A 56,687-nucleotide genomic window follows, 5' to 3' on the forward strand; every position below is an offset into this window, starting at 1 on the left:
AGTTCACCGGATTGAAGGTGAGAAGCGGATTGAAGATGATCAGGAAGGGTATGATGAAGCCGGATATGGCGAGCTTGGCGGCGGAAAGCGAGGTTTTGAAGTAAGGCGCTCCTGCCAGGCCCGCGCCTGCGAGCGCGGCAAGCGCCACCGGCGGCGTCAGAGAGGAAATGACAGCGAAATAGAACGAAAAGAAATGGGCGGCGATCGGATCCACGCCCATCTTGATGACCGACGGAATGACAACGATCGCAACCAGCGTGTAGGCGGCGCTTGTCGGCACGCCGCAGCCCAGGATGATCGAGACGATCATCGTCAGGACCAGTCCGATCAGCAGATTTCCCGCGCTGAGCAACTCGACGAGACTTGCAATCTTGTTGCCGAGCCCGGTGGTGATCAGTGTTTGCGCGATCAGCCCCACGAGCGCCAGGGAAATACCAATCTGGGCGCCGACCAACGCGCCGCCGGCGATGCTCCTCGCCAGGTGACCGATTTTCGGGCGGGTCTGCGGGTCGACATAGGACAGCGCCACGGCGAGGATGATCGCCCAGAACGCGGCGTTGGCCGGACTGTACTGCATGATCAGCATGGTGATCAGCACCGCCAGCGGCAGCGCGAAAAGCGGCAGGCGACGCAACAGGACCGGAAAGTTGATCCGTTCGAGCGGTGGGCGGATATCGAAGCGCACGGCCAGAAACTGCACGCCCAGCATCACGCCCCAGAAGTACAGGATGGCGGGCAGAATGCCTGCCAGCATCACCGTGTCGTAGGACACGCCGAGGAACGACGCCATCAGAAACGCCGCTGCGCCCATCACCGGCGGCATGAGCTGACCGCCCGTGGAAGCGGTCGCTTCGATCGCGGCGGCATGTTCCGGCTTGTATCCGACCTGCTTCATGTAGGGAATGGTGAAGGCGCCGGTGACCGCAACGTTCGCGACAGCCGCGCCGGAAATCATCCCGATGAACCCGCTGGAGACCACTGCAGTCTGACCCGGTCCGCCGCGAAAGGCCTTGCCGGCGATCTTGCCCGCTTCAAGAAAGAAGTCGTTGACCCGGATGATGCCGAGCAGCGCGCCGAATACGACGAACAGGAAGACCTGATTGGCGGAAATGCCGAGAAAGGTTCCGAAAATGCCCGACAGTCCGATGCTGAGATAGGAAACCACATAGTCGAAATTGAAAGGCCGGTGGTGAAGGTGGCCCGTAAGATAATGCCCCCACAGAAAATAGCCGACGAAGATCGCCGCAACGATCGGCAGGGTCCAGCCCCAAGCGGCGCGTGTGGCGATCACGACAAGCCCGATGAGGACCACGCCCACCACGACGTCGACCGGTTCCGGATAGCCGAAGACCTCTTCCAGATGGATAATGTTGAAAAGCACGTACCCGGTCGCCGCGACGCCAAGCACGGCGAACACCAGGTTGGACACGATCCCGAAGACGCCCGAAGCCTGACGGGCCTGATTCAGGAACAGCAAGGCAAAGATGAAGCCGAGATGCACAGCCTGATGCTCGTAGGAGCCGAGAAACAGGTATTGGGTCGAGACCATCTGGTAGCCGAACATCAAAAGTCCGATCAAAACGATGGCGCCGTCCAGCAATCTGGTCTGCATGGCGTCGATGCTCCGGTAACGCGGGCGAGCCGCAAAGAGACGTCTTTTCCTGCCAAAAAGGAGGAGACATCACAATGATTTGCGGATGTCTCCCCAAAACCGCCGTTTCCGATCAATCGATCAGGCCGGCCTCGCGATAGGCCTTCAAGGCACCGGGATGAATATCCTCGATATCCCAGCCATAGATCATGCCTTCGGGAGACATCAGCTTTCCGGTCGCCTGGTAGTCGCCGAATTGCTCGATGTTCTCGAGGATCAACTTGGTGACCTTGTAGGCGACATCATCCGGAAACTCAGGCGCGACCATCCATGCGACGCTGTCAGCGAACCCATCCATGGGCTCGGAGATGCTCGGGTCGATGCCGGCCGGGATCGTGACGTTGGCCATGCTGATTCCGGCTTCGCGGGCTTTCGTCACGTTATCCGCGCCCCATTCGAGATGGTTCGGCTTGCGGCCCGACGCAAGAAATTCGATCGTCTGCGGGCTCAGCATCATGCGGTTGCTGACCGGATCGATATATCCGCCGACAATCGCGGCGTCGGCCGTTCCGTCGAGCAGCGCCGCAACCGATTCCTTGGTTCCGACATACTGGATGTCGACGTCGCCATCCTTGAAACCGTGACCATTCTGGAGAATCGCGACAGGCTGGATCGCCCAGTTGATCTGGGCGCGACGCCCGACAGCCACCTTCTTGCCCTTGAGGTCGTCAAGCGTCTTGATGTCATCATCAAGACTCGCAAGCCAGCTTGAATTCAGATTGTAGTTTGCGATGAGTTTGAGGCCGTCATACTGCTTGTCGAACGGTTCAGCGCCGGCTTTCGCCAGACCCTGAACGCCACCGCCGGAGCCGACGATCGTGTTCGCCTTCAGGTCGGGTTCCTTGTCCAGTTTCTTGATGTTGAAAACGAAGCCCGGGCTTTCCGTATGGGTGATCCGCACGCCCGTGTCGTTTTTCTTGGAAATCTCCTCAAGCGCCGATCCCATGACGTAGGAACCGGTGCCGAAGGGCGCGCTGATCAAACTTATATCAACGGCATCGTCCTGCGCCATGGCGACGCCGGACCCCAACGATAGGGCTGTCAGTGCGATAACGCCGACGGCCAGGCCGCGCTTGGTCGATTTTGCTGCAATCTTCATGATCGTTATCCTCCCAGAATTCGAACTGTTTCAACTGCCCGGATGGCAGAATGCCTGCGGCGTCCGGACTGGCGCCGAACACTCAGACCGGCCTGAATTTCGGAATGCCGGCTTCCTCGCCTATTGGTTCGAAATAGGCCTTTACCCTCATTCCGACATGGATGTCTTGTTCGGCGACGTCGGTCAGTTGCGCATACATCCGCGCGCCGCCGTCGATATCGATGAGGCACATGACAACCGGCAACTCCTCCTGCCAGCCCAGGTAGTTCATCGCGACCGAATGAGAAATCGTGTAGGAATAGACTGCGCCTTCCTGCTTCATCTCGGTCCAGACCAGGTTGCGGTCGCCGCATTCGATGCACCACGGTTTGGGATGAAAATTCACCGTTCCGCAGCTCGAACACTTCTGCATGACCAGCCGCCCTTCCCGCGCAGCGCTCCAGAAAGGACGCGTCAGTTCAGGAATTTCGGGCAGTGGCTTACTAGGCAATGCGTTCATGGTTCAGGCCTCCGATCCGAGAATAATCGAGATACAGCTGCGGCCGGGACGCCCGTACGGGATACCGCCGAAGCCGCACACCGCTCCGATGGAAGCATCCTTGACCTGCCTGTCTCCGGCCTCGCCACGCAATTGCGCCACACCCTCGACGAGGGGCATGAACCCGCCATTCGCGCCACCAGGCTGACCGCCTGACAGCTGCCCGCCATCAGTGGACAGCGGAAAATCTCCGTCGAAACGCAGATCGTGCTCCTCGATGAACTTTCCGCCTTCACCCTTCTTGCAGAATCCCCAATCCTCGATCGTCATCATCGAGATGAACGGGTAGTCGTCATAGGGCTGCAAAAAGTCGATGTCGTCGTGCTCGATCCCAGCCATTTCCATGGCGCGCGGCGCGGATTGGGAAAATCCGGTGACGGTCACATCCGGAAATACGCGCGATCCGCAATAGAAGTTGTTCGTCTCCCCGCATCCAAGCATGTAGACGGGCCTGTCGGTGATGGTTTTCGCCGACTCGGCGGATGTCACGATATAGGCCAGTCCGCCGTTCACGATCGGAACGCAATCAAAAAGCCGGATCGGGTCCGACAGCATCCGGGAATCGAGATAGTCGTCCAGCGTAAAGGGCTTGCGGTAGATGGCGGCCGGGTGGAGAGAAGCATGATACCGGTTCGTCACCGCGACCTTGCCCAGCTGTTCGGGCGACACTTCGTGTTCATGCATGTATCTGCGCAGCACCAGAGCGAATTGTGCTGTGGCGCCCATGACGCCGAATGGTCCCTGGAAGTCCCAGTAGACGCCACGCGTTCTTTCAGGAGAGAGCGGCAGGCCGGGGGCGATGGACGGCATGCTCAGAGGCGTGTCCGCGCCAACGATCAGCGCCCGGTCGATTATTCCGGCCTCGATCAGCGCCGCTGCGCGGATAAGCATCGATGTCGCGGAACAGCCGCCCTGGTCGCCGCGTATCAGCGCGTTGGGACTGATGCCAAGATTTTCAGCGGTGGCCGCCGACCAGTTCACCGTGTGCGCCACTTCGGCATGAGAAACGCCAAGCCCCTGGCCGTCGAAATCCGATTTCGACATGCCCGCGCTGTCGAGCGCAAGCTCGGCCGCCCAGGCGATGTACTCATCCACTGTGAGCACTGTCTCGCCGGGCTTCAGCCGGCTGTAGGGCGTCCTGCCATAGCCGACAATGGCGACATTTCCTCGCATCGAGTCTCCTCCCTCGAAAGGCGCCGCACTGGACGCCCCGTCTCTTGTCGATACGAAAATGAGCGGGGTTTCTATATTTGTCTACTTTCTATAGGGAATAGACTTTATTGACGACCTGAATATTATTTTCGTCTGGTTAGGAGGGAGGAGCCAATGAATCTCAGGTCGATCGATCTGAACCTGCTGCTGGTATTCGATGCGGTTTATTCAGAGCGAAGCATCTCCAGGGCGGCGTTGCGCCTTAGTCTTTCCCAGCCCGCCGTCTCGAACGCGCTGGCGCGATTGCGTCACGCCATAGACGATCCGCTTTTCAAGCGCGAAGGGAGCGGTATGGCGCCCACCGCGCGCGCCAAAGCCCTGCGAGATCCTATCCGCAAGTCCCTGGAATTGCTGGAGCGCGGCCTGCGCAGCGACGAGGAGTTCGATTATTCGAAATCTAACCGCGAATTCGTCATTGCCGTTGAGGACTACGGCGAAACCATCCTCATTCCGCGTTTTATAGACTGGCTGACGGAAGCAGCGCCCGGCATCCACATCCAGATCCGGCCAGAGCCAAGCGCAGCGCTGACCCGCGAACTTCGGGAGGGAACAGTTGATCTCGCCCTCGACTATTTTGCCTTGCAAGGCGAGGGTTTCGTCAGCAAATGCGTCTTGACGGAAGATCTGGTCACACTCGCGCGCATCGATCATCCTGTACTTGGCGAACAGCTCTCTCTGGACACCTATCTCGACCTGCAGCACGTCGTCATAACGCCGCGCCGAAAATCCCGGCCGATGATCGATCTCGCTCTCGACAAACGCGGGCTGAAGAGAAAAATAGCCCTGACGGTTCCGCATTTCCTGTCGATGCCCGCAGTCGTGCAGCGCTCCAACCTGCTGGCGACGCTGCCACGCAGAATGGCGTTCACCTATTCAGACCACTTTCGCCTTAAATCCTATACCGTGCCTGTCCGAACGCCCGAATTCCCGATCTTTCTGATATGGCACGAGGCTCTGGATGAGGATCCAAGCCACCGGTGGCTCCGCAATCACATCATTGCGCTTTGCGCCAATCTCTGAATGGCTGCCACTCTATATTCAGGTTCTGAATATTCATCCTCATCAAAATAAATTGGACTGAATACGGCTGTTCTCTCTAGGAAGTGGGTCCCTAATCAGGAATTCAATACGTATGGCCGACTATCAGACGATCACGTTTCGCCAGGAAGGCGCGAAAGCCTATCTGACCTTTAATCGGCCACAGGTGCTGAATGCGCTGAACAATCAGTTGATCGCGGAATCGCTGGACGCGGTACGCAATCTGCCTGGCGAAACCAGGGTTCTGATCGTGCGCGGCGCGGGCAAAGCCTTTGCGGCCGGCGCCGATCTCGAAGAGATGCAGCGGCGAACGCCATGGAACGAAATCGATTTCGGCGCGCGGCGAGAATTGGCGCGGAGGCTCGAGACCGCGCCTTTTCCGACAGTCGCCGCGATCAACGGCTACGCGCTCGGGGGCGGTCTGGAACTGGCTCTCGCTTGCCATTTGCGGATTGCCAGCGCGACGGCGAAAGTAGGGCTGCCAGAAACAAGGATAGGCATTCTGCCCGCCAACGGCGGAACCGCCCGTCTGACGCGCCTTGTCGGCCGCGGCCGGGCCATGCGCATGATCCTGCTCGCCGAACATGTCGATGCGACCGAGGCGGAACGCCTGGGAATTGTCGACTGGGTGGTTGAACCGGAAGATTTCGATGTGGAAGTCGAGATAATCGCCGACAAGCTCTCGAAGCTTGCGAGCGTATCGGCGCGTGCGATCATTGACACGGTCTCGCGCAGCGCCGACATGACGATCGACCACGCGATCGATTACGAACATCGATGGTTCCAGATCTGTCTCGGCTCCGCCGACAAGCAGGAGGGCGTGAAGGCTTTCCTGGAAAAGCGGAAGCCGCAATTCGGCGCGGAGGCCGGCAAACACAGTTTCTGATTGAGGCGGGAGAAGAAAAAATGACCAATCCGGAACCGGCGGCCGACGTCCTTGATCGGGCGCGGATGAAGGGCGCGCAGTTTTCGTGGGACGATCCGTTCCTCGTCGAGCACCTGCTGACGCCGGAAGAAATCATGATCCGGGATTCCGCACGCGACTATGCGCAGGAGCGGCTGACGCCGCGCATTCTCGACGCGAACCGCCACGAAACATTCGATGTCGAGGTCATGCAGGAACTTGCCGAGCTTGGATTTCTGGGCGCGACCATCGAGGGATTCGGTTGCGCAGGGATCAGCTATGTCGCTTACGGTCTCATCGCACGTGAATTCGAGCGGGTCGACACCTGTTTCCGCTCCGCACTCGGCGTTCAGAGCACGCTCAGCATGCTGCCGATCTATCTCTACGGATCTCAGCGCCAGCGCGAGACCTACCTGCCGCCGATGGCGCGGGCCGAGAAACTGGGATGTTTCGGCCTCACCGAACCGGATCACGGTTCAGACCCGGGGGGAATGAAAACACGCGCACGCAAGGTCGACAGGGGCTACCGCCTGACTGGCGCCAAAACATGGATCACGCATGCGCCCATCGCCGACGTGATGATCGTGTGGGCGAAGGACGACGAAGGGATCGTGCGCGGTTTTATCCTCGAGAGGGGCATGGAAGGGCTGGCGACCAGCAAAATCGAAGGCAAGTTTTCCGTGCGCGCATCTCCGACGGGCCAGATCCACATGGACGACGTCTTCGTACCGGAGGAAAACCGGTTGCCGGGAGCGCGCGGCGTGGGAGCGCCCTTCGGATGCCTTAACAACGCCCGTTTCGGCATCTGCTGGGGAGCGATCGGCGCAGCAGAATTCTGCTGGCACGCCTCGCGCCAGTATGCGATGGACCGCAAGCAGTTCGGCAAGCCGCTTGCGGCCAACCAGCTCATCCAGAAGAAGCTTGCAGACATGCAGACCGAGATCACGCTTGCCCTCGTCTCCTGCATTCACCTGAGCCGCCTGCGCGATGAAGGCAAGGCCAGCCCGGAGATGGTTTCGCTGCTCAAGCGCAACAACGCCGGAAAGGCGCTCGAGATCGCGCGTCTCGCCCGCGACATCCACGGCGGGAACGGCATTTCCGACGAGTATCATGTGATCCGGCATATGATGAACATGGAAACAGTCAACACGCTGGAAGGCACGCACGACATCCATGCGCTCGTTCTCGGACGCGCCCAGACCGAAATTTCGGCATTTTGAGATCAAAGCAGATGACCTATGCAAACCCAGACCGAAACGAGACCATAAACCGGCTGATCAATCCGAAATCCATTGCTGTCATCGGCGCCTCAGAGAATTTCGGCAAGGTGAGCGGACGTCCGCTGAAACATCTCATCGAGAAAGGATATGCCGGCCGCGTCATGCCGGTGAATCCCAAATACGAGAAAATCGCGGGCCTGACTTGCTATCCGAGCGTGGACGCCCTGCCGGAGATCGCGGATCTTGCAATCATCGCCCTGCCCGCCGCACAGGTATGCGACTGCGTGCGCGATCTCGGCGGGAAAGGCATCCGCGCCGCCGTCATTTTCAGTTCCGGTTTCGGAGAAATGGGAGAGGCGGGAAAGGCGCTCGAGAAGAAACTGGCGGAAACGGCCGAGGCCGCGCGCGTCATTTTGCTTGGTCCCAATTGCCTTGGATTCGTCAATGCATTCGAGAATGTCTACGCGACGTTCAGTCAATATGCCGACGGGGAGACAGGAGCTGGCCCGATCGCCTTCGTCACGCAGTCCGGCGCGTTCGGCACCGCGATCGCTGCGCTGATTCGTCAGCGCGGCCTCGGACTCGGATATTTTCTCAACACAGGGAACCAGGCCGATCTCGACTTCGCCGAATTGATGATGGCGCTCGTGGAAGACCCGCGCATCAAGGTGGCCGCCGGCTACTTGGAAGGACTGAGCGACGGCGCGTCGCTCATCCGGCTGGCGCGAAAATGCCGCGATCTCGGCAAGCCGCTCATTCTGACAAAGGTGGGTCGCATGGAATCCGGCGCGCGCGCCGCCGCTTCGCATACCGGCGCGCTGGCAGTGTCCGACGCGGTCTTCGACGCCGTCGTCCGGCAGTACGGTGTGATGCGTGCCCGCAACGAAGAACAGATGCTCGACATGATGGAGGTGTTCTGCCAGCCCCGGCGCGCTTCGGGCAACGGTCTCGGTATTGCGACGCAGTCGGGAGGGGCCGGCGTCATGATGGCGGATCGCGCCGAAGAAGTCGGGCTCGCAGTCCCCGAACTTGGCGTGAAGACGCAAGCCAGGCTCGGCGAGGTGATGCCCGCTTTCGGCGCAGCCGGAAATCCGGTGGACGTGACCGGCCAGTTCGTCGCGCGACCGGAATTACTGACTGAATCCGTTGTCGCGCTTCTCGATGACCCCGAAATCGATGTCGCCATCGTCTGGCTACAGTTGATGACAGCACATGTCGACGCGTTGCTTGAAATCTTCAGGGAAATACAGGAACGCACGCAGAAGCCTTTCCTGGTGTGCTGGGTCGCGGCGCCCGAGGCGGCCATCAAGGGACTGCGCGCGATGGAGATCTCCGTTTATCCCGCCGGCGAACGCGCCGTCGAAGCCGCCGCCGCCCTCTCGCGTTATGGAATGCTGAAACCGCCGGGCGACGATCGCGTCGTCAGCGTAATCAACATCGCTCCTGAAGGTTCGACCGGTTCCGGCATGCAGCCCAGCGTCGAGGCTTCGAACTGGCTGCGCGAGGCCGGAGTGCCCATGGCGAGGGTTGAGCTTGCCGAAAACGAGGACAGCGCCGTTTCCCTTTGGCGAGCCAATGGCGGTCCGGTGGCGCTGAAAATCGAATCGCCCGACATTCCGCACAAGACCGAGGTCGACGGCGTCATTCTCAACGTCAATGACGAGGACGCTGTCCGGTCGGGATTTCGGATGCTTGTCGAACGCACGCGCCATCATATGCCCGAGGCAAGGCTGGCTGGCGTGCTCGTTCAGGAAATGTCCGGCGGCCACGTCGAACTGGTAGTCGGCGTGCAGCGCGATCCGGTCTTCGGCATGATCGTCATGGTCGGTTTCGGCGGCATTCTGGTCGAAGTGCTCAAGGACGTCACCTTTCGCAGGGCTCCCTTCAATCCAAATGAGGCAAAAGCCATGCTGGACGAGCTGCGAATGAGCGCAATCCTTGACGGTGTGCGCGGCAAACCGGCGGTCGACCGCGAAGCGATCGCGGCTTTGCTCTCGCGGCTGTCGCATTGGGCAAGCTCGATGGAGCCTCGCCTCTCCGAACTGGATCTCAATCCGGTTCTGGTCGGCGAAGACGGACCGAGCGTCGTCGACTGTGTCATGATTTTCGAGGATCGCCTCACGTCAATGCCGGACGCCGGGGTAGATGAGCCTGCCTGACGGGCTGCTGTGGGCCGCGCCGATCCTTGTCCTCGCCTATGCGATTTACGGATTGACCGGATTTGGCTCCACCATCACAGGTCTGCCACTGCTGCTGTTCTTCCAGCCGATAACGGTCGCTTCACCGGTCATGCAGCTTTTCGACATAGTTGCCGGACTGCTCGTCGGTGTACGCAGCCGAAAGTCGGCGGCGCTTGGCGAGCTTGCACGGTTGTTGCCGTTTTCCGCAATCGGGATTGCTGCGGGATTGGTCGTTTTCAGTTATGCGCCGGAATATCTCCTGAGGCTTACGCTCGGCTTCTTCCTCATCAGCTATTCCGCATGGTGCTTCCTCAATCGCGGATCGGCGCCGATCGTATCTAGCCGCTGGGCAATCTTGGCCGGACTGAGCGGAGGCGTGTTCACGGCCCTGTTTGGCACCGGCGGCCCCATCTACTCCATTTATCTGTCTCGACGCCTTCGTGACCTCGCCGCCTTTCGCGCCTCGATCAGCATCTTCGTGATGACGGTCGGCCTTTGCCGTTTATCGTGGTTCGTTTTCGAAGGCTATTACTTCCGGGGCGCAATGCTGACGCTTCTTGCATATCTTTTCCCATGCATGCTTTTCGGACTGTTTATCGGGAACGCATTACGAGGCAGAGTGTCAGCGCAGACAGTCCTGCACGTCGTCTGGACGATGCTCCTGGTCGCCGGCCTTGGACTTGTTTTTCGGCAGTGAGGTTCTCCCCATCACCTGTTGACCAGGCCGGGATAGGGGATCGGGATAAAATCGTTCTCCGTTTCCATCCATGCGGAAAGCTCAGCCAACAGTTTGTTTCGTGTGCTTCGATGGCTATCCAGTTCGAAAAGATTGTGCAGCTCGCCTGGGTCCTCCGCCAGGTCAAACAGTTCGAACATCGGCCGTCCTCCACCGTAAAAGACACCGTATTCTTTCCTTAGACGCTTGACGCCGATTTCTTCGATCAGCGCCTTTTCCTCTTTCCATGGAATATCGGTCTGGCCATACGGATAACGCGGAATGGCGTTGTAAACGAGCTTGTAGCGACCAGAGATGATCGCTCTCCCAAGATCAAATGCAATGGCGTTGTTGCCTGCGAGGCCAGTTCCGTGGGATCCACGCACGGCAAAAACAGCGCGGTCCGGAGTGATTTCATTCGTGCTGTTCAACAGACTGACGCCGTCCAGATCTTCAGGCGCCGGCGCGCCCGCGAGATCGAGGATGGTCGGCATGAGATCGACTCCGGAAACCAGCGCATCGTGCACTTCGCCGCCGCCCTCGCCGCCCGGCAGGCGGACAATCAGGGGAACGTGTATTCCCTTTTCATAAAGCGTGCCCTTGCCCCGGTACACGGCGGCACCGTTGTCGCCCATGAATATGATGGCGGTGTTATCCAAAAGCTCAGAGCCGCCAAGCACTTCCATGATTTGGCCAACAGTGACGTCCAGACGATTAACCTCACCGTAGTAGCTCGACAGTGAACGGCGGACGATTGCGGAATCCGGAACACCGGACGGCAATGAGATCGCTTCAGGATCCGGTTCAAATTGCGTGGCCGTCGATGGTCTGTGGGGATCGGAAAAACCGATCTGCAGGAAGAAAGGCCGGTCCACGGGACGCGCGGAGAGGAATTCCGAAACAAGGTCGGCCGAAGCCTCCGGTCGAATCGATAGATAATCCAGCCGGCGCGAAAACGTATCGCCAAGTGGACCGAGGCGGCCGTCATCTTCTACCCTCGTGCCGTTGAGGTGATGCCCGCGTCCGACCATGCCGACGAAATAACCGCTTCTCTTGAGGATGTCGAAGACGGTCGTCGTTTCTTCGGCAAGCGCAGCGGAAAAGCGCACGACGCCCGTCGAGAGCGGCCAGAGGCCGGTCGCAATCGACGCTCGTGACTGGACGCATTGCGGCGCGGTTACATAGGCCCTCCTAAACAGATGCCCCTGGCGCGCAAGTTCGTCCAGAGACGGAGTATCGAGATCCGGGTTTTCGTAGATCGAAAGATCCGGATAACTTTGATCGTCAGACAACATCAGGACAATATTGACGCGGGACGTCTGCGCAAAGGCGAACCCGGCCGACAACAGCACGGCGCAAAACCCGAAAATGACGCCAGGCAAAAAACAACGCATGAAATTCCACTCCTGAAAAAGCAGCAGTATCTCTCAAAGCTTGCGAAAATATAATCAATATGCAACAGAAAGTTGCACCAAGCGAGGCGTCGTCTTCGGTGAATTGAAAACCCGATGCGCACTGATCTAGGAGGACGACAGCAGACCTGATTTTTCCGCGTCGCCAATGGCCGGATCACATATTTGGCAATCAATAATTTTTCATTCAAATCAATTACCAGCACAGCCGATGAACTGCAGAACTATCTGGACCTATTGGGAAAACAAGACCGGCAAGCATACGCCCGGATACATAAATCTTTGCCACGAAACCGTTCGCAAAACGAATCCGGATTGTCTTTTCGTGGTGCTTTCGCCCGAAAACCTCCACCATTATCTTCCGCCGCTGCCCATTGCGATCAACAATCTCATTCCGAAGAACGCCGTCGAACCTTCGCTCGCGCTGAAAGCCGACATTATACGCGTGCAGATACTCAAAGCGCATGGCGGAATATGGATCGACTCCGATTGCATTGCCCTCGGACGGCTCGATCATCTCTTCGGGATCCTCGAACGAAAGGGATTTTTCGCAATCGAAAAGAGCGGCCCCAATGGCGTTTTCTATGCAAACAACCTCATTGGCTCGGCGGCCGGCGGAAACATCATCAGCGCTTATGCCGACAAGCAAGTCGGGCTGGTGACGGACAAACAGAGATCCGGCGCGACGTATGACTGGATTGAGCTCGGTTCAACAATGCTCACCCGCATTGTTCAGGACCACCTTGCGACGGACTTCGAACCGCTGGAGGAAGCGCTCTACCACCCGCTCGGTTTCCAGGATCACGAGAATTTTCTGCTCATCGACTACAACGGATCGACACGCCCCGAACTCGATGCATGCCACACCGTGATGCTCTACAACAACCTGTTCCCGGACAGCCTGAAAGGCATGACCGAGCAACAGTTGCTGGCGTCGCCGACGATGCTCGGTTCGATTCTACGCAGCGTCATTACGGATACGCCAGAGCACAACTGCCCATCCACGCGGATCAGTTCGAGAAAACCGGTCGGATATCGCGACATCGCATTGATTTTCTCTACCCTGCGGAGACCGGAGTCCTCCAAGCAGTTCGTTCAGTCCGTTCGAAGATATCTGCCGCCCGAGATCACGATCCACATCGCGGTCCAGGGCGATGACCTCACCGATTATCAGGCGCTGCAAAATTCGCCCGGCGTGAACCTTTATCCCGTGCCGGAGGATTACGGGCTTTCAGCGTCGCGAAACCTCCTGCTCGACAACACAGACGAACCCGTCATTTCTCTCTGCGACGACGATTTTCTCGTGACGCCGCGCACGAGGCTGGATGTGGCGCTGGCGATCTGGAACGAACATCCGGAAATCAAAATCCTCGGCGGTATGTTCGAGAATTTCAACTATTCCGAAGATGGTGAACTGACAAACCGTCGTTACACGAGCTTCGACCACAAAATCGTTGATCACAAGCTCCTGCCGGACACGAAGATTTTCATCCCTCAACAGTATCTGGCGAAAGAATACCGCTATGTCGATGAGACCCACTATTTCTACTACACCGACACGGTGAACAATTTCGCCCTGATGGATCGCGCCTTTCTCGACGAGACAGGCCTGCGTTGGGACGACGACCTGAAAATTTCAGGAGAACACGAGGATTTCTATCTTACCCTGCAATGCGGGAACGCCGCGTCGCAGAACGCGGTCGCATTTACCAATGCGCTCTACGTCGAACACCACCGCCATACGAACCCGGCTTACAAATCGAAGCGAGAAAGAAAGCAGTTTCATATCAGAAGCATGGAGAAATCCTCCAGCAAAACCTGGGTGTTTTTGGGCAAACGAGTCGAAAGCGTCGAATCCGGAAATTTCAGGGAACACCAACATCCACGAAACAAGTAATTTGAGACATGATTTATACGGAAGCTGTAAGAAATTTGCTGAACAGGAATTTCTGGGAGGGGTTGGTTACAAATGACATTCTGTGGTCCGAAAGATACCCATATCTCTACGGAGCATGCTCGAAAAACGCCTGTTCTTCGATAAAATTCAGCCTGGCGCTGATCGAAAACGATCTGGTGCATTTCGACGGAAGCCCCCATAACCGCAGGGCGACCAATCTGAAGGGCCTGTTACAGGCCAACGAACAAAAACTGTCCGCATTGCTGCAATCGCCGGACGTGTTTCGCTTCAATTTCTGCCGGGATCCCTACGCCCGTCTTGTGTCCGCTTATGAAAACCGGATCCTGACTCTGGGTCTTGAGAGCTACGATCTTGTTGATAGCGCGACGAAAGAATTCAAAAAGAACCGGACCGCAATTCTGGCGCACAAGTCAGGCAGGCATCCATCGTCTGTGGATCCCGACGAGGATATCGAATTTGGAGATTTCGTCCGTTTCATTTGCGATCAGAACTATTTCGAAATGGACCGCCACTGGTATCCGCAAGCACGGTCCATGCATGTCGATGTCATCGACTACCAATTCACGGGCAGGCTCGAGAGTTTCGATCAGGACTGGCGGATCGTTCATGAAACGATAACAGGCGGGATGAGCGCCGAGCCTGCAACGCGACTGAATTCCACCCGCAAGCGAGCGGATGGACATGAGCAGATCCCGCAGGACCTGCGACGCCTGATCGCAAAAAAATACGAAGAGGATTTCGACGCGTTTCGATATCCCACGGGATTGCGCGCTACGACCACGATGCCAAAAAACAACATCGAACAAGCGACGCCTACGAAAACCTCGAATATGAGCGCCGCGCTACCGAGAGTTCTGTTTGTAATAGATGCGAGAGACGATGCCTTTCGTCTCCGCCCGACCCTGGCCAGCATCGAAAGACTGACGTCAGCGCCTCACTCGGTTGCAGCAATTGTTTCAAGAAATTATTCCTGCTTTGCGCGCTACCTGACAAACCTGGTTGACGAAGTCGCAGAGGTTGATGGCCTGGAGCCGCTGAACTGCCTGGGATCGCTCTTCAAGGAAGCGAACACAGATCAAGACATCATTGTATTTCTAAGAGCGGGCGAAGAAGTGCCGGACCGCTTCGCCTTTCACGAAGCCTGCAATTTGCTCGCACAGCGCCCCGAAACGAAAGTTGTCGCCGGACTGAACGCCATCATCCGCTATGACGAGTGGGAGAAACCCCAAAGCCGCAAGTGGAACAACACGGCAAGCTATTTTGTCTCGAGGCCGGATGAACCCGGCGAAATCCTGATACCCACCGATTTTCTGGAACCGCCGAAATACGGCGCTGAGAACTGGCATCAGATCTGCGAGGCGTTCTGGGGGCCGTTTGTCTGTTCCCTGCGGACATTCCGCGGGATGCGTGACGCAGGCAAAGAGTATTGTTCGATGGCGGGCCTGTGTCTCGCGATGGCGCGTCAATGGAGCCTTCGTACAAACGGCGCTGTAGCGTTCTATCCGAAATTCATTGCAATCGAGAAAGTGCATGGCGCCCGCAATGCGATCAACCGGGGCTTCCCGGCTGAAGATATCAGGCAGTATTTCGCAGACAACGACAAAGGCTCGCTCGACATATTGGGACTGGAAAGCTGGATTAAGGACGCTTCAGGCAAGCTTTCCACACGCGAATTTCAGTTCATGGACGTTGATAACCGGATCATGCATGACAAGTCGCGTGAACAAACGCTGTCCTTTGCCTTTGATTCCGAATTCGGTCCAAGAACGCCGCACTGGAGCGACTTGCGACCGAAACCGAGCAGCGCATCCATCACCCCATCTGCAAACGGCTCTGTTCTTGAAGGCCAGGCGTCACCGAATGCGAACAAGTCCCGCAGGAAGTCGGAGATACAGCCTCAAACAATTGATGATGTGCGCGACAAATACGGCATTCTGATCAATGCGAACGGGTTCGAAATCATTTCAACCCGTCGGCTGGTGAGAAATGCCGCGTTCGAGTTCATTCGAAGACCGTTCCTGAAGAAGCCGCCGCCGAACAATTCGGGACCAGACATCAACTAAGCAGACTGTCTTCGAAAGGAAAGCGCGACAGCAACTCGACGCCGGTGTCTGTGATCAGAACCTGCTGCTCAAGCTTGACGCCTTCGAAACCGCCTTCCTCGCCGATATAGCTTTCCACGCAAAGCGTCATGCCCGGTTCGATCGCCCCGTCATAACCGGCGTCGGGAAAATCACCGCTGTGATAGAGATAGGGATACTCGCCGGTCATCCCGCAGCCATGGGCGGAGAGATAGTAGCGGTTGGCATGGTAGCGCTCGGGGATATCCCAGGCCTGATCGGCGTAGTCGCGAAACGACAGACCGGGCTTCAGGATGCCCATATTGTAGTTCACCTGTTCATAGGCGACCTGGTAGAGCGTCTTTTGCATTTGCGTCGGTTCGCAGGGACCGGAATGAAAGGTGCGAGAAAAATCGGAATAATATCCGTGGCAACCCACGACGTCGGTATCGAGCGCGATGAGTTCGTTTTCGCCGATGATCCGGTGAGCGGCCTCCTGAAACCACGGATTTGTCCGTTGGCCGGAGTTCAGGAGACGGGTTTCGCAGTAGTCTCCGTTTTGCTCGATGACCGACTTGTGCAGGACGGACCAGAGTTCATTTTCAGTCAGGCCGGGACGTATGGCGTCGCGCATCTTTTCAACGGCGACTTCGGTGGCGCGAAGCGATGCGTTGACGCATTTCATCTCCTCGGATGATTTGATCGCCCGAGCCATTTCAACGGGCTGCTGCGCGTCCACGATAATCAAACCATGGCTTTCGAGAGCGATGGCAGATCCGGCGTTCAGCCGCTCGAGCCCAACTGTTGCGGCAGGCCCCGCCAGTTCGGTTATGAGGCTCGCCATTTCAGCGGCCCAGCGGCGCTGGCGCGCCGCTATCTCCGGGCCGGCGGCGACGAAACTGGCTGTGATCGCCGGCCGCACCTCATCAATTGTCTCGAACCCGTCGGCCAGATGCATGCAACCCGTAAATTCGAACAATATCGATCGATCCGCCGTCAGCAGCAGATAGCGAGATGGCGCATTGCGCATCGAAAAGACCTGCATGTTGCGGGTCCCGGTCGCATAGCGGATGTTTATTGGATCGGACAGGATGACGGCGTCGACTCCATAGGCGGCCATCTGTTCGCGAACGCGGCGCTGGCGATAGGCGCGGACTGTCTTCAGATCAATGCCTTCGCTTTCCGGCGCCCGGTCCAGAAGCGCGATGCCAGATAAATCGCTACGTTCAGCGTGCCAGTCGAAATTCGCCACCTTCAACCCCAATACGATCAGCCATGCAAATTGCCCAAACGCAAACTAGCAGATGACCATCAAGGCAGAAGATTGATGAAACGACCGCAATTGTCGCAAATCGGGCTTCGAGCCTGACCGCTTTGGTCGAACGCAAGGCACAATTTAAAACTGCATCAAAAAGTCAGAATTACTCTTATAGATTGATAATTCTACCAGAGCGAATAGCGAAGAGAGAACCTGATCTCCTGGCTGGTGAAGCCGTCATCCGAGCTTTGCGTCCCTTTCGCACCGGCGCTGACAGCAGTCGAATCGTAACCGTACATGTCGCCGGAAGCGATGTCCGTGAAGCGATAACCCAAATCAGCCTTCAGATTGCGGGTGATGTCATACGCAATACCAGCCATGAGGGAATAGGTGAATCTCCAGGATCCCAATCCCTCATGAAACTGTGTCCCGAACGTCGCCCCTGCACAGTCCCCAATGCCGTTGATGCAGGTGTCTTTGGAAACATAGTTGTCGTAGTTTACATACGTCATGCCGACGCCTGCGCCAATATACGGCGTAAAGCCGGCGTAGGTTCCGAGATCGACGTAGCCGTTGACCATGCCGCCGCGCGCCGTGAAGTCTGCTTCGCCGGAGCGTGAGCATCCGGTGCCGTCCGGTCCGCCAGGCAGTGCGAGACATGGATAGGCGGAAACGCCGGTTCCCGAAAAATCGCCGCCAAAGGCGTTGAACATGGCCTCTGCGCGAAACCAGTCGGTAAACTGGTACCCGGCTCCAAGACCATAGGTGAAATCCGAATTGAACTCGGACGAATTGTATGGCTGATCGTAATAATCGAGCGTAAATGGGTCGAAGACCCGGTAGGATGAAGCCGATCCGTTGAATGATACATTGTAGCCGACATCGCCCCGCAGATACCAGCCGCTGCCAATCTCGACCGGAACGGTGTTCGGGAGTTCCGGAGCGTAGAGAATATTGTCCAGGTCTGCTGCGCCTGCAGGCGCGGAGGCGCAAAGGATGAGCGTCACGACAAGCGCCGGTTTTCTGACTTGAAACACCATGAACGATACCCCCTTGTATCGGCGTACGGAATAACTGCTTTGCCGACATCCTATCCGCGCACTGGTTAAGTTGCGGTTAAGCATGTTTGTTAAGGAGCTTTCTTTACCGATCATTATCCATAACTGCGCGCGCCAGCAAAAACGCCGCCTGCTCGGCAGACGGCGGTTGCTGAATCAGGGGATCGTTGCTGCTGAATTACTTGTAAACGATCGGCTCGTAGGGAACGTAAGGTTCCGGAGTGCAGTCGCGGCCCGGATAGAACCTCAACCCGGCGATAGCCGAATGTATGTTGATGCCACGGTCGTAGCCAGGACCGCCGCCGGCGGCGTATCCAAACATTTCACCGCCATCGATATGCTGGTAGCGATAGGAGACGTCGCCCACGATATCACACCGGAACTGATAGGAAACGCCAGCCGACAGCTGATAGGTGAACCGCCAGTTGCTCTGTCCCTGGTGCGGAATGAGAGGATCGCAATTGAATGGATTCCCGGTTTCGCAACTCTGATTGTTGAGATTGCCGTAGGAGACGTAGCTTCCGCCGAGGCCGGCGCCGATGAACGGGATTATGCCCGATGATCCATCGCTCCAGAAATCGAAATCCACATAGGCGCTGGCCATGATGGAATAGGCGCTCCAGCTGGAGGAGTCGGTTGACACACAATCGATCGCAACCCCGCAGGATCCGCTCGTCGAGCCACTGAAATCAGCGCTGGCGTTGTAGGAGAGGCTGAGTTCCGTCCGCAGGAACCGGTTGATCTGATAGCCCGCAGCGCCTTCGATCAGCCAGGTTTCGGACAGATCGTGTTCGTCGAAAGTGCCCCATGTGCCGGGCAATGTGTAGTCTATGCCGTCGATGATCGGCCAGGAATAACCGGCGCCCACCCGGAGATAGAAACCGTCCAGGATAACATTCGTCGATCCGCGAATTTCAGCGTCATAGAGGGGAACCGGCTCGACAGGCGGTTCTTCGATCTTGTCGGCGGCCCAGGTTGGTCCGGCAATGAGGGAGACGCTTATTGCAAGACCCAAATATTTAATCATAACATACTCCAAACGTACTATTGCGGCATTGCGCCCGCTCGCAACAGGTTCGACACGCCTGATTATCAAAGCAAAAGGTTAAAACGTCGTTAGCTATAACGGTTCACCTTATTGAATAAAAATAGCTATAAAAAACAATAGCCTGACGATTTCTTATTCGGCCAGTAAACCCGACTTCGGGATCAAGAGATATTCTTTCTGTTTTAGTACTATTTGGTCGAAGCAATTTTTGGTTGCCGACCATGCGAGCCATGACGCGGCTTTGCCGACCCACAACCATCAGGCAAGGCAGTCAGCGCAAAGTCCGCAAAACAGGAAAAGCAAGCCGGAAGAACGGCAACTACGCGACGGCTTTCACGCCAGCGATCGTGTCGACAAGTTCGTCGACGACCTTCTCGACGAGAACGCGATCGTCGCCTTCCGCCATAACCCTGATCAGGGGCTCGGTTCCGGACGGGCGAATGACCAGCCGGCCCGACTTGCCGAGAGTTTCGGTAGCTGCATCGATGGCGGACTTAACATGGGCGTCTTCCAGCGGCTTGCCGGCGGTGACGCGCACATTTTTCAATATTTGCGGAACCGGATCAAAACGATGGCATATCTCGCTGACGGGTCTGTCCATGCGCTGGACGCAGGCGAGTATCTGCAGGGCCGCGACCAATCCGTCTCCGGTCGTTGCGTAGTCCGAGAGAACGATGTGACCCGACTGCTCGCCGCCGACATTGAACCCGCCTCCCCGCATCCGTTCCACGACATAGCGATCGCCGACCTTGGTTCGCTCCAGCGACATGTCGCGTTCTTCCAGAAAACGCTCGAGACCCAGATTCGACATGACGGTGGCCACGATGCCGCCGCCTGTCAGGCGCTTGTCACGGGACCAGGATTCGGCGATGACAGCCATGAGTTGATCGCCGTCAACGACCGACCCTTTCTCGTCCACGATCAGGACGCGATCAGCGTCGCCGTCAAGAGCGATGCCGATATCGGCCCTGACTTCATGCACCTTGCGCGCCAGCGCGACCGGATGGGTCGAACCACATTCGTGATTGATGTTAAGGCCGTTCGGCTCATTGCCGATCGTAATGACTTCAGCCCCCAATTCCCACAGAACGGCGGGCGCGACCTTGTAAGCGGCGCCGTTGGCGCAATCCACCACCACCCTTAATCCGCTCAGGGACACTTTCTTGGGCATCGTCCGCTTGGCGAACTCGATATAGCGGTCGTGAACGCCGTCAATGCGTTTGGCGCGTCCGATGTTTTTCGAACTGGTCAACTGGCTTGAAATATCGGCGTCGATGAGCCGCTCGATCCGCATCTCAAGTTCGTCGGAAAGTTTGTAGCCGTCCGGCCCGAACAATTTGATCCCGTTGTCCTCGTACGGATTGTGGGACGCCGAGATCATCACGCCGATATCGGCGCGCAGTGACCGCGTCAGCATGGATACGGCGGGTGTCGGAATGGGACCAAGGAGAAAGACGTCCATGCCCGATGCGGTGAAGCCCGCGACCATGGCGTTTTCCAGCATATATCCGGAAAGTCGGGTATCTTTGCCGATGACAACGCGGTGACGATGGTCGCCTCGACGGAATACCGCGCCAGCGGCGAGCCCGACGCGCATCGCCGTGTCCGGCGTCATTTTGCCTGAATTGGATTTTCCGCGGATACCGTCTGTTCCAAAATACTGGCGCGCCATTTGATCCCCCGACTGTAGAAGCGACCGCCGCGTTATTGCACATAACGCGGAAATACGGCCTTCATAATCTGTTACAGTCCGTATCAGACGAATGGCCGCAAACCGGCCATCACCTTATAGTCCAAGAATTGACGGTCCGTTACCCGCCTATGGGGTCTGCGGCTCCATGCCGGCGTCGGGCTCGTCGTCCGACTTCTTGCTGCCCTCTTCCTGGCTTTTCGCGCCGGTCTTGGGAACGGTGGAGCCGCGCGAGGGAGGCGTATCATCGCCGAGATCGCGCGACGGCTTCTCACCGCGAATCAGCGCCTTGATTTCGTCACCGGAAAGCGTCTCGTACTCAAGCAGACCTTCAGCAAGCGTTTTGAAATCCTCGTTCTTGTCAGTGAGGATCTGTCGCGCCGTGCTGTAGGCCTCGTCGATCAGACGATGGATTTCCCTGTCGATTTTCTGCGCAGTGGCCTCGGAAACATTCTTCTGCTGAGCGACCGAGTGGCCGAGGAACACTTCCTGCTGATTCTCGCCATAGGCCACCTGGCCGAGTTCATCGGAGAATCCCCATTGCGTGACCATCGCACGGGCAAGCTTGGTGGCCTGCTCGATATCGGAGGAAGCGCCGGAGGTGATGTTGTCTTTTCCGAAGGTGATTTCTTCGGCGACGCGACCGCCCATCATGATCGCCAGACGGGAGATCATGTACTTGTAGCTCATCGAGTAGCGATCGCCTTCGGGCAGTTGCATAACCATGCCAAGAGCACGGCCGCGCGGAATGATCGTCGCCTTGTGCACCGGATCTGCGGTTTCCACATTGATCGCGACGATGGCGTGACCGGCCTCGTGATAGGCGGTCAGCTTCTTTTCTTCCTGGGTCATTGCGCTGGAGCGCCGCTCGGCGCCCATCATGACCTTGTCCTTGGCGTCCTCGAATTCGAGCATGGTCACGAGCCGCTTGTTGCGCCGCGCCGCCATCAGGGCCGCCTCGTTGACCAGGTTCATCAGATCGGCGCCGGAGAAGCCGGGCGTGCCGCGGGCGATCACCTTCAGGTCGACATTCGGCGCCAGCGGCACGTTGCGCACATGGACCTTGAGGATACGCTCGCGTCCGATGATGTCCGGATTCGGCACAACGACCTGACGGTCGAAACGGCCGGGCCGCAACAGCGCCGGGTCAAGCACGTCGGGACGGTTTGTCGCAGCGATCAGAATGATGCCCTCATTGGCCTCGAAACCATCCATCTCGACCAGCAACTGGTTGAGGGTTTGCTCGCGCTCGTCATTGCCGCCGCCGAGACCTGCGCCGCGATGCCTGCCGACGGCGTCGATTTCGTCGATGAAGATAATGCAGGGCGCATTCTTCTTGGCCTGTTCGAACATGTCGCGGACACGGCTCGCGCCAACGCCGACGAACATTTCCACGAAGTCGGAGCCAGAAATGGTGAAGAAGGGAACAGCGGCCTCTCCGGCCACCGAGCGGGCAAGCAGGGTTTTACCTGTTCCGGGCGGTCCGACGAGCAGAACGCCACGCGGGATCCGGCCGCCAAGCCGCTGAAACTTCTGCGGGTCGCGCAGGAATTCGACGATCTCTTCGAGATCTTCCTTGGCTTCGTCGACGCCGGCCACGTCGTCGAAAGTCACCCGTCCGTGCGATTCGGTCAGAAGCTTGGCTTTCGACTTGCCGAAGCCCATCGCGCCTCTGGAGCCGCCCTGCATCTGACGCATGAAGAAAATCCAGACGCCAAGAATAAGCAGGATGGGCAGCCAGGACAGGAGAAGTCCGATGAAACTGTTGGATCCGTCGTTTTCAGGCGCTGCGCTGATGCTGACGCCCCTGTCCTCCAGACGCTGAACCAGACCGGTGTCGCCAGGAGAATAGGTTCTGAAAGAGCGATTGCCTTCTGCATATTTGCCGGAAATCGTCTCGCCAACGATCTTGACGCTCCGGATGCGGCCATTGTCGACATCCTGGAGGAAATCCGAGTAGCTGATCTCGTCGGACGTGCCACGTGCGCCGGGGCTGTTGAACATGTTGAACAGCGCTATGAGCAGAAGCGCTATGATCGCCCAGAGGGCAAAATTTCTGAAGTTAGGATTCATTCGGTTCCCCGGAACACCGGCAAGCCCGCTGCTTCCGGGCGCCTTGACGAAATTTACGTGCCCCTAACATAGGTTTCTCTTGTACCCTTGCCAAGACCATCATCGGGCCAAGTGGGACTACAGGTTAATAACATCCGGTAGTTGTTGGCCTTATATACGCAACGGCGGCGCCGAATAATCGGGCGCGCCGAACAAATTCGCGCACGTTCGGGCTATTGTCATGTCAAATTCAGGCAAAAACAGGTCGAATGGAGCAAGAATCCGCGCAATTTCGGCCGGTGGGCTCTCTCCCGCTGGATCTCCAACGACGCTGCAGGCCGGAAGCGCCGGAAGCGCCCGCGCAAGAAGGCCCTTTGGCAGCGCCGTGAAATTACCTTCCATCTCCAATTCGTCTTCTTCAACGCCACGGGGAGCCACAATCATGGTCCTGCCAGGCGACGGATTTGCGATCTCGTAGCGTCCGTCCCAGATCTGACTGTCGCCCGGTTCTAGCCGGACTGTCGGTACGTTGCGGTTTTCGCGATAGACAGAAAGCAGATCGCCATGCTTCTCTATGACGCATCTACCGGCCGTCATACGCCCCCCGGCGCTCACCAGAGCAAATTGCCCGACGCGGTCCATCAGTTCTGCGCCGGGTAAATGCTGACGCCCGCCCATGATCGCAAGAAGAAACGCCAGCGCCTGTCTCCAGGCGCGCTCGTCCCGCGGCGGAATTTCCATGCGCGCGAGCGCCGGGTGCGGCGTCGAAACGGCGCCCTCGATGACACGGGCGATCTCAAGGGCGCCCGCCGTTCTTTCCGATGCGCTCTCTTCGATTTTCGCTATGTCATCCTGGAACCGCCGCATGTCCTGTCGGATGCGCACGCGTTCGAAACGCCTGTCCTCGTTGCTTGGATCGTCGATCCAGCGCTTGCCGCAGTTTTCCAGATAACGCCGCAGGTCAGACCGGCGCACGCTCAGCAGCGGACGCAGAATCCAGAAGTCACGCTGGTAGAGAACGCTTTGCGCCATTCCGGACAGACCGCGACCCGGATTTCTCATTCCGCGCATTTGCACGGTTTCAACCTGGTCGTCGGCGTTATGGGCGGTCGCAACGCAATTGACGCCGTGCGCCATCGCGGTCTCGCGAACAAGCCTATACCGCGCAAGCCTGGCCTCGTTCTGCAGCCCGGTCGCCGGCTTCAAGCCTTTCCACGTTGCAATGACATGGTCGACATCGAGTGCGGCGCACCAGGCCGCGACCTGACGGGCTTCCGCGTCCGAACCGTCGCGCAGGCCGTGATCGACGGTAATCGCCAGCAGACAGGCAATTTGCCGGCGATTGCGGGCCTCGACGAGAAGATTGAGAAGAGCGATGGAATCTCCGCCGCCTGATATGGCGACTGCAAGCGGCCGATCCGGACCCAGCCGGTTGACGAAGATGCGTACGGCTTCCTCTGGAGACATGGTCAGGTCTCCGGAGTGGAACATCAGCAGCTCATGGCGCCCTGTTCTATCGCCACTTTCTTTTTCAAGGCGTCTGAAGCCTTGGGATAGCGCAGCAGAACTTCCCGATAGGTCGCACAAGCCGTATCGCGGTTATCGAGAGCGGCAAGCGACATGCCGAGTTTCAGCAGCATTTCCGGAGCTTTGGCGGATTGCGGAAACTGCTTGTGGGCGGTCAACAGGGTTCGCGCCGCAACATTGTACTGCCCCTGCGCATATTGCGACTCGCCCAGCCAGAAATAGGCGTCCGAGATCTTTGGAGAATCCGGATAATCCTGGATAAAGCGCTGAAAATCCTGTTCCGCAAGCGCATAGTCGCCGGAAAGGATGTTGCCGTAGGCGGCGTTCCAGAGCTGCTCACTGCCGGTTTCAGGCAGCGCTGCCGTCTGTGTCTGATCGGTGTTTGTCGGCGAGTCGAGTTCACCGCCCTGCAGGGTGTCCTGATCGAAGGTCAGTTCGCCCAGCGTTCCTTCGACGCGATCCTGATCAGACGAGCCTGTCACGCTGTCCATTGCAGCGACATCCGTGTCGTCTTGGCGCGCAGGCGCGGCGTCACCGCGGCGGCCGCCGCCTTCGAGTTCCTGGAAGCGGTACTCATTGTCTTCCTGCATCCGGCGCATTTGCTCCTGCATTTCCAGAAGCTGGAAACTCAACTCTTCGATGCGGCCGTTCAGCGCTCTGATCTGTTCTTCAAGCTGACCAACGCGGAAGGACATGTCGCCCGCCTGCGCCAGGATGACCGGCGCGGCCGGGCGACTTTCCTCGCCGGAAACGCCGCCCTGCGTCGCCTGATACAAGGATCCGAAATTCGTCATCGGACTGGCGGAAAAAGACTGCGCCGGAATCAACGCCAGGAACAACGCTGTTGCGGCGGCGATTCGAATATTCATGCCCATTTTTCCTTTCAAAATTCTCGCCCAGGAAATGGCTGGCCGACCGGAATGACCAGTCGGTCCTTTCTGTGTCTTCGACGGCCTCGTCGTCAAGACTAACCCGCCTGATTGACCGGCGAAAGCCTTGAAAATGAAGCAACGCCTGTCAGGAGCCCGCGCCACCGACGACCGTAACCGCGCGGCGGTTCTGCGACCAGCAGGAAATATCGTCGCAGACGGCCACCGGCCGCTCCTTGCCGTAGGAAATGGTCTTCATTCTCGAAGCCGCTACGCCGCGGGAGGCAAGATAGTTGCGGGTCGCCGCCGCGCGCCGGGCGCCGAGGGCAAGGTTGTACTCACGCGTGCCGCGTTCGTCGGCGTGGCCTTCAATGGTTATGCTGACATTCGGATATTGCTGCAGCCACTGGGCCTGCTTGTTCAACGTCGCCGCCGCATCGGGCCGAATCGCCGCAGAGTCGGTGTTGAAGAAAATCCGGTCGCCCACATTCAGCGTGAAATCCTGGCGCGAACCTGGCGCGGCGTTGCCGCCCAGTCCCAGTTCGCCCGGATTGTTGGGCATTGATTTGTTGGACGAACATCCGGCGAGCGCGAGCGTTGCCGCCAACGCCAGCGCGACCGGATTTCGCGCGATCCTTGTCAAGGTTGTCATAGTCTGTCTCCTCGAGTTGACGACTTTTGTTCGTGATAGCGTCCGGGCATTGCCTTGTGGCGCTCTTTCTTGATGTTTTCCCTGTTCATTCCAGCAATGGCGACCAGGCCGGATCGGAACCGAAGTTCGGCGTGTCGATCCTCTGTTCATTGTAGCCTGTCAGATCAATGGAATAGAGTTGCGGTCCGCCGGCGCCCGCCGGCTGCCTGAAGAACATGATGACGCGGCCATTTGGCGCCCAGGTCGGTCCTTCATTGTGAAATCCGGTGGTCAGAATACGTTCGCCCGAACCGTCCGGTCGCATGACGCCGATGGAGAACTTGCCGCCGGACTGCTTTGTAAAGGCGACAAGGTCTCCGCGCGGCGACCAGACCGGCGTCGAATAGGACCCGTCCCCGAAGGAGATCCGCTTCTGATCGCTGCCGTCGGCGTTCATGACATAGAGTTGCTGGCGACCCCCGCGATCGGATTCAAAGACGATCTGACGTCCGTCCGGAGAATAGGAGGGAGAGGTGTCGATAGCGGTCGTGTTCGTCAGCCTCGTGGTCGACCGGGAGCGGAGATCCATCGTGTAGATATTGGCGTTGCCGCCCTGCTCCAGGCTCATGATCACTTTCTGGCCGTCCGGAGAAAAGCGCGGCGAGAAGGTCATGCCCGGGAAATTGCCGACCAGTTCGCGCTGGCCTGTCTCCAGTTGCAGAAGATAGACGCGCGGCTCGCCATTGGCGAAGGACATGTATGTCACTTCCTGACGGTTGGGCGAGAAGCGCGGCGTCAGGACAAGGTCGTCGCCCTGGGTCAGAAACCTCAGATTGGCGCCGTCCTGATCCATGATGGCCAGCTGCTTGCGGCGATCGTTGCGTGGCCCGGTTTCCGAAACGAACACGACGCGCGTGTCGAAATAGCCGCGCTCGCCCGTCAGGCGCTGGTAAATCGCATCGGCGATGATATGCGCGACGCGACGCCAGTTCTCGGGCTGGGTGAAGAATTGCTGACCGATCAGTTGTTGTGCAGCGAATGTGTCCCACAGGCGGAACTCTGTTTTCAGGCGACCGTCCGCCTCGCGGGTAACGCGTCCGACGACGATCGCCTGGGCGTTGATCACCCTCCAGTCCTCGAATCGCGGCGCGACGTCCGGATTGGTGATTTTCTGGATAAAGGCGTTCGGATCGATTGGCGCAAAAAGACCGGACCGACGCAAATCGGCGGATATGACTTCGGAAATCTGCCGTCCGATTTCGTCATTCGAGATGAACTCCGTCACCGCGATCGGCAGCGGTTCGACATTGCCCTTGTTGATGTCGATTTCGACCAGAGCGTTTGCCGGCATCATGGCGGCGAGCATGATCGTCAAGGCGCACAGAACAATCGCCGGACCGTTCCCCGCTCTCTGTTTCATTCTGCTCAAGCTTTTATAAAACATCGGCTTCCATTACTTTCTAGAACATCTGACTGGGGTCGAAGTTCAAAACGACATTCGACCAGACCCCGTATTTTTCGATCGGCAGTTCATAGGGTTCGCAACGCAGAACAGCACGGCGTACGCTGTCGGAAAGCGTTCTGCGCGCCGTATCGGTTCCGCCCCGCGCGTCAACCTGCGGCTGACCGTCAATGTAACCCGACTGGTTCAGGTTCATCCTCACCTGGATTCGCACATCCTCCGCGCCCGACATTCCGGCGACGAGCTGCCAGCAGCTTTCCACCTTGCGCCTCAGGGCGTCGATTTCGCTGATGGAAAGCGTTTGCGCGACCTGCTGGGTGTCCGATCCGAGACTGGCCTGCTCACGGCTGCGCGCAGCGCCCCCGCCGGCGGTGTCCTGCCGGTTCAGCAGCGCCTCGATCTTGTCGGCGTCGAAATCACTCTGCTGCCGGGCGGCGACCTCGGTTCGCTTCGGCGGCTCTGGCCGCGCCTTCGGCGTTGGTATCCTCTCGGGCAGAGCGGCTTCTTCCGGTTGTGGCTGCTCGATCGGCTCTTCCACGGGCCTCGGAGAGACTTCCCGCGGCTTGTCCGGCAGGGATGCGATCTCCGTCGCCGCCTGCGGCTTCTGCGCTTCCGCCGGCTCGACTTCCGCTTTGGGCTCGGGAACCGGCGCCGGTTCGCTGGCTGGCGCCGACGCCGTCTCGATCGCCTTCTCCACTGTCAGATCGGCCTTTTTCTCGGTGTCCGCAGATTTCAGGTCCACCGTGTTGTTTCCAATGGTCTGCGCGTCCTCGACGGGCTCCGGGCGCACCGTCGGCGTGGGCGCCGCGATCTCGCGCTCCGGCTCATCCTTCACGCCCTGCTGGACCTGAGTGATGGACGATACCGGAATGATATCGACCGGAAGCGCCTCGACATCGGCCACATCATGCGATTTCGGAGGCGACAGGACGATCAGCCCCCAACCGAGAAGCACGGCGTGCAATATCGTTGATATGAACAGGCCAATCTTCATTGACGGGGTTCACCCCTCCTGCTCCTGGAGCGTGACGAGACCGAGATTGCGATATCCGGCGGACGAGATGCGCGCCATGACCTTCATCACCGTTCCGTAATCCGCATTGCGGTCGCCGCGCACATAGATGCGCTCCTGATAGCCGGTCGTTGCAATCGCCTGGAGTTTGGCGACGATCTCGTCGAAAGGCACCTCGGTTTCCTGAAGGAAGATCTGGCCCTGATCGTTCACCGAAATGGTGATCGGCTGGGTCTCGGAATTGAGGGCGCTCGCGTCGGTTTCCGGCAGATCGATGGGAACGCCGACCGTCAACAACGGCGCCGCGACCATGAAGATGATCAGAAGGACGAGCATGACGTCGACGAAGGGCGTCACGTTGATCTCGGCCATTGGTTTCATGCGCCGGCCGCGGCGTCCCGAAGACCGGCCTCGTTTGGCGCCCATCATGCTTCCCGCGGCGATAGCCATGGTCGAAAACTCCTACTCCGCCGCCTGGCGGGACTGCATGCGTTCGTCGATCTGGCGGGACAGAATACCCGAGAACTCGTCGGCGAACCCTTCCATGCGCGCCGTCAGCTTGCCGGCGTCGCTGGAAAATTTATTGTAGGCGATGACCGCGGGGATGGCCGCGAGCAGGCCGATCGCGGTCGCCAGAAGCGCCTCCGCGATACCGGGGGCGACGACGGCGAGGTTCGTCGATTTCGAGCCCGCGATCGCCTGAAACGACGTCATGATGCCGACAACGGTTCCGAACAGGCCGATGAACGGCGCCGAAGCGCCGATCGACGCAAGGGAGCCGAGACGGGCCTCAAGGCTTTCCGTTTCCCGGGCGAGCGCCACGTCCATCGCCTTGTCGATGCGCATTTGCAGGCCCATTGGAGAGCGAGCGCCGCGCTCGAAGGATTTTTTCCACTCCCGCATCGCCGAGACGAAAATCGTGCCCATGCCGGTCGTCGTGCGATCCTGCAGGGACTGATAAAGCTCTTCCAGAGACTGCCCCGACCAGAACATCTGCTCGAAACGGTCATACTGGCGACGCGTGCGCCCATAACTGAAAGACTTGTCGACAATGATCGCCCACGTCCAGATCGATGCGCCGATCAATCCGAGAATGACAATCTTGACGACAATGCCCGCCTGCATGAACAGCGACCACAGAGTGATGTCACCTGTAGCAGCCAATCCTACCTGTTCCATTCAACTTACCTTCGAATCCGAGCGTCCGGACAATGCGCGCACCTTAAAAACCGGCGTCAAATTGCGCATGTCCACGCAATATTCGGCAGATTGGAAAATCCGATATGTCCACTCACCCGCCAATTTGTGTCGCGACAAACTTTGGTCAAAGGAAGGCGCAACCGATCGCGCCATCCTCCGCCCGATCATTAAGACATATTTATGGTTAATGACAGGTTATGACAATAAAACCGGGCTTTCGCGGCATTTTACCGCCGTTTGAGATTTCAGCCTGAAAACAGAGCGGAAAGGCCGTCCGGCAGCCGTCTGACCCGGCCTTCCCCGTTGACCACCGCCACGGTGACGGCGGCCGTCAGGAGCAGCCTGTCCCCGATCCTGATTTCCTGGTCGAGTTCCAGCCGCGCCCCGGTGGCCCTGCGCGTACGGGTTCGGATTTCGACGATGTCGTCCATCCGTGCAGCAGCGAGGAAATCGATCAGCATACGCCGCACGACAAAGGCGGCGCTGCCGTCCTCGTCGCCCATGCGCATATCGCCCTGGGTGATTCCGAGGCAGCGCAGATAGTCGGTCCGGCCCCGCTCCAGGAAATGCAAATAGCGGGCATGATAAACCACGCCGGAAAAATCGGTGTCTTCGTAGTAGACACGCTGCATCAACCGGTGACCGTCTTCGGCGATCGTTCCCGCAAGCGTGAGAGACAACGCAACCTCCTTCTGCAAGCGCCTTTGCGCGACCCGACGGACCATATTTCCGCTGGAAGAGCAATGGCAAGTGCTTGATGCGACCGCCGAATTGTGGAAAGAGCCATTGCAATCCTGACACATTCCGGCGCTAACGCTTTTTCGGAATCGAGGGATTTGCCGCGCGAACCGGACGGCGCTGGCCGCAGCACTTCCGGATGCAGACCGATACCGGAAAGCGAACGGCGTGTCGTCGCCTTTCGGACCATGCATCGCACAGATGCGCAAACGGAGATGAATTGGATGAAAATTGCTATTCTCGGTGGCGACGGATTCGTCGGCTGGCCCACATCGCTGCACCTGTCGCAACTAGGACACGACGTCCACATCATCGACAATCTGAGCCGGCGATGGATCGACACGGAACTCGGCGTGCAGTCGCTGACGCCGATGGACTCCATTCAGGAACGGACCCGCATATGGCATGAGGAAACCGGCCGCCGGATCCATTTCCATCTGATCGACATCGCGCGGGACTACGATGTGCTGAAGAACTGGCTGACGGAAAACCAGCCGGACGCCATCGTCCACTTTGCCGAACAGCGCGCCGCGCCCTATTCGATGAAATCCGACCGTCACAAGAACTACACCGTCAACAATAATGTCAACGCGACGCATAATTTGCTGAATGCGCTTGTCGAAACCGACACGGACGCGCATCTCATCCATCTCGGCACCATGGGCGTCTATGGTTATTCGACTGTCGGAGCCGCCATTCCCGAAGGCTATCTGCCGGTTGGCATCGAGACGATGGACGGCGCCACCGCAACCCAGGAAATCCTGTATCCCGCCAATCCGGGCTCCATCTATCATATGACGAAGTGCCTGGATCAGTTGCTCTTCCAGTTCTATGCGAAGAATGACGGGCTCAGAATCACTGACCTGCACCAGGGCATCGTCTGGGGCACGCACACCGACCAGACGCGACGCCACCCGCAGCTTATCAACCGGTTCGACTATGACGGCGATTACGGAACAGTGCTGAACCGCTTCCTGATCCAGGCCGCCATCGGCTACCCGCTGACGGTGCACGGAACCGGTGGGCAGACCCGCGCCTTCATCCATATCCAGGATTCGGTGCGCTGTATCGAACTGGCGCTCAAGAGCGCGCCCGAGCGCGGAGACAAAGTCAAGATCTTCAACCAGATGACGGAAACGCACCGCGTGCGCGACCTTGCCGAAATCGTCGCGCGGATCGCCGATGCGAAAATCGCCTACCTCCCGAACCCGCGCAAGGAAGCGGCCGAGAACGATCTGGTCGTCAAGAACGACCAGTTCCTGCAACTCGGCCTCAATCCGATCACCCTGGAAGAAGGTCTGTTGGAAGAGGTTGTCGATGTGGCGAAAAAATTCGCCTACCGCGTCGATCGCAGCCGTATTCCGGCCGCCTCCGCCTGGACAAAGGACATCAAGCCGACGCTCAACACCGATCCGGAAGGCAAAGCCCTGAAATCGGCTTCCTGACGCAGGCATGACCGGAGAAAGTCTTCGCGAGGACGCGCCAGCGGCACATCGCTTCGCCTATGTGACGCTCGTCACCAACGCCGACTATGCCGGCGGCGCGCTCGCCCTCGTCCGATCGATACGGTTGACGGGAACGCAGGCCGACATCGTCGTGCTGCACACCGGAGGCGTGTCGGCTGACGACCTGGCGCCGATTTCCGCGCTTGGCGCGCGTCTCGTCGCGGCGGATCTCCTGCCCACGTCCGATGCGTTCAATGATCGGCATGCACGCGCGAAGCTGCACGCCGATGCGCCCTTCACCAAGGGGCGCAAGCCCGGTTTCCACACGCCGCTCGACAATTTCGTCAAACTGAGGCTGTGGCAAATGACGCAATATGAACGTTGCGTCTTCATCGACGCCGACGCGCTGGTCCTGCGCAACATCGACAGGCTGTTCGCCTATCCGGAATTCTCGGCGGCGCCGAACGTCTATGAGACAGTCGCCGATTTTCACCGGCTGAATTCCGGCGTCTTCGTGGCGCGCCCGTCTGACGAGACTTTCGCCGACATGATAGAGAAACTCGATTCGCCCGACGCCTTCTGGCGACGCACGGACCAGACGTTCCTCCAGTATTATTTCGGCGAATGGCACGGCCTGCCGGTCTTCTACAACATGCTACAATATGTGTGGTTCAACCTGCCCGAGCTCTGGGACTGGAAATCGATCGGCGTCTTGCATTACCAGTATGAAAAGCCCTGGGAAAAGGACAACCCGAAGGCTGAACGCCTGACGCCTTTGATCGACCTCTGGAATGCGTATTATTCCGGGGAGAACATTCCCGACATCGCGAGCCTTGCCAATCCGGCCGGACAGCGCTGATGCGTGTCCTTGTGACGGGAGGAAGCGGTCTCGTAGGGCGTTTCATCGTCCGGCGACTGGCCGCCGACGACCACGATGTCACGATCGCGGGCCGGCGCGAACCGGATCAGGCCCTGTTTCCAGGAGCGGTCGACTTCCACCTTTCCGATCTCGATCCGGACGCCGACTACACATCTGTCGTGGAAGGGTTCGATTGCCTCGTCCATGCGGCCTTCTCGCATGTGCCCGGCCGTTACCGCGGCGGCGAAGGCGATGATGTCGCGGGCTTCAGGAAGCGCAATCTCGATGCGACCGTAAAATTGTTCAAAACGGCCGCGGAAAGCGGCGTGAAGCGCGGCGTCTTTCTGTCGACCCGGGCGGTTTATGGCAACCATCCGGCCGGGACAAAGTTGCTCGAAACCACATCCTGCAATCCGGACACCGAATATGGCGCCGTCAAGCGGGCCTGTGAGATACGTCTTCAGACGCTATCGCAAAATTCACCGCTTTCCGTCGCCAGTCTTCGTATTACCGGCGTCTACGGACAGTCCCCGCCCGACACAACGCACAAATGGGAAGATCTCTTCGCGGACTATCTGGCCGGAGAACCGGTCGGCGCACGCTGCGGAACCGAGGTGCACGGAGTCGATGTGGCCAGCGCCGTCGCGCTTTTGCTCGAACAGCCGGTCGAGACAGTATCGGGCGAAATCTTCAACGTGTCCGATATTCTGGTCGATCGCCATGACCTGCTCGACATGGTCAGGCTGCAAACCGGATGCTCGCATGCCTTGCCGGGACGGTCGGATAGCCTGCCGAACAGTATGGATACGGAGAAACTGCGCGGCCTCGGCTGGCGTCCGGGCGGTCTGCCTCTTCTGAAGAAATCCGTCACCGGCATGCTAACGCGCTAACGCGGTTTCTTATCGTTCCGAATCTTCCTGGAAGAGGTTGATCTGCTGCTGGGCCAGATCGCGCGGAACCTCCAGACCAAGATGCCGCCAGGCGTTGGCGGTCAGGATGCGCCCGCGGGGCGTGCGCTGGATCAGCCCCTGCTGGATCAGGTACGGCTCGATGATGTCCTCGATCGCGTCGCGTGGCTCCGACAGGCCAGCCGCAATCGTTTCTATCCCCACCGGTCCGCCGCCAAAATTGCCGGCGATCATGCCGAGATAACGGATATCGAGCTGATCGAGGCCTTTCTGGTCGACAGCGAGCCGGGTGAGGGCTTCGTCGGCGATCTGTTTCGTGACGGATTCCGCCTTGGCGACTTCCGCGAAGTCACGCACGCGCCGCAACAGGCGGCCCGCGATGCGCGGCGTGCCGCGGGCGCGACGGGCGATCTCCAGCGCGCCATCATCGGTAATCGGCAGCCCCATCAGGCGCGAACCGCGTTTGACGATGTGTTCGAGCTCCGCGATCGTGTAGAAATTCAGACGCACCGGTATTCCGAAGCGGTCCCTCAGCGGCGTCGTGAGCAGACCCAGTCGCGTGGTGGCGGCGACGAGCGTGAAACGGGCCAATTCGATCTTGACGGACCGCGCGGCCGGGCCTTCTCCAATGATCAGGTCAAGCTGGAAATCCTCCATCGCCGGGTAGAGAATTTCCTCGACGGCCGGGTTCAATCTGTGGATCTCGTCGATGAACAGAACGTCGCGGTCTTCGAGGTTCGTCAACAGCGCCGCAAGATCACCCGCCTTGGCGATCACCGGTCCGGATGTCGATCTGAAATTGACGCCCAGCTCCCGCGCCATGATCTGAGCGAGCGTCGTCTTGCCGAGCCCCGGTGGCCCCACGAAAAGCACGTGATCGAGCGCTTCCTCGCGGCCGCGCGCCGCCTCGATGAAAACCTTGAGGTTGGAACGGGCGTCCGCCTGACCGACGAAATCGTCAAGCGTCTGCGGTCGCAGCGACGTTTCCACATCTTCGCCGCGACGCTCTCCGGACACGATCCTGTTCGGCTCACTCATGGCTCAGTCCACATGTCCCGTCACTGCGCCAACTCCCGCAGGCCAAGCCTGATGAGAGCGGCCGAATCCGCATTGTCGCCAGCGTTCTTGAGCGCTGCTGCGACGGCTGATGCCGCCTGGTCTCTCGAATAGCCGAGATTGGCCAGCGCCGAAACCGCGTCGCTGACCGGACCGCTCGCCACGCCGTCGCCGATCTGCTGTTTCAGACCCATGGCGACGCCGGCGTCGCCTGTAAAGGCTGGCGCCTTGTTCTTCAGTTCGCTGACGATGCGTTGCGCCACCTTGGGTCCGATGCCCGGCGCTCTCGCGACCATCGCCTTGTCCTGCAGCGCGACCGCATTGGCGAGATCCGGCGCCGACAGGGTGGACAGCACGGCAAGCGCGACCTTCGCGCCAACGCCCTGCACGCTTTGCAGCAGCCGGAACCATTCCCGCTCGGTCGCCGAGACGAAACCGTAGAGTTTGAGCTGGTCCTCCCGCACGAACGTCTCGATCTGCAAGGTCACCGCTTCGCCGACGGAACCGAGCCCGGCCAGCGTCTGCGCCGAACAGAAGACGACATAGCACACGCCGTGAACGTCGACGAGAACGTGGTCCTCGCCGATTTCCTCGATTGTTCCCTTGAGCTTTCCGATCATTCGTCTTCTTTCGTCAGCCGGCGGCGATCCGCATCTGCAGATCCGCGCTTTTCCTGTTATGTGCGTGACAAATGGCGATGGCGAGCGCGTCGGCGGCGTCGTCGGTGTCGAACTCCGCGCGCGGCATCAAAACCCGCACCATCATGTGAATCTGTTTCTTGTCGCCGTGCCCGACGCCGATCACAGACTTCTTGACCGCATTCGGGGCATATTCGGAGACTTTGAGCCCGGCGAGCCCGGGCACCAGCAGGGCCACGCCCCGCGCCTGTCCGAGCTTGAGGGTAGCGGACGCGTCCTTGTTGACGAAGGTCGCCTCCACCGCCGCTTCATCGGGACGATAGGCGTGGAGTATCTCTGTCAGCCCCTCGTGCAGCTGGCACAGCCGCGACGCCAGATCCAGACTGCCGTCGGAACGCACCGTGCCGGACGCCACAAACCGCAACCCGTTGCCCATACTTTCGACAACGCCCCAGCCGGTGCGTCTCAAGCCGGGATCGATTCCGATGATTCGACAGGTGTCCTGTTGCGCCATGACCTCTCTTCAAGCCCGTTCGTCAATGTCAGCTATGGCATACAGAAGCGAACAAAACAAAAACATTTCGTAAATACCAACAATAAAAACCCGGATCAGCGCACCGACCCGGGTTCAGAACAACGCTGAGAATGATTGAAAATCAGGCGGTCGCGAGTTTTGACATCACGTCGTCGGAAATGTCGAAATTGGCGTAGACGTTCTGCACGTCGTCATCGTCTTCAAGCGCATCGATGAGCTTCAACAATGTTCCCGCCTTGTCCTCGTCGACTGCTGTTTCCGTTTGCGGCTTCCAGACGGGCTTCACCGATTCGGCTTCGCCAAGCGTCTCCTCCAGAGCCGTCGACACGTCGCCGATATCCTCGAAAGCACAGCTGATGACGTGGCCGTCAGGGCCGGACTGCACATCGTCGGCGCCCGCCTCGATCGCCGCTTCCATGATCGCGTCCTCGTCGCCCGCCTCCGGATTGTAGATGATTTCGCCGACGCGATCGAACATGAAGGCGACCGATCCGGTCTCGCCAAGCGTTCCGCCGTTCTTCGTAAAGCAGGCGCGCACGTTGGAGGCCGAGCGATTGCGATTGTCGGTCAGCACCTCCACGATGACGGCGATGCCGCCCGGGCCGTATCCCTCGTAGCGGATTTCCTCGTAGTCTTCACTGTCGCCGCCGGCGCCCTTGTTGATGGCGCGCTGGATATTGTCCTTGGGCATCGACTGGCCCTTGGCGTTCTGCACCGCCAGGCGCAGCCGCGGATTACCCTCGATGTCCGCCCCACCCATCTTGGCGGCGACGGTGATTTCCTTTGAAAGTTTGGAGAACAGCTTCGAGCGCTGGGCGTCCTGACGTCCCTTGCGGTGCATGATGTTCTTGAATTTCGAATGGCCTGCCATGGCGCTCCGTCCAGAGTCTTATTGTGAAATTTGCCGCCTTATAGGCAAAGACGCAGATGCCGTCCAGAAGGACCCGCTGTCGCGCGTCACATTCCTTCGAGGCGCGCGCCGCCAGCCTGCTTCCGTGAAAACTGGTTCTCTGCCTATGGACTGCGGCGCATACTCACCTATTCTTCTTTCTACGGGATCGATCAGACGGGGCAGGGACCATGACGAACTTCATGCGTAGCTCAGGCCAGGCGCTGGCCGTCATTGCGATTTTTCTCTTCACGAGCGGGATGAGCACACGACCGCTGCTGGTCCAGGGCAGCGTCGACGAAGCGCCGCGGGCGGTCTCCATTTGCCAGGCGATCGCAGGCCGGAAAAACCGCCCGCAGGCGCAGCCGGTCAATGGCGAGCCGGTTGAAAGAAATCATGTGCGTTTCACCTATGTGACGCACTCCACCTATTTTGTTGAGACCGCGGGAGGCGTCACCATCGCCACCGACTACAACGGCTATATCGGATTTCGCGATCCCCCGACCGTCGCAACGATGAACAAGGCGCATTCCAGCCACTGGACCGCCAGCCCCGATCCCGCCATCGAATACGTGCTGACCGGATGGAACCCCGAGGGCGACGGGCCGATCAAACACAGTCTGGTGGTAGGCGACGCCTATGTCCGCAATGTCACCACCGACATCAGATCGGTCTTTTCGGGCTTCGAGAAAGACGGCAACTCGATCTTCATCTTCGAAGTCGCAGGGCTTTGCATTGGCCATCTCGGTCATCTGCATCACGAACTTGACGACAGCCATATTGCGGCTATCGGCCGGCTCGACGTGGTTATGGTGCCCGTCGACGGCGGCCTGACCATCGGCCATGAAAGCATGAGTGGAATCGTCAAGCGGCTCAGGGCTTCGGTCATTCTCCCGATGCACCGTCGCGGATCATCCATCGGCTCGTTTCTGAACCTGTTTGGCGCGGATTTCGCCCACGAGTTCCGCAACTCCGACAATCTGACGCTCAGTCTGCGCACCCTGCCCGACCAGCCAACGATCATCGTGCTGAACGGGGTATGACGCCGACGCGGACTTATTCAAAAACCGGGAGCGCTTCCTGAAGCCGCGCCCCGATGCGCAACGGAGAAATCTTTTCGGCGAGGCCCGTGCGGTCCGAGATCTCGACCGCCACGCCGCATACCGTCACCGGGCCGTCAGCAACCTCGAACCGGCCCTTCGGGATTTTGTTGACGAAGCGCTGCAGCGGTTCTTCCTTGTCCATCCCGATCGATGAATCATAGTCCCCGCACATGCCCACATCGCTCATATAGGCCGTGCCGCCGTTGAGAATCTGGTAATCCGCCGTCGGAATATGCGTATGCGTGCCAACGACAAGGCTCGCGCGGCCATCCACAAAATGACCAAAGCACTGCTTCTCGCTTGTCGCCTCGGCATGAAAATCGAACACGACCGCGTCCGCCTGTTCCCCCAGCGGACAAGCCGCCAGTTCGTCTTCAGCGGCCTGGAACGGATCATCGAGATCCGGGTGCATGAAAACCCGGCCCATGATGTTGGAAACCAGCACCCGCGCGCCGTTTTTCGCCAAATAGAGGCCGGAGCCGCGACCCGGCGTGCCTGACGGAAAATTGGCTGGCCGCAGAAATCGTTCATGATTGTCGCAGAAAATGAGGGCTTCTCGCTGATCCCAGACATGGTTGCCGGTGGTCACCACATCGGCGCCAGCCTCGATCGTCCGCAAATAAATTTCCTCGGTAATGCCGAATCCGCCGGCGGCGTTTTCACCGTTCACGACGACGAAATCAAAACCGTATTCCTCGATCAGCGTCGGCAATTTTTTCCAGACCGCGTTACGTCCGTTGCGGCCAACCATATCCCCCAGAAAAAGCAAACGCATTCAACAACACCTGTATCAGTCTCGGACGGAAAAACGGCGCATCCCGCTTTCCGTTAATATGGCCGGCAGCGGAATATCGTGATCCTCCGCGGGAACGGTTTCGACCTCCTGGACGTCCAGCGCGACGCCGATCAGCCGTGGCATCTTACCCCTGTCGCGCAGTCTGGCAATGGCCCTGTCATAGTGTCCGGCGCCATAGCCTATACGGTGTCCGGTTGCATCGAACGCGGCCAGCGGCGCCAGCATCAAATCAGGGTCCAGGACTTCCGCCTCATCGCCAGGGCCCGCTGTTCCGAAACCGGTGTCGACCATTGGCGCGCCGCGCACGAGTTCACGGAAAATGATCGTCGTGCGGTCGAGCACGACCGGAAGGCACAGACGCGCGCCCTTCTCCATCAACCGGAACATCAGGGGACGGACATCCACTTCCGAGCGGATCGGCCAGAAGCCGGACACGATCTCGCCGGGATGGATGTCAATCGAACCCGCGCCGATTTCAGCGATTGCGAGGCTGGCCTCGATCCGCGACTCGGGATCCGTCGCATCGCGCGACAACAAAGCCGAATTTCGAATCTCGGCCTTGGATGGTGAACGCGTCATAGGGGAAGGATCCGGGGCAGGCGGTGAAGAAGACGACGAAGCGATCCACGACGACCGATGGACGATTTACGATCCCGGGAACCTACAAAGTAGGTGGGCGCCGTGTGAAAAAACCCACGGGTCTAAACAGGGACAGCTCCCTTAGGATCGAGTAAGGCCCCGGGGATTGTGTGTCCTGTCGGGAAGCGCAGATCGCAACCCGAATATAGTCCTTGCAAATGTCGAATGGAAGCGTCCGAACGACCGAATTTTGTCGCAGTGGCGTCAGGCCTGCTCCAGCTTGATGGCAATGCGCTCGACCTGCTCAGTTACGTCGTCGACCGCGGCGACCAGCGCGGATTCAGCCTTGTCCGCCTGGCTGAGCGCCGCGTCACGCGTTTTTTTCAGGCTGCCCATCTCGTTTTCCAGACCGTCAAGCTTGCGTTGGGCCTCTGAAAGCTCGTCCATGACCAATATGCCAGCCATGACCGTCAGCCGAAGATCGCCGATTTCGCCGAACTGTCCTTTCAGATGGCTGACATAACGGTCGAACCGATTCGCCAGCTCGCTCAGATGGTCTTCCTGGCCAGCTTCGCAGGCCATTCTGTAGGCCTTGCCGTCGATATTTACAGTCACTTCAGCCATGAGTCCTACCGATCGATGACGGCGCGAATGGTTTCCATCGCCGCGACAAGGCGACGCGACACCTCGCGATTTGCTTCCTGAAGCCGGGTCGCGCGATCCTCGGAATGATCGAGTTCCTGGGCCAGCCGCGATCGGTCCGCGTTGAGGCGCTGGACTTCCTCATCCGCGTCAGCCGCGTCTCGGCTCCTTTCGACATGCCCGTCCACCGCGTTTTCAAGACGCGTGAGGACCTTGGTCAGTTCATCGAGAGCTGTTTTTGCTGTTTTCGCGCCCGGCATAACACGTTGCCCTGTGCTGGCAAGCAACCGAATCACCATGTTATCGGGTACTTACCGGATGGAGATTAAGCAATGTCGCAAGCAACCGTCAACGTTCTTGCAACGCTGGTGCACATGATTTTGATTTGAACCCTGACGCGAAGACAGTTCGCGACTTCCTCACAGCCCGGCGCCTTTTGCAGGATTCAGTCCTTTGCGGCGCGTGCGCCAACCCCGCGCCGCAAGGGTTTCAGCGGCGTGGATTATGTGGTCGGCCTTTGTTGACTCCTTGTTTGCACCTGCTATGTGTCACCTGCTTTACGGGCTGTGGGGGTTCAGAATTTCGACCACGCAAAACAGCGAATTCTGATCGCCGACCGTTCCGATCCCGAGCCTGCCTGAAACGACTGTAAAAGCCGAGTTGTCATGATCCCACGCGAAAAACACGACCGGATGGCCAATGCGATCCGCTTTCTGTCGATGGACGCCGTAGAAAACGCAAAGTCCGGTCACCCCGGTCTGCCGATGGGCGCAGCCGACATCGCCACGGTCCTGTTTACGCGTTTCATGAAATTTGATCCGAAAGTGCCCGATTGGCCGGACCGCGACCGGTTCGTCCTGTCCGCCGGACACGGTTCGATGCTTCTCTACTCGCTGCTTTATTTGCTCGGGTACGAAGACATCAACATGGAGGAAATCAAGAATTTCCGTCAGCTTGGATCGAATACGGCGGGGCATCCGGAATATGGCCACGCCGCCGGCATCGAAACGACCACCGGACCGCTAGGCCAGGGTCTGGCGAACGCCGTGGGCATGGCGATTGCAGAACGCAAGCTCAACGACGAGTTCGGCGACGATCTGGTCGACCACCACACCTATGTGCTCGCCGGTGACGGTTGCCTTATGGAAGGCATCAGCCATGAGGCGATTTCACTTGCGGGCCACCTCAAGCTCAACAAGCTGATCGTCTTCTGGGACGATAACGGCATTTCGATCGACGGTCCCGTCAACCTTACCGACTCCACCGATCAGATCGCCCGCTTCGAAGCCGCCAGATGGAACACCATTTCCATCGATGGTCACGATACAGACGCAATAGCCGACGCGATCGAGAGCGCGCGCAATTCGGACAAACCGACGATGATCGCCTGCAAGACGGTCATTGGTTTCGGCGCGCCGACCAAGGCCGGCACGGCGAAGGCGCATGGATCGCCGCTCGGCGATAAGGAAATTGCGGAAACGCGCAAAGCGCTCGGCTGGTCGGAAGCGCCCTTCGAGATACCTTCCGATATTGTCGACATGTGGCGGCTCGCAGGGTTGCGTTCCACCAAGGAGCGCAAGGCCTGGCAAGAACGACTCGCCGAAACGGCATCCGAAGCCCGGACGGTTTTCGAGCGCCGCATGAGCGGCGGTCTGCCTGGCGGCTTCGAGTCCGCCATCGACGCATACAAGAAGAAGCTCGCCCGCGAACAACCGGCCATGGCGACCCGCAAATCGTCCGAAGCAGCGCTCGGCGTGATCAACACGGCTATTCCGGAAACCATTGGCGGATCCGCGGACCTGACCGGGTCCAACAACACCAAGACGGAGGATATGGGCGTCATCACGCCTGAAGATTTCTCCGGCCGATATCTGCACTACGGCGTGCGTGAACACGGCATGGCCGCAGCCATGAACGGCATCAGCCTGCATGGCGGCCTGATTCCCTATGGCGGCGGTTTCCTCATCTTTTCGGACTATTGCCGCCCCTCGATCAGGCTCGCCGCGCTGATGGGCATCCGGGTCATACACGTCCTGACGCACGATTCCATCGGTTTGGGAGAAGACGGACCGACCCACCAGCCGGTCGAACACATGGCGTCGCTGCGCGCCATTCCCAACCTTCTGACCTTCCGTCCCGCCGATGCGACGGAAGTGCTGGAATGCTGGCAACTGGCGCTGGAATCCGAACATCGCCCGTCGGCGCTTGCTCTGACGCGGCAGGATCTTCCGTCCATCCGTCCGGAGTATGAAGAAGAAAACATGTGCGCCTTCGGCGCCTATGACCTCGCGCCGGCGAGCGACGCCGACATCACGATCTTCGCTTCCGGATCAGAGGTCGAGATCGCGCTGGATGTGCGCACAAAACTTGAAGCGGCCGGTCATGTCGCCCGTGTCGTTTCCGTCCCGAGCTTCGAGCTGTTCGAAGAACAGTCGGAAGAATACAAGGAAGCCATCATCGGCGATTCGCCGATCAAGGTGGCGATCGAAGCCGGAATCCGGCAGGGCTGGGACCGCTTTATCGGAAATGACGGCCTGTTCGTCGGCATGCACGGTTTCGGCGCGTCGGCGCCTTACAAGGACCTGTACAGTCATTTCGGAATCACCGCCCAGGACGCGTTCGAAACCATCCTGTCGACGCTGGAAAGCCTGGCCGGTCAGGAAGACTGAATTAAAAGTTGTCAACACCCCTTGTGTGACAAGGGCATATTTCGGGAGACCCATTGATGACCGTCAAAGTCGCAATCAACGGATTTGGCCGCATCGGCCGCAACGTGCTGCGCGCCATTAGCGAGTCAGGCCGGACTGATATCGAAGTGATCGCCATCAACGACCTTGGACCGGTTGAAACGAACGCGCACCTGCTGAGATATGACAGCGTTCACGGCCGCTTTCCGGCGGATGTGACGGTTGACGGAGAAACCATCGATGTCGGCAAGGGTCCGATCAAGGTGACCGCGATCCGCGATCCCAAGGAATTGCCGTGGGGCGATGTGGACGTAGCGCTTGAATGCACCGGCATCTTCACTTCAAGGGAAAAGGCGGCGCTGCATCTCGAAAACGGATCAAGCCGCGTTCTCGTATCGGCTCCGGCCTCCGGCGCCGACAAAACCATTGTCTATGGCGTCAACACCGATGCGCTGACCGCCGACGACCTCGTCGTTTCGAATGCATCCTGCACGACGAACTGCCTTGCGCCGGTCGCCTACACGCTGAACAAGGCCATCGGCATCGACAAGGGCTTCATGACAACCATCCATTCCTATACGGGCGACCAGCCGACGCTCGATACGATGCACAAGGATCTGTACCGCGCGCGCGCCGCAGCCATGTCGATGATCCCGACATCGACCGGCGCGGCTAAGGCCGTCGGCCTCGTCCTGCCGGAACTCAACGGCAAGCTCGACGGCGTCGCCATCCGCGTTCCGACGCCGAATGTGTCTGTTGTCGATTTCAATTTCATCGCCTCCCGCGAAACCAGCGTGGAGGAAGTCAACGAAGCCATCCGGACCGCCGCCAACGGCGAACTCAAGGGCATCCTCGCCTTCACGGAAGAGCCGCTCGTTTCGATCGACATGAACCACAATCCGCATTCGTCGATTTTCCACATGGACCAGACCAAGGTGATGGATGGCACCTTCGTGCGCATCCTGTCCTGGTACGACAATGAGTGGGGCTTCTCGAACCGCATGTCGGATACGGCCGTCGCCATGGGAAAGCTCATCTAGCCACTGAAGACGAACACCGGCTCGGAGGAATCCGGATGCTGTCGATCAGGCCGAATTGCGAATATTGCGATCGTGATCTGCCACCGGATTGCACCGAAGCAATGATCTGCAGCTACGAGTGCACTTTCTGTTACGACTGTGTCGACACGGTGCTCTCCAATGTTTGCCCGAACTGCGGCGGCGGCTTCGAACGCCGGCCCGTTCGGCCGGCGAAGGCTTGGCGGACCGGCGCCTGCCTGACGAACCAGCCGCCGTCATCACAGCGGGTACACATGAAGCAGGACATTGACCTGCTTCCCGCTTTCATCGAGAAAATCCGCAAAATCCCGCCGGGAGAGCGATGACATGACTACATTCAAGACCCTTGACGATCTGAAAGATATCGCCGGCAAGCGGGTTCTCGTCCGCGTGGACCTGAATGTGCCGGTCAAGGACGGGAGGGTGACGGACACCACGCGCATCGAACGCGTGGCCCCGACCATCCTTGAACTGGCGTCGAAGAACGCCAAGGTCATACTGCTTGCGCATTTCGGACGCCCCAAGGGCAAGCCCGAGACGACGATGTCGCTCGGTCCGATCGCCGACAAGGTGGAAGAGGTTCTCGACCAGCGGGTGCATTTCGCGCCCGACTGCATCGGCGAGCCCGTGGCCAGGGCAATGTCGCACATGACCAATGGCGACATATTACTTCTGGAGAATGTGCGCTTTCACGCCGGCGAGGAGGCAAACGACCCGGAATTCGCCCAGGCGCTGGCCGCAGAAGGTGATATCTACGTCAATGACGCCTTTTCAGCGGCGCATCGCGCGCACGCCTCGACGGAAGGGCTGGCGCATCTGCTTCCCGCCTATGCCGGACGGACCATGCAGGCCGAGCTCGAGGCTCTGGAAAAGGGTCTGGGCGATCCGGATCACCCTGTCGTCGCCATCGTCGGCGGCGCCAAGGTCTCCACGAAACTCGACCTCCTGATGAACCTTGTCCACAAGGTCGACGCGCTGGTCATCGGCGGCGGCATGGCCAACACCTTCCTCGCTGCGCGTGGAACGGATGTCGGAAAATCGCTGTGCGAACATGATCTGGCGGACACCGCCAAGCAGATCATGATCGAGGCGGCCGGCGCCGGCTGCGCAATCGTTCTGCCGGTGGACGCCATTGTCGCGCGTGAGTTCAAGGCGCACGCCGAGACGCAACAGGTCAAGGTCGACGCAATTCCAGCCGATTCGATGATCCTGGACGTCGGCCCGGACTCGATCGCCGCGATCATCGAATGGATCGGCAAGGCGAAAACCCTCGTATGGAATGGCCCGCTCGGCGCATTCGAAATTCCGCCTTTCGATACGGCGACGGTCACGGTCGCCAGATTCGCCGGCGGACAGACGGAACAGGGCCTGCTGATTTCGGTCGCAGGCGGCGGCGACACGGTGGCGGCGCTGAACATGGCTGATGTCGCCGATGACTTCACCTATGTCTCGACGGCGGGCGGCGCGTTTCTGGAGTGGATGGAGGGCAAGCCGCTGCCCGGCGTGGAAGCGCTGATGGACTGACGGCCCGAGGCGTCGCCATTGTCCACAACCGCAGAGCAAGCCTCCATTTAAAACGATTAATAGTTTTTTTAATCGTTTCAGGCTTTTAACCGCCATTTACAAGCCCGACAGTTCTGCTATCGGCATCCCCCGACACAATTGATGCGCTGGCTCTTTCGGGTCGGCGACGCAGGGCAAGGGAGAAAAAGCCGATGACCGAACGTCTGGAAGATATTGCCGCCGCCATGGTCGCGCCCGGCAAGGGCATACTCGCAGCAGACGAATCCAGCGGAACGATAAAGAAGCGTTTCGACACGATCGGCGTGGAATCCACCGAGGACAATCGCCGCGACTATCGCGAAATGCTGTTTCGCGCGGATGACGCCATGCAGAATTGCATTTCCGGCGTGATCCTGTTCGACGAGACGCTCCGGCAGAAGGCCGTCGACGGCACGCCGCTGGTCAAGCTTATCAGCGATGCGGGCGCGGTTCCCGGCATCAAGGTCGACGCGGGCGCCAAGCCGCTCGCCGGCTTTGACGGCGAGACCGTGACGGAAGGCCTGGACGGCCTCCGTGACAGGCTCAACGAATATTACGGTCTGGGCGCGCGCTTCGCCAAGTGGCGCGGCGTCATCTCGATATCCGACGACCTGCCGACCGGCTATGCTGTGGAAGCCAACGCCCACGCGCTGGCGCGTTATGCAGCGCTTTGCCAGGAAGCCGGCATCGTGCCGATCGTCGAGCCGGAAGTGCTGATGGATGGCGAGCCGGGCGATCATTCGATCGACCGCTGCTACGAGGTGACCGAAGCGGTTCTGCGCAGCGTCTTCAACGCGCTCTATGACGCAGATGTCCTGCTCGAGGGGATGGTGTTGAAACCAAACATGGTCATAGACGGCAAGGCCAAGCGGACCGCGAGCGTCGAGGAAGTCGCCGAAAAAACGCTTCGCTGCCTGAAATCGACCGTCCCTGCAGCCGTTCCCGGCATCGCTTTCCTGTCCGGCGGACAGTCCGACGAAGAGGCGACGGCGCATCTTTCTGCAATGAACGCGATGGGCGACCTGCCTTGGGCGCTGACGTTCTCCTATGGCCGCGCGCTGCAGGCCGCGGCGCTTCAGGCCTGGTCCGGCAAGACGGAAAACGTCGCAGCCGCGCAAAGGGCCTTCAGCCACCGCGCACGGATGAACGGGCTCGCCGCCATGGGCGACTGGAAGGCCGACCTGGAAAAAGCCGCCTGATACAAAAGGACGCGACAGGCGGGCGCACAAGCGCCGGCCTGCGCCTTGACAGGCGCAGCGGCAAACGGTGAAATCCCGCGAAACCCGCCGGACCACTCACCCATGCTGAAAACCCGAACCAAACTCTTCTACGGCGTAGCCAGCTGGTTGTTGCTGCCGGCAGCACTCTACTATGGCCTCAAGGTCAGGGCGCGCACGCCGCGCCAGGCGCCGCCGGCCGGTCCGCAAAGCGGCGTCGCAGGCGTCGCGGGGAAAGAGGCCTACCGCCTCCTCGTCATCGGCGATTCTTCGGCCTGCGGCGTAGGCGTGGAAGATGTCGCAGATTCGCTTGCGCCCCAGATCGCCGGTTTCATCAACAGCAAATCGAACGCATCGGCGTCCTGGCGCATATCCGGATCGAATTCAGCCACGAGCGGACAGATCCGCGACCATGTTACGCCCAATCTAGAACGCCGGCCCTACACCCATATCGTGCTGTCTCTCGGCACCAACGACATGAAGAACTTCCATACCGTCAGCCGATTCAAGAAAGCGTTTGGCGGACTGCTTTATGCGCTCCACGCAAAGTGGCCGGACGCGACCCTCATCTGGTCGCCGCTGATCGACATGAAGACCGTTCCCGGGTTTCCGGCCCCCCTCTCCGCAATCCTGCAAATGCGCCGCGAACTCATCAACGATATGGGCGTGAAGCTGTGCAACGAGCGCTACGCTACGGTCGCGCCGCTTCTCGAATCATCCAATCCGCTCGGCTATTCCATCGACGGGTTTCACGCCAGCGCGGCCGGCTACGGCTACTGGGCGGAACTTCTTGCCGACACGATCCTTGCGCTTCCCGGACCGGCCGGTCACTCCACCTGAAGCACGATCGCCAGGCTCATCACCACAAAGGCGATGACGGCGATCTTCCAGAAGTCTCCGCGCTTCTTCAGACCGGGCAGGCCGAGCGGCTTGATGATGTGAGCCGCCATCGCCAGCAGCAGGAATAGGGCGAGTATCTTGGTCACGAGCGCCTAACCGTCCAGGTCGAGCACGATTTTGCCGATGTGCTGCCCTTCCTCCATACGGGCATGGGCGGCGGACGCGCGTTCGAACGGAAAGATCGTGTCCATGACCGGCGCGACCTGGCGTTTTTCCAGTAGCGGCCAGACCTTTTCGTGCAACTCCCGTGCAATCTGCGCCTTGAACTCGATGCTGCGCGGCCTGAGCGTCGAGCCGGTGTGAACCAGCCGCTTGACCATGAGCTTGAAAAAATTGACCTCCGCCTTCGGTCCGCCAAGGAAGGCGATCTGCACAATGCGCCCTTCCTCGGCCGCAGCGTCGAAATTCCGTTCGATATAGCTGCCGCCGACCATGTCGAGGATCAGATTGGCGCCCACGCCATTCGTGGCGTCCCTGACGGCCGCGACGAAATCCTCGTCGCGATAGTTGATCGCGCGATCGGCGCCGAGATCGAGACAGGCCTTGCATTTTTCTTCCGTGCCCGCCGTGGCGAGCACCGTCGCGCCGAAGGCCTTGGCGAGCTGAATGGCCGTCGTGCCGATGCCGGACGTTCCGCCGTGGACCAGAAATACCTCGCCTTCCCGCAGGCCGCCACGCTGAAAGACATTATGCCAGACGGTGAAATAGGTTTCGGGTATGGCGCCCGCCTCGTTGAAGCTGAAGCCTGCTGGCGCCGGCAGCGCATTGCTGGCGTGAACCGTGCAGAACTCCGCATAGCCGCCGCCCGGAACCAGTCCGCACACGGCGTCGCCGACCTTGAACCCCTCGGCGCCGGGTCCGAGCGCCTCGACTTCGCCGGCGATTTCCAGCCCGGGCACATCGGATGCGCCCGGCGGCGGCGCGTAGCCGCCCATGCGCTGCAGGCAGTCCGGACGATTGACGCCCGCCGCCTTGACGCGGACGAGCAGTTCCCCTTCCCGCGGCTCCGGCGCATCCCTCGTCGCCACTTCCAGCACTTCCGGACCGCCTGGCTCCCGAATTTCTATCACCCGCATCGCTTCACCTCGGTTGCTCTCGTTGAACTCACCCGTCTTATGCCATTATCATGGCCAGTCCGCCATGCCGGCGGACAAACCTCTTTTGCCTTGACGCGCCGTCGGAGGAGAACCGGGATGTCGATATTTGACGAAGAGCCTCAGAAGAAGCCCACTTTCCATGAAGTTGGAAGCGACCTGTCGATGTTGTCAGTGGATGAACTTGATCATCGAATCAATTTACTGAAGGCCGAGATCGACCGTCTGGAGAAGGAGAAGGAGTCGAAACAAAGCAGCCGGGATGCGGCCAACTCCATCTTCAGGTGAGCTCTTTTGAGCGGAAACAACAAAAAACTTTTAATAAATTCCCAACCGTTAACCGGTCATTAAGCTTTACAGGTGTTTACTGGTTGCATCCAGAGCTTCTGGATTTCGGACCGAGTGACAAAGTGGTCATTCTGTTTGATGCCTCCCTGTTAAACTTCTGAGAGCCGCCTTGCGGCTCTTTTTTTGTGTCCTCGGGTAGTCGGCATTTGGCGAAAGCCGTTAACCTTTCTTTAATTATGTTCTTGCCCAAAAGCCTCTCCATCTGCATTTTGGCTCACAAACCATGTGCACAACCGATAGGGCCCACTTTGATGTGACGTCGGAGGCAATTATAACAATGATGCCGCGGAGATTGGGACAACGCTGGCGCAATCCATACTGAATGAAATAAATGGCTGAATCCAAAGAAAACACGATACGAATTGCCGATCGTTTTACCTCTTCGGCATCCTTCAGTCTTCTGTATTCCGAAGGCATGCAGCTGGTGGAAGAAACCGCCGCCTATCTCGACGGTCCGGGACGACAGGAATCCAAGGCGCTGCCGCGTCTTGCTTCGGTTCTCTACGCCGCCGAGTCGATGCGCCTGACCACGCGTCTCATGCAGCTCGCCTCATGGCTTCTGCTGCAAAGAGCGGTCAATACCGGGGAAATGACCCGCGAGCAGGTCATTGCGGAAAAGTCCAAGGTGCGTCTCGACAGCTTCGCCTGCGATCCCTCGGCGCCGGGCTGGACTGAACTGCCGCTCGAGTTCCGCGTGCTCGTCGAACGATCGCTTCGCGTCCAGTCGCGCGTCGCCCTGCTCGACAGCGAGATCTACCATCGCGACGAACAGAAGGCGGCGCTCGTCAATCCGGATCGCGAAAACGCCGTCAAGGCCCAGCAGACATTGTTGAGCACGGCGTTCGGGACCGGCTGATCCGGTTTTCTCCCATGAAAAAACCCGCCTGGCGGCGGGTTTCGATAGTCCTGCAAGTTCAGTCGAACGCTGCCTAGAGGCCGAGACCTTCAAACCGCTTCTTGAACTTGGAGACGCGTCCGCCGCGGTCGAGCAGCTGCTGCTGGCCGCCGGTCCAGGCCGGGTGCGCTTTGGAGTCGATGTCGAGCGTCATGGTGTCGCCTTCGGAACCCCAGGTCGACCGGGTCATGTATTCCGTTCCGTCGGTCATGACGACCTTGATCATGTGATAATCGGGATGGATATCAGCCTTCATTGCAATGTCCTGCCAGTTCGGGATCGGTCGGAGCCGGAACCGGCCGCCTTGCGTCGGTTCGGGGTGCGGCAATCCGGCCCATTTAACAAACAAAGCCGCATACCGGGACGGTCACGGCTTTCCAATTCGATGGCGAGCCTATACATGATGGCCCGGAACGTGACAAGTGGCCGGATGCAATTTTGCAACCCGGCGTCAGCAAGGGAATGAAATGGCCGAAAACGGCAAGCGGAAAAAAGGCGGCCGGTCCTCGCTGCGTCCTTTGACCTATCTCTATCCGTACCTGCTCAACTATCGCGGCCTCGTCGTTTCGGCGCTGGTTTCGCTGGTCCTTGCAGCCGTCGCGACGCTCGCCCTGCCGCTGGCAGTTCGCCGCATGATCGACAAGGGCTTTTCCGGATCGAACGCCGGCTTCATCGACAATTACTTCTCGATGCTTCTGGTGATCGCCGCGCTGCTCGCGCTCGCCAGCGCGCTGAGGTACTTTTTCGTGATCACCATTGGCGAACGCGTCGTGGCGGATCTGCGCCGGGACGTCTTCGCCCATATCACCCGCCTGTCCGCCTCGTTTTTCGATCTCAACCAGTCCGGGGAAATCATTTCGCGGCTGAGCGCCGACACGACGCAGATCAAATCCGCCGTCGGCGCAACGGCCTCGCTGGCCCTGCGCAATACAATTCTTTGCCTCGGCGCGACGATCATGATGGTGGTGACCAGCCCGAAGCTCTCCGGTCTCGTGCTGCTTGCGATCCCGCTGATCGTGCTGCCGCTGGTCGGCTTCGGCCGCTCGGTGCGCCGGCGGTCGCGCGAAGCCCAGGACACGCTCGCCGAGGCCACCGCCTTCGCCAGCGAAGCGGTTGGCGCGACACGCACATTGCAGTCTTTCAACAGCGAACCCATGGCGATCCGGCGCTACGCCGAGGCAGTGGACAACGCCTTCCTGGCGGCCCGCGCCGCCACGCGTTCGCGGGCCTTCCTGACCGGCGTCGCCATCCTGATGGTCTTCGCCAGCGTCATCGGCATCCTTTGGTACGGCGCGCAGAACGTGCTCGAAGGCACGATGTCGGCCGGAACGCTCGGCCAGTTCCTGCTCTATTCCGTGGTGGCGGCGACCAGTCTCGGCACGCTGTCGGAAATCTGGGGCGAGCTCTCGCAGGCTTCCGGCGCAGCCGAGCGGCTGACCGAACTGCTGGATGAAAAACCGGCCATCGAGGCGCCGGAAAACCCGGTTGCAATGCCCGAGCCGCCGCTCGGGTCGATCGACTTCGAACAGGTGCGTTTCGCCTATCCCGCCCGCCCCGGACACCCGATCCTGGACCGGCTCTCCTTTTCCGTGAAGCCGGGCGAGACGGTGGCGATCGTCGGACCGTCCGGCGCCGGCAAGAGCACGCTCTTCGCGCTCATCAACCGGTTTTACGATCCCGACGGCGGAACCGTGCGCGTCGACGGCGTGGACGTGCGCGACGTCGATCCGTCGGATTTGCGCGCGCGGCTTTCCAGCGTGCCTCAGGACGTAACGATTTTCGCCGGCACCGTGCGCGAGAACATCGCCTTCGGACGACCCGATGCTTCGGAAGCTGAAATCATCGCCGCCGCGAAAGCGGCCTTGGTCGACGATTTCATCCGCAATCTCGAATCCGGCTACGACACGATGGTCGGCGAGCGCGGCGTCACGCTTTCGGGCGGCCAGCGCCAGCGCGTCGCCATTGCCCGCGCCATACTGAAGGACGCCCCGATCCTGCTTCTGGACGAGGCGACCTCCGCGCTGGACGCGGAAAGCGAGACCCTGGTGCAGAAGGCCCTGACCTCGCTGATGCAGGACCGCACCACGCTCGTCATCGCCCACCGGCTTGCGACCATCCTGAAGGCCGACAGGATCCTGGTCATCGACGGCGGCGAGATCGTCGAGGAAGGCGCGCACAGCGCGCTTGTACGCGAAAACGGCATCTATGCGCGTCTCGCCCGGCTGCAGTTCGACCATGACAGCGAAGCGCTGAGCGCCGCCGCCGGAGAATGACGCCCGAAAACGTGGCGCAACTCGCCTTAAATCTATAATTTATATTAAAAACAAAACCTTAAGTTTTTTCGGATTGCATTTGGCTTTGTTTCGGGATTTCGGTCTTTCCGGAATCGGATCTGGCTTTGTTTCGGGAATTGCCGTTTCCGGCGCGAAATCTGGCTTTGTTTCGGGAATTCGACTTTTCCGAAACCGGATTTGGGTTCGTTTCGGGAATCTGCCTTTTTCACGTCAATTTGGCTTCGTTTCGGGAATCCGCGTTTTTCGGGTCAATCCACGGAAAGCAGCACGCCGACCGACGCGCCTCTTTCGGCGCCCGGACTATACCACAACACGCTCGGAAAATCTTCTCAAATGTTCTCTTTTTGTTTCGACGTCGCGCAGCCCGCTATCCCTTCGCCGCTGCCCGTCCCGCGATCCTTCCGGAAAAAACGCAGCCGCCGAGGAACGTGCCTTCAAGCGCATTGTAGCCGTGCACGCCGCCGCCGCCGAAACCCGCGACCTCGCCCGCCGCATAGAGGCCGGATATCGGCTCGCCGCGGCTGTCCAGCACCCGTGACGACAGGTCCGTGTGAATTCCGCCGAGCGTCTTTCGGGTGAGAATGTGCAGCCGGACCGCGATCAGGGGTCCGTGTTTCGAATCGAGAATGCGGTGCGGCTTGGCGGTGCGGATCAGCTTGTCGCCGAGATAGTTTCGCGCGACGCGGATGGCCGCGACCTGCAGGTCCTTCGTGTAGGCATTTTCGATTTCACGGTCGCGCATCTCGATCTGCGCCTTTAGCCGGTCGTGATCGATGAGACCATCGCCGGTCAACGCGTTCATGCCCTCAACAAGGGATTCGAGCGTGTCGCGAACGACAAAATCCTCACCCTTTTCCTTGAACGCCTCGACGGGCGGCGGCGCGCCCTTCTTGACCCGCTGCAGCACCTGGCGAACGCTCTTGCCTGTCAGGTCGGGATTCTGCTCGGATCCCGAAAGCGCAAATTCCTTTTCGATGATCGACTGGTTGAGAACAAACCAGCTGTAACTGTGGCCGCTGTGCATGATGTGGCGAAGGGTCGACAGCGTATCGAACCCCGGCAGGCACGGGATCGGCATGCGATTGCCCTCAGCATCGAACCAGAGCGACGACGGTCCGGGCAGGATGCGGATGCCGTGAGCCGGCCAGATCGGCGCCCAGTTTTTCACGCCCTCCGTATAGTGCCACATCCGGTCGGAATTGATGATCGCGGCGCCCGCCGCCTCGCTGATTGCGAGCATGCGCCCGTCGACATGCGCCGGCACGCCGGAAATCATCTCCGCAGGCGGCTCGCCCAGGCGATCCCTCGGCCAATTGCGTCGGACGAGATCGTGATTGCCGCCGATTCCGCCTGAGGTGACGATCACTGTCTCCGACGTGAACGAGAAATCTCCGGTTTCGACACGGCTCGACTGCTCGGCGCGCGGTTTGGCGCATTCCTCGAGCAGCTTGCCGCGAACGCCGGTCACCGCGCCGTTGGTCACGATCAGTTCGTCGACGCGATGACGGAAACACAGCTTGACCAGCCCCTTGTCGACGCCTTCGCGCACCCGCCGTTCAAAGGGTTCAATCAGTCCGGGACCCGTGCCCCAGGTAATGTGGAAACGCGGCACAGAGTTGCCGTGACCGTCGGCAAGGCCGCCGCCGCGCTCGGCCCAGCCGACCACGGGAAACCAGCGCACGCCCTGCTGGTGCAGCCAGGAACGCTTTTCGCCCGCCGCGAAATCGACATAGGCCTTAGCCCATTTGCGGGGCCAGTGGTCCTCGTCGCGGTCGAACTGCGCAGAACCCTGCCAGTCCTGCCAGGCGAGGTCGCGGCTGTCGCGAATGCCGAGGCGACGTTGTTCAGGCGAGTTGACGAAAAACAGCCCGCCGAACGACCAGAAGGCCTGGCCGCCAATATTGTTCCCGTTTTCCTGATCGACGATGACGACGGACTTGCCGGCGTCGACGAGTTCAGCCGCGGCGACGAGACCCGCAAGTCCGGCGCCGACGATAATTGCGTCGCAGTCCATGTCTCCTCCCACATCGCGGCCGGTCTCCCGCCGGCGGCGATCCGTTCTTTTATCGCTCCGTCAGTTTCAGCTCGATACGGCGGTTGGTGGCGCGGGCCTCACGCGAATCGCCCTCCTCGATGGGCTGGAATTCGCCGAAGCCTGCCGCGACCAGCCGCTCGGCCGGAACGCCCTGTTCGATCAGGAACTTGACCACCGATGTGGCGCGCGCCGAGGAAAGCTCCCAGTTGTCGGCGTAGCGGCCGGTTCCGGACAATGGCACGTTATCCGTATGACCGTCGACGCGCAGAACCCAGTTGATATCGGACGGGATTTCGCGGGAGAGATCGCGCAGCGCCTGGGCCAGCTTCGCCATCTCGACTTCGCCGGCCTCGTTGAGGTCGGCGCCGCCGGAAGGAAACAGCACTTCCGACTGGAAAACGAAGCGGTCGCCGACGATGCGGATATTTTCCCGATCCGACAGGATCTCGCGCAATCGTCCGAAGAAATCCGAGCGGTAGCGGTTCAGTTCCTGCACGCGCTGGGCGAGAGCCACATTCAGGCGACGGCCAAGATCGGCGATCTTGACCTGGCTCTCCCGGTCCTTGTCCTCCGACACTTCCAGCGCGTCTTCCAGCGCGGCGATCTGGCGACGCAAGGCCGAGATCTGCTGGTTGAGAAGCTCCACCTGGGCCAGCGCGCGCTGACTGACCTGGCGCTCCTCGTCCAGCGTATCCTCCAGCGAGCCGATCCGCTGCTGTGCGAGATCCGAAGCGCCCGATCCGCGGTCGAGTATCTGTTGCAGCCGCGAGCGCTCGACCTCGGCCGCCGACAGCGACGCCTGCAGATTGGCCAGCGAATCCTCCAGGTCCTGGTTGCTCGACCGTTCGAGCGCCAGGAGCTGCGTCAGCTCGTTGATCTGGCTGTTCAGGCGATTGAGAACTTCGTCGCGACCGCTGATTTCGCGGCTCAGGAGAAACTGCGCAAGCACGAAGACCGAAAGCAGGAACATGATGGCGAGAAGCAATGTCGACAGGGCGTCAACAAAGCCTGGCCAGTAATCGACGCTCCGATATCCTCTCCTGCTTTTGGCGAGTGCCATCGGCTATCGATCTCCCTTGCCGCCGCCGAGCCGCTCTATCTTTTCGCTGAGCCTTTCCAGCGTGGCGCGCAGCGCTTTCGATTCGGCTTGCTGGGCCTCGATCCAGTCGCGCAGCATCTGCTGTTCGCTGCGCATGTTCTTGACGAGGCCCTGTATGCCCTCGGCAAGATTGGCCATGGCGGCGGTGGAGCGCTGGTTGATGCCGCCGCCGGCCTGCGCCATGTGCTGCACCGTCTCGGACAGACGGCGAATATCTTCGGCGTTGTCGGCGCCGCCGGCGGATTCGTGCACGACGTCGAAATCCGGATCGGTGACCGTCGACAGCCAGTTTTCCAGTTCGGTGTAGAACCGGTTCTGGGCGCGGCCGGCCTGCAGGTCGAGAAAGCCGAGAATGAGAGAACCCGCGAGACCGAACAGCGACGAGGAAAACGCCGTGCCCATGCCGTCGAGCGGCGAGGAAAGCCCTTCCTTCAGGGCCGCCAGCACGTCATTCGTGTCGCCGGTTCCCGGATCCAGCGACTGGATGACCGTATTGATCGAGCCGATCGTCTGCAAAAGGCCCCAGAACGTACCGAGAAGGCCAAGAAAGACCAGAAGCCCGATGAGATAGCGCGAAGTGTCGCGCGACTCGTCGAGACGCGTGGCGATCGAATCGAGAATCGAGCGTAGCGACGACGTCGTCAGGGACATCGATTCCTTGCGGGTGAGAAATGCGCGCATCGGGGCCAGCAGGGTCGGGTGGCGAACATTGCGCACGCGTTCTCCACCCTGCACGAAGGAATTGACCCAGCGCACTTCCGGCCGCAATCGCAGCACCTGGTTGAAGACCAGGAAAACGCCGATCGCAAGAACAAACAGGATGAGCCCGTTGAGACCGGGATTGGCGAAAAACGCCTCCGATATCTGCCGATACAGGATAGCGGCCAGAAATCCCGACATGATGAGGAAGATCAGCTGGCTCCAGAAAAACACGAGCGGGCTGGACAGCCGGCTCGGCTGAAGACCATCCTGATCCGATAAGCCCCATCCCGATAGTTTCAGTTTTGCCATATGCAAGAAACCCCAGATTCTACATCAGTCGGCCATTCCTTCAGCCAACCGGTCTGCCGGATTCATGCCCGCGTCCCGTTCGGGGGAGCACAACAGTACACAGGAATCATTGCCTCCCCTCCGGCACGGAAGAGAGATAAACAAAAACAAGCACAAAATAAAAGACTTGTTGGGCAACAACGAGACAGAAAAGGAGCCACACTGTCAAATCTCGGGAATTGAACAGGACAAGCTGGTGCATACACTCAGGCAGATGCCCGGCGCTGGGCCGTTTGCGATAAATACTGGAAGCTATTTATGAGATATGCGTGGATTGAAGAATTCGAGGGCCCCCGGCGGGAGGAATTGTACGAATTCTATAAAAAGGAATGGTGGACGAAAGGCCGGACATTCAGTGATGTCGCGCAAATGCTCGACCATTCCGATCTCACACTGGGCTGCTGTGGCGAAAACGGCAAGCTTGTCGGGTTCTCGCGGGTTCTGACCGACTTCACTTTCAAGGCCCTGATTTTCGACGTCATTGTTCACAGTGACTTCAGAGGTTACGGCATAGGCAAAGCGCTGA

General features: G+C 59.4%; 53 protein-coding genes and 1 other RNA gene (2 of these 54 running past the window's edge). 21 read left to right on the forward strand and 33 right to left on the reverse strand.

The window, feature by feature from the left end; translation table 11 throughout:
* From K1W69_RS17855 to K1W69_RS17870, 4 genes are all read right to left on the reverse strand, one after another.
* On the reverse strand, positions 1 to 1,612 hold the 5' portion of the coding sequence (locus K1W69_RS17855; RefSeq protein WP_220229778.1) for a TRAP transporter permease. Its footprint begins 290 nt before the window's first position; 1,612 of the gene's 1,902 nt are visible here — the first part of the coding sequence; its start codon is at positions 1,610 to 1,612; the stop codon falls past the left edge of the window.
* 112 nt (positions 1,613 to 1,724) lie between these two features.
* Positions 1,725 to 2,750, reverse strand: coding sequence for a TAXI family TRAP transporter solute-binding subunit (locus tag K1W69_RS17860; protein ID WP_220229779.1), 1,026 nt, complete (start codon positions 2,748 to 2,750; stop codon positions 1,725 to 1,727).
* 82 nt (positions 2,751 to 2,832) lie between these two features.
* The gene (locus K1W69_RS17865) at positions 2,833 to 3,249 is read right to left on the reverse strand and encodes a Zn-ribbon domain-containing OB-fold protein (protein ID WP_220229780.1); all 417 of its coding nucleotides are present in this window, start codon (positions 3,247 to 3,249) and stop codon (positions 2,833 to 2,835) included.
* A 3-nt stretch (positions 3,250 to 3,252) separates the two neighbouring features.
* Positions 3,253 to 4,461, reverse strand: a complete 1,209-nt coding sequence (locus K1W69_RS17870) for a thiolase family protein (protein ID WP_220229781.1) — start codon at positions 4,459 to 4,461, stop codon at positions 3,253 to 3,255.
* Positions 4,462 to 4,614: 153 nt separating this feature from the next.
* On the opposite strand from K1W69_RS17870, the gene K1W69_RS17875 reads away from it, so the two are divergent.
* The 5 genes from K1W69_RS17875 (at position 4,615) to K1W69_RS17895 (ending at position 10,539) form a co-directional block, all read left to right on the forward strand.
* Positions 4,615 to 5,520: a LysR family transcriptional regulator gene (locus K1W69_RS17875; RefSeq protein WP_220229782.1), complete on the forward strand. Its 906-nt coding sequence runs from the start codon at positions 4,615 to 4,617 to the stop codon at positions 5,518 to 5,520.
* 112 nt (positions 5,521 to 5,632) lie between these two features.
* A complete protein-coding gene (locus K1W69_RS17880) occupies positions 5,633 to 6,424 on the forward strand; it encodes an enoyl-CoA hydratase/isomerase family protein (RefSeq protein ID WP_220229783.1) in 792 nt (263 codons plus the stop codon).
* Positions 6,425 to 6,444: 20 nt separating this feature from the next.
* Positions 6,445 to 7,662 carry an acyl-CoA dehydrogenase gene (locus tag K1W69_RS17885; RefSeq protein ID WP_258571164.1) on the forward strand — a complete coding sequence of 406 codons (1,218 nt, stop codon included), beginning with the start codon at positions 6,445 to 6,447 and terminating at the stop codon, positions 7,660 to 7,662.
* 11 nt (positions 7,663 to 7,673) lie between these two features.
* Positions 7,674 to 9,821, forward strand: a complete 2,148-nt coding sequence (locus K1W69_RS17890; protein WP_220229784.1) for an acetate--CoA ligase family protein — start codon at positions 7,674 to 7,676, stop codon at positions 9,819 to 9,821.
* The gene (locus K1W69_RS17895; RefSeq protein WP_220229785.1) at positions 9,808 to 10,539 is read left to right on the forward strand and encodes a sulfite exporter TauE/SafE family protein; all 732 of its coding nucleotides are present in this window, start codon (positions 9,808 to 9,810) and stop codon (positions 10,537 to 10,539) included. Before K1W69_RS17890 ends, K1W69_RS17895 begins: the two co-directional genes overlap by 14 nt.
* An 11-nt stretch (positions 10,540 to 10,550) precedes the next feature.
* On the opposite strand, the gene K1W69_RS17900 is transcribed toward K1W69_RS17895, so the two are convergent.
* On the reverse strand, positions 10,551 to 11,951 hold the full coding sequence (locus tag K1W69_RS17900) for a sulfatase family protein (protein WP_220229786.1): 1,401 nt from the start codon (positions 11,949 to 11,951) through the stop codon (positions 10,551 to 10,553).
* Positions 11,952 to 12,117: 166 nt separating this feature from the next.
* Between K1W69_RS17900 and K1W69_RS17905 the strand changes: the two genes are divergently transcribed.
* Together K1W69_RS17905 and K1W69_RS17910 are read left to right on the forward strand one after the other, a co-directional pair.
* Positions 12,118 to 13,866 carry a capsular polysaccharide synthesis protein gene (locus K1W69_RS17905; protein ID WP_258571165.1) on the forward strand — a complete coding sequence of 583 codons (1,749 nt, stop codon included), beginning with the start codon at positions 12,118 to 12,120 and terminating at the stop codon, positions 13,864 to 13,866.
* Positions 13,867 to 13,928: 62 nt separating this feature from the next.
* Complete coding sequence (locus K1W69_RS17910; protein WP_220229788.1) at positions 13,929 to 15,950, forward strand: sulfotransferase family 2 domain-containing protein; 2,022 nt, start codon at positions 13,929 to 13,931, stop codon at positions 15,948 to 15,950.
* On the opposite strand, the gene K1W69_RS17915 is transcribed toward K1W69_RS17910, so the two are convergent.
* From K1W69_RS17915 to ybgC, 13 genes are all read right to left on the reverse strand, one after another.
* Positions 15,943 to 17,199 (reverse strand): M24 family metallopeptidase, encoded by a 1,257-nt coding sequence (locus K1W69_RS17915; protein ID WP_220229789.1) that lies wholly within the window; start codon positions 17,197 to 17,199, stop codon positions 15,943 to 15,945. The two genes, K1W69_RS17910 and K1W69_RS17915, sit on opposite strands and share 8 nt — an antisense overlap.
* A gap of 191 nt (positions 17,200 to 17,390) precedes the next feature.
* Positions 17,391 to 18,245, reverse strand: coding sequence for an outer membrane protein (locus tag K1W69_RS17920; RefSeq protein WP_258571166.1), 855 nt, complete (start codon positions 18,243 to 18,245; stop codon positions 17,391 to 17,393).
* Between the two features lie 196 nt (positions 18,246 to 18,441).
* Entirely contained in the window at positions 18,442 to 19,290 is an 849-nt protein-coding gene (locus K1W69_RS17925; RefSeq protein ID WP_220229790.1) for an outer membrane protein, read from the reverse strand.
* 340 nt (positions 19,291 to 19,630) lie between these two features.
* Positions 19,631 to 20,983 carry a phosphoglucosamine mutase gene (gene glmM / locus K1W69_RS17930; protein WP_220229791.1) on the reverse strand — a complete coding sequence of 451 codons (1,353 nt, stop codon included), beginning with the start codon at positions 20,981 to 20,983 and terminating at the stop codon, positions 19,631 to 19,633.
* Positions 20,984 to 21,130: 147 nt separating this feature from the next.
* Positions 21,131 to 23,074: an ATP-dependent zinc metalloprotease FtsH gene (ftsH, locus tag K1W69_RS17935; protein WP_220229792.1), complete on the reverse strand. Its 1,944-nt coding sequence runs from the start codon at positions 23,072 to 23,074 to the stop codon at positions 21,131 to 21,133.
* A 150-nt stretch (positions 23,075 to 23,224) separates the two neighbouring features.
* Positions 23,225 to 24,520 (reverse strand): tRNA lysidine(34) synthetase TilS, encoded by a 1,296-nt coding sequence (gene tilS, locus K1W69_RS17940; protein WP_220229793.1) that lies wholly within the window; start codon positions 24,518 to 24,520, stop codon positions 23,225 to 23,227.
* Positions 24,521 to 24,543: 23 nt separating this feature from the next.
* The gene (gene ybgF, locus K1W69_RS17945; protein ID WP_220229794.1) at positions 24,544 to 25,449 is read right to left on the reverse strand and encodes a tol-pal system protein YbgF; all 906 of its coding nucleotides are present in this window, start codon (positions 25,447 to 25,449) and stop codon (positions 24,544 to 24,546) included.
* Between the two features lie 148 nt (positions 25,450 to 25,597).
* On the reverse strand, positions 25,598 to 26,101 hold the full coding sequence (pal, locus tag K1W69_RS17950) for a peptidoglycan-associated lipoprotein Pal (RefSeq protein WP_220229795.1): 504 nt from the start codon (positions 26,099 to 26,101) through the stop codon (positions 25,598 to 25,600).
* Between the two features lie 85 nt (positions 26,102 to 26,186).
* Positions 26,187 to 27,446 carry a Tol-Pal system beta propeller repeat protein TolB gene (tolB, locus tag K1W69_RS17955; protein ID WP_258571204.1) on the reverse strand — a complete coding sequence of 420 codons (1,260 nt, stop codon included), beginning with the start codon at positions 27,444 to 27,446 and terminating at the stop codon, positions 26,187 to 26,189.
* A 94-nt stretch (positions 27,447 to 27,540) separates the two neighbouring features.
* Positions 27,541 to 28,536, reverse strand: a complete 996-nt coding sequence (gene tolA, locus K1W69_RS17960) for a cell envelope integrity protein TolA (protein WP_258571167.1) — start codon at positions 28,534 to 28,536, stop codon at positions 27,541 to 27,543.
* 9 nt (positions 28,537 to 28,545) lie between these two features.
* On the reverse strand, positions 28,546 to 28,983 hold the full coding sequence (gene tolR, locus K1W69_RS17965) for a protein TolR (RefSeq protein WP_370688274.1): 438 nt from the start codon (positions 28,981 to 28,983) through the stop codon (positions 28,546 to 28,548).
* 33 nt (positions 28,984 to 29,016) lie between these two features.
* A complete protein-coding gene (gene tolQ, locus K1W69_RS17970; protein ID WP_220229798.1) occupies positions 29,017 to 29,733 on the reverse strand; it encodes a protein TolQ in 717 nt (238 codons plus the stop codon).
* Between the two features lie 266 nt (positions 29,734 to 29,999).
* On the reverse strand, positions 30,000 to 30,386 hold the full coding sequence (gene ybgC / locus K1W69_RS17975; protein ID WP_370688275.1) for a tol-pal system-associated acyl-CoA thioesterase: 387 nt from the start codon (positions 30,384 to 30,386) through the stop codon (positions 30,000 to 30,002).
* A 330-nt stretch (positions 30,387 to 30,716) separates the two neighbouring features.
* On the opposite strand from ybgC, the gene K1W69_RS17980 reads away from it, so the two are divergent.
* From K1W69_RS17980 to K1W69_RS17990, 3 genes are read left to right on the forward strand one after another with little or no spacing between them, the layout of a single operon-like run.
* Positions 30,717 to 31,937, forward strand: a complete 1,221-nt coding sequence (locus K1W69_RS17980; protein ID WP_220229800.1) for an NAD-dependent epimerase/dehydratase family protein — start codon at positions 30,717 to 30,719, stop codon at positions 31,935 to 31,937.
* A gap of 7 nt (positions 31,938 to 31,944) precedes the next feature.
* Entirely contained in the window at positions 31,945 to 32,796 is an 852-nt protein-coding gene (locus tag K1W69_RS17985) for a glycosyltransferase (RefSeq protein ID WP_220229801.1), read from the forward strand.
* Positions 32,796 to 33,686 carry an NAD-dependent epimerase/dehydratase family protein gene (locus K1W69_RS17990; RefSeq protein ID WP_220229802.1) on the forward strand — a complete coding sequence of 297 codons (891 nt, stop codon included), beginning with the start codon at positions 32,796 to 32,798 and terminating at the stop codon, positions 33,684 to 33,686. The genes K1W69_RS17985 and K1W69_RS17990 overlap by 1 nt, the downstream gene beginning before the upstream one ends.
* 9 nt (positions 33,687 to 33,695) lie before the next feature.
* Here K1W69_RS17990 and ruvB read toward each other — a convergent pair whose 3' ends face one another.
* The 4 genes from ruvB to K1W69_RS18010 form a co-directional block, all read right to left on the reverse strand.
* Positions 33,696 to 34,742 (reverse strand): Holliday junction branch migration DNA helicase RuvB, encoded by a 1,047-nt coding sequence (ruvB, locus tag K1W69_RS17995; RefSeq protein WP_220229803.1) that lies wholly within the window; start codon positions 34,740 to 34,742, stop codon positions 33,696 to 33,698.
* A 20-nt stretch (positions 34,743 to 34,762) separates the two neighbouring features.
* Positions 34,763 to 35,380 carry a Holliday junction branch migration protein RuvA gene (ruvA, locus tag K1W69_RS18000; protein ID WP_220229804.1) on the reverse strand — a complete coding sequence of 206 codons (618 nt, stop codon included), beginning with the start codon at positions 35,378 to 35,380 and terminating at the stop codon, positions 34,763 to 34,765.
* A gap of 13 nt (positions 35,381 to 35,393) precedes the next feature.
* On the reverse strand, positions 35,394 to 35,912 hold the full coding sequence (gene ruvC, locus K1W69_RS18005) for a crossover junction endodeoxyribonuclease RuvC (protein WP_220229805.1): 519 nt from the start codon (positions 35,910 to 35,912) through the stop codon (positions 35,394 to 35,396).
* 142 nt (positions 35,913 to 36,054) lie between these two features.
* Entirely contained in the window at positions 36,055 to 36,804 is a 750-nt protein-coding gene (locus K1W69_RS18010; RefSeq protein ID WP_220229806.1) for a YebC/PmpR family DNA-binding transcriptional regulator, read from the reverse strand.
* A 209-nt stretch (positions 36,805 to 37,013) separates the two neighbouring features.
* Here K1W69_RS18010 and K1W69_RS18015 point away from each other — a divergent pair, with 209 nt between their 5' ends.
* Positions 37,014 to 37,865, forward strand: a complete 852-nt coding sequence (locus K1W69_RS18015; RefSeq protein WP_258571168.1) for an MBL fold metallo-hydrolase — start codon at positions 37,014 to 37,016, stop codon at positions 37,863 to 37,865.
* A 13-nt stretch (positions 37,866 to 37,878) separates the two neighbouring features.
* On the opposite strand, the gene K1W69_RS18020 is transcribed toward K1W69_RS18015, so the two are convergent.
* The 5 genes from K1W69_RS18020 to K1W69_RS18040 all read right to left on the reverse strand — a co-directional run bounded on the left by K1W69_RS18020 (position 37,879) and on the right by K1W69_RS18040 (position 40,202).
* Positions 37,879 to 38,700 (reverse strand): TIGR00282 family metallophosphoesterase, encoded by an 822-nt coding sequence (locus K1W69_RS18020; protein ID WP_220229807.1) that lies wholly within the window; start codon positions 38,698 to 38,700, stop codon positions 37,879 to 37,881.
* Between the two features lie 15 nt (positions 38,701 to 38,715).
* Positions 38,716 to 39,300: a 5-formyltetrahydrofolate cyclo-ligase gene (locus K1W69_RS18025; RefSeq protein ID WP_220229808.1), complete on the reverse strand. Its 585-nt coding sequence runs from the start codon at positions 39,298 to 39,300 to the stop codon at positions 38,716 to 38,718.
* Between the two features lie 38 nt (positions 39,301 to 39,338).
* Positions 39,339 to 39,497: non-coding RNA, 6S RNA (gene ssrS, locus K1W69_RS18030), on the reverse strand.
* A 67-nt stretch (positions 39,498 to 39,564) separates the two neighbouring features.
* Entirely contained in the window at positions 39,565 to 39,924 is a 360-nt protein-coding gene (locus K1W69_RS18035; RefSeq protein WP_220229809.1) for a cell division protein ZapA, read from the reverse strand.
* A 5-nt stretch (positions 39,925 to 39,929) separates the two neighbouring features.
* Positions 39,930 to 40,202 (reverse strand): DUF4164 domain-containing protein, encoded by a 273-nt coding sequence (locus K1W69_RS18040; RefSeq protein ID WP_220229810.1) that lies wholly within the window; start codon positions 40,200 to 40,202, stop codon positions 39,930 to 39,932.
* A gap of 405 nt (positions 40,203 to 40,607) precedes the next feature.
* Between K1W69_RS18040 and tkt the strand changes: the two genes are divergently transcribed.
* The 6 genes from tkt to K1W69_RS18070 all read left to right on the forward strand — a co-directional run bounded on the left by tkt (position 40,608) and on the right by K1W69_RS18070 (position 47,286).
* On the forward strand, positions 40,608 to 42,611 hold the full coding sequence (gene tkt / locus K1W69_RS18045; RefSeq protein ID WP_220229811.1) for a transketolase: 2,004 nt from the start codon (positions 40,608 to 40,610) through the stop codon (positions 42,609 to 42,611).
* 56 nt (positions 42,612 to 42,667) lie between these two features.
* Entirely contained in the window at positions 42,668 to 43,669 is a 1,002-nt protein-coding gene (gene gap, locus K1W69_RS18050; protein WP_220229812.1) for a type I glyceraldehyde-3-phosphate dehydrogenase, read from the forward strand.
* A gap of 35 nt (positions 43,670 to 43,704) precedes the next feature.
* On the forward strand, positions 43,705 to 44,013 hold the full coding sequence (locus K1W69_RS18055; RefSeq protein ID WP_220229813.1) for a DUF1272 domain-containing protein: 309 nt from the start codon (positions 43,705 to 43,707) through the stop codon (positions 44,011 to 44,013).
* 1 nt (position 44,014) lies between these two features.
* Positions 44,015 to 45,211 (forward strand): phosphoglycerate kinase, encoded by a 1,197-nt coding sequence (locus tag K1W69_RS18060; protein ID WP_220229814.1) that lies wholly within the window; start codon positions 44,015 to 44,017, stop codon positions 45,209 to 45,211.
* 191 nt (positions 45,212 to 45,402) lie between these two features.
* Entirely contained in the window at positions 45,403 to 46,428 is a 1,026-nt protein-coding gene (locus K1W69_RS18065) for a class I fructose-bisphosphate aldolase (RefSeq protein ID WP_220229815.1), read from the forward strand.
* A 102-nt stretch (positions 46,429 to 46,530) separates the two neighbouring features.
* Entirely contained in the window at positions 46,531 to 47,286 is a 756-nt protein-coding gene (locus K1W69_RS18070; RefSeq protein WP_220229816.1) for an SGNH/GDSL hydrolase family protein, read from the forward strand.
* Here K1W69_RS18070 and K1W69_RS18075 read toward each other — a convergent pair.
* Both K1W69_RS18075 and K1W69_RS18080 read right to left on the reverse strand, forming a co-directional pair.
* A complete protein-coding gene (locus tag K1W69_RS18075; protein WP_220229817.1) occupies positions 47,274 to 47,432 on the reverse strand; it encodes a hypothetical protein in 159 nt (52 codons plus the stop codon). The two genes, K1W69_RS18070 and K1W69_RS18075, sit on opposite strands and share 13 nt — an antisense overlap.
* A gap of 6 nt (positions 47,433 to 47,438) precedes the next feature.
* The gene (locus tag K1W69_RS18080) at positions 47,439 to 48,422 is read right to left on the reverse strand and encodes an NAD(P)H-quinone oxidoreductase (protein ID WP_220229818.1); all 984 of its coding nucleotides are present in this window, start codon (positions 48,420 to 48,422) and stop codon (positions 47,439 to 47,441) included.
* A 117-nt stretch (positions 48,423 to 48,539) separates the two neighbouring features.
* On the opposite strand from K1W69_RS18080, the gene K1W69_RS18085 reads away from it, so the two are divergent.
* Positions 48,540 to 48,728 (forward strand): DUF1192 domain-containing protein, encoded by a 189-nt coding sequence (locus K1W69_RS18085; RefSeq protein ID WP_220229819.1) that lies wholly within the window; start codon positions 48,540 to 48,542, stop codon positions 48,726 to 48,728.
* Between the two features lie 391 nt (positions 48,729 to 49,119).
* The gene (rcdA, locus tag K1W69_RS18090; RefSeq protein WP_220229820.1) at positions 49,120 to 49,644 is read left to right on the forward strand and encodes a protease adaptor protein RcdA; all 525 of its coding nucleotides are present in this window, start codon (positions 49,120 to 49,122) and stop codon (positions 49,642 to 49,644) included.
* 73 nt (positions 49,645 to 49,717) lie between these two features.
* Here rcdA and rpmE read toward each other — a convergent pair whose 3' ends face one another.
* Positions 49,718 to 49,939, reverse strand: a complete 222-nt coding sequence (rpmE, locus tag K1W69_RS18095; protein ID WP_220229821.1) for a 50S ribosomal protein L31 — start codon at positions 49,937 to 49,939, stop codon at positions 49,718 to 49,720.
* A gap of 211 nt (positions 49,940 to 50,150) precedes the next feature.
* Between rpmE and K1W69_RS18100 the strand changes: the two genes are divergently transcribed.
* A complete protein-coding gene (locus K1W69_RS18100) occupies positions 50,151 to 51,956 on the forward strand; it encodes an ABC transporter transmembrane domain-containing protein (protein WP_220229822.1) in 1,806 nt (601 codons plus the stop codon).
* Between the two features lie 388 nt (positions 51,957 to 52,344).
* Here the strand turns inward: K1W69_RS18100 and K1W69_RS18105 are convergent, their stop codons facing one another.
* The 3 genes from K1W69_RS18105 to K1W69_RS18115 are packed head-to-tail and all read right to left on the reverse strand — an operon-like array spanning position 52,345 to position 56,122.
* On the reverse strand, positions 52,345 to 53,991 hold the full coding sequence (locus tag K1W69_RS18105; RefSeq protein WP_220229823.1) for an FAD-binding dehydrogenase: 1,647 nt from the start codon (positions 53,989 to 53,991) through the stop codon (positions 52,345 to 52,347).
* Positions 53,992 to 54,040: 49 nt separating this feature from the next.
* Complete coding sequence (locus K1W69_RS18110; protein WP_220229824.1) at positions 54,041 to 55,072, reverse strand: peptidoglycan -binding protein; 1,032 nt, start codon at positions 55,070 to 55,072, stop codon at positions 54,041 to 54,043.
* Between the two features lie 3 nt (positions 55,073 to 55,075).
* A complete protein-coding gene (locus K1W69_RS18115; protein WP_220229825.1) occupies positions 55,076 to 56,122 on the reverse strand; it encodes a MotA/TolQ/ExbB proton channel family protein in 1,047 nt (348 codons plus the stop codon).
* Between the two features lie 297 nt (positions 56,123 to 56,419).
* Here K1W69_RS18115 and K1W69_RS18120 point away from each other — a divergent pair, with 297 nt between their 5' ends.
* Positions 56,420 to 56,687 carry the 5' portion of a GNAT family N-acetyltransferase gene (locus tag K1W69_RS18120; RefSeq protein ID WP_220229826.1) on the forward strand. The gene runs 137 nt beyond the window's last position, so only the first 268 of its 405 coding nucleotides appear in the window; it begins with the start codon at positions 56,420 to 56,422; its stop codon lies off the right edge, out of view.

The sequence above is a fragment of the Flavimaribacter sediminis genome, from assembly GCF_019492055.1.
GTDB lineage: Bacteria > Pseudomonadota > Alphaproteobacteria > Rhizobiales > Rhizobiaceae > Flavimaribacter > Flavimaribacter sediminis.

What these genes read in the sequence shown, in the direction of transcription:
- ftsH (WP_220229792.1), bottom strand. Translation starts at nt 23,074, where the DNA reads ATGAATCCTAACTTCAGAAATTTTGCCCTCTGGGCGATCATAGCGCTT.
- K1W69_RS17880 (WP_220229783.1), top strand. Translation starts at nt 5,633, where the DNA reads ATGGCCGACTATCAGACGATCACGTTTCGCCAGGAAGGCGCGAAAGCC.
- K1W69_RS18055 (WP_220229813.1), top strand. Translation starts at nt 43,705, where the DNA reads ATGCTGTCGATCAGGCCGAATTGCGAATATTGCGATCGTGATCTGCCA.
- tilS (WP_220229793.1), bottom strand. Translation starts at nt 24,520, where the DNA reads ATGTCTCCAGAGGAAGCCGTACGCATCTTCGTCAACCGGCTGGGTCCG.
- K1W69_RS18100 (WP_220229822.1), top strand. Translation starts at nt 50,151, where the DNA reads ATGGCCGAAAACGGCAAGCGGAAAAAAGGCGGCCGGTCCTCGCTGCGT.
- K1W69_RS17865 (WP_220229780.1), bottom strand. Translation starts at nt 3,249, where the DNA reads ATGAACGCATTGCCTAGTAAGCCACTGCCCGAAATTCCTGAACTGACG.
- K1W69_RS18015 (WP_258571168.1), top strand. Translation starts at nt 37,014, where the DNA reads ATGACGAACTTCATGCGTAGCTCAGGCCAGGCGCTGGCCGTCATTGCG.
- K1W69_RS18040 (WP_220229810.1), bottom strand. Translation starts at nt 40,202, where the DNA reads ATGCCGGGCGCGAAAACAGCAAAAACAGCTCTCGATGAACTGACCAAG.
- tolA (WP_258571167.1), bottom strand. Translation starts at nt 28,536, where the DNA reads ATGAAGATTGGCCTGTTCATATCAACGATATTGCACGCCGTGCTTCTC.
- K1W69_RS18070 (WP_220229816.1), top strand. Translation starts at nt 46,531, where the DNA reads ATGCTGAAAACCCGAACCAAACTCTTCTACGGCGTAGCCAGCTGGTTG.
- gap (WP_220229812.1), top strand. Translation starts at nt 42,668, where the DNA reads ATGACCGTCAAAGTCGCAATCAACGGATTTGGCCGCATCGGCCGCAAC.
- K1W69_RS17905 (WP_258571165.1), top strand. Translation starts at nt 12,118, where the DNA reads ATGGCCGGATCACATATTTGGCAATCAATAATTTTTCATTCAAATCAA.
- K1W69_RS17985 (WP_220229801.1), top strand. Translation starts at nt 31,945, where the DNA reads ATGACCGGAGAAAGTCTTCGCGAGGACGCGCCAGCGGCACATCGCTTC.
- K1W69_RS18105 (WP_220229823.1), bottom strand. Translation starts at nt 53,991, where the DNA reads ATGGACTGCGACGCAATTATCGTCGGCGCCGGACTTGCGGGTCTCGTC.
- ybgF (WP_220229794.1), bottom strand. Translation starts at nt 25,449, where the DNA reads ATGAATATTCGAATCGCCGCCGCAACAGCGTTGTTCCTGGCGTTGATT.
- K1W69_RS17860 (WP_220229779.1), bottom strand. Translation starts at nt 2,750, where the DNA reads ATGAAGATTGCAGCAAAATCGACCAAGCGCGGCCTGGCCGTCGGCGTT.
- K1W69_RS18035 (WP_220229809.1), bottom strand. Translation starts at nt 39,924, where the DNA reads ATGGCTGAAGTGACTGTAAATATCGACGGCAAGGCCTACAGAATGGCC.
- K1W69_RS18065 (WP_220229815.1), top strand. Translation starts at nt 45,403, where the DNA reads ATGACCGAACGTCTGGAAGATATTGCCGCCGCCATGGTCGCGCCCGGC.
- K1W69_RS17885 (WP_258571164.1), top strand. Translation starts at nt 6,445, where the DNA reads ATGACCAATCCGGAACCGGCGGCCGACGTCCTTGATCGGGCGCGGATG.
- K1W69_RS17890 (WP_220229784.1), top strand. Translation starts at nt 7,674, where the DNA reads ATGACCTATGCAAACCCAGACCGAAACGAGACCATAAACCGGCTGATC.
- ybgC (WP_370688275.1), bottom strand. Translation starts at nt 30,386, where the DNA reads ATGCAGCGTGTCTACTACGAAGACACCGATTTTTCCGGCGTGGTTTAT.
- K1W69_RS18060 (WP_220229814.1), top strand. Translation starts at nt 44,015, where the DNA reads ATGACTACATTCAAGACCCTTGACGATCTGAAAGATATCGCCGGCAAG.
- ruvA (WP_220229804.1), bottom strand. Translation starts at nt 35,380, where the DNA reads ATGATCGGAAAGCTCAAGGGAACAATCGAGGAAATCGGCGAGGACCAC.
- rpmE (WP_220229821.1), bottom strand. Translation starts at nt 49,939, where the DNA reads ATGAAGGCTGATATCCATCCCGATTATCACATGATCAAGGTCGTCATG.
- K1W69_RS18115 (WP_220229825.1), bottom strand. Translation starts at nt 56,122, where the DNA reads ATGGCAAAACTGAAACTATCGGGATGGGGCTTATCGGATCAGGATGGT.
- K1W69_RS17925 (WP_220229790.1), bottom strand. Translation starts at nt 19,290, where the DNA reads ATGATTAAATATTTGGGTCTTGCAATAAGCGTCTCCCTCATTGCCGGA.
- tolB (WP_258571204.1), bottom strand. Translation starts at nt 27,446, where the DNA reads ATGCTCGCCGCCATGATGCCGGCAAACGCTCTGGTCGAAATCGACATC.
- ruvC (WP_220229805.1), bottom strand. Translation starts at nt 35,912, where the DNA reads ATGGCGCAACAGGACACCTGTCGAATCATCGGAATCGATCCCGGCTTG.
- K1W69_RS18010 (WP_220229806.1), bottom strand. Translation starts at nt 36,804, where the DNA reads ATGGCAGGCCATTCGAAATTCAAGAACATCATGCACCGCAAGGGACGT.
- tolQ (WP_220229798.1), bottom strand. Translation starts at nt 29,733, where the DNA reads ATGGAACAGGTAGGATTGGCTGCTACAGGTGACATCACTCTGTGGTCG.
- K1W69_RS18085 (WP_220229819.1), top strand. Translation starts at nt 48,540, where the DNA reads ATGTCGATATTTGACGAAGAGCCTCAGAAGAAGCCCACTTTCCATGAA.
- K1W69_RS17990 (WP_220229802.1), top strand. Translation starts at nt 32,796, where the DNA reads ATGCGTGTCCTTGTGACGGGAGGAAGCGGTCTCGTAGGGCGTTTCATC.
- K1W69_RS17870 (WP_220229781.1), bottom strand. Translation starts at nt 4,461, where the DNA reads ATGCGAGGAAATGTCGCCATTGTCGGCTATGGCAGGACGCCCTACAGC.
- K1W69_RS17875 (WP_220229782.1), top strand. Translation starts at nt 4,615, where the DNA reads ATGAATCTCAGGTCGATCGATCTGAACCTGCTGCTGGTATTCGATGCG.
- glmM (WP_220229791.1), bottom strand. Translation starts at nt 20,983, where the DNA reads ATGGCGCGCCAGTATTTTGGAACAGACGGTATCCGCGGAAAATCCAAT.
- K1W69_RS18020 (WP_220229807.1), bottom strand. Translation starts at nt 38,700, where the DNA reads ATGCGTTTGCTTTTTCTGGGGGATATGGTTGGCCGCAACGGACGTAAC.
- K1W69_RS18025 (WP_220229808.1), bottom strand. Translation starts at nt 39,300, where the DNA reads ATGACGCGTTCACCATCCAAGGCCGAGATTCGAAATTCGGCTTTGTTG.
- tolR (WP_370688274.1), bottom strand. Translation starts at nt 28,983, where the DNA reads ATGATGGGCGCCAAACGAGGCCGGTCTTCGGGACGCCGCGGCCGGCGC.
- rcdA (WP_220229820.1), top strand. Translation starts at nt 49,120, where the DNA reads ATGGCTGAATCCAAAGAAAACACGATACGAATTGCCGATCGTTTTACC.
- K1W69_RS17920 (WP_258571166.1), bottom strand. Translation starts at nt 18,245, where the DNA reads ATGGTGTTTCAAGTCAGAAAACCGGCGCTTGTCGTGACGCTCATCCTT.
- K1W69_RS18110 (WP_220229824.1), bottom strand. Translation starts at nt 55,072, where the DNA reads ATGGCACTCGCCAAAAGCAGGAGAGGATATCGGAGCGTCGATTACTGG.
- K1W69_RS17900 (WP_220229786.1), bottom strand. Translation starts at nt 11,951, where the DNA reads ATGCGTTGTTTTTTGCCTGGCGTCATTTTCGGGTTTTGCGCCGTGCTG.
- ruvB (WP_220229803.1), bottom strand. Translation starts at nt 34,742, where the DNA reads ATGAGTGAGCCGAACAGGATCGTGTCCGGAGAGCGTCGCGGCGAAGAT.
- K1W69_RS17980 (WP_220229800.1), top strand. Translation starts at nt 30,717, where the DNA reads ATGAAAATTGCTATTCTCGGTGGCGACGGATTCGTCGGCTGGCCCACA.
- tkt (WP_220229811.1), top strand. Translation starts at nt 40,608, where the DNA reads ATGATCCCACGCGAAAAACACGACCGGATGGCCAATGCGATCCGCTTT.
- K1W69_RS17895 (WP_220229785.1), top strand. Translation starts at nt 9,808, where the DNA reads ATGAGCCTGCCTGACGGGCTGCTGTGGGCCGCGCCGATCCTTGTCCTC.
- K1W69_RS18080 (WP_220229818.1), bottom strand. Translation starts at nt 48,422, where the DNA reads ATGCGGGTGATAGAAATTCGGGAGCCAGGCGGTCCGGAAGTGCTGGAA.
- pal (WP_220229795.1), bottom strand. Translation starts at nt 26,101, where the DNA reads ATGACAACCTTGACAAGGATCGCGCGAAATCCGGTCGCGCTGGCGTTG.